General features: G+C 43.6%; 55 protein-coding genes (2 of these 55 only partly in view). 28 read left to right on the top strand and 27 right to left on the bottom strand.

The window, feature by feature from the left end; genetic code table 11:
- Both DN068_RS04745 and DN068_RS04740 read right to left on the bottom strand, forming a co-directional pair.
- Window positions 1-1180, bottom strand: the 5' portion of a protein-coding gene (locus tag DN068_RS04745; protein WP_110997736.1) for a ribonucleoside-diphosphate reductase subunit alpha. 1196 nt of this gene lie to the left of the window's left edge; the window shows 1180 of its 2376 coding nt (coding positions 1-1180); the start codon lies at window positions 1178-1180; its stop codon lies beyond the left edge, outside the window.
- Between the two features lie 244 nt (window positions 1181-1424).
- On the bottom strand, window positions 1425-2396 hold the full coding sequence (locus tag DN068_RS04740; RefSeq protein WP_110997735.1) for a ribonucleoside-diphosphate reductase small subunit: 972 nt from the start codon (window positions 2394-2396) through the stop codon (window positions 1425-1427).
- A gap of 408 nt (window positions 2397-2804) precedes the next feature.
- On the opposite strand from DN068_RS04740, the gene DN068_RS04730 reads away from it, so the two are divergent.
- Window positions 2805-3122 carry an HPF/RaiA family ribosome-associated protein gene (locus tag DN068_RS04730; protein WP_110997733.1) on the top strand — a complete coding sequence of 106 codons (318 nt, stop codon included), beginning with the start codon at window positions 2805-2807 and terminating at the stop codon, window positions 3120-3122.
- A gap of 186 nt (window positions 3123-3308) precedes the next feature.
- On the opposite strand, the gene DN068_RS04725 is transcribed toward DN068_RS04730, so the two are convergent.
- Window positions 3309-3920 (bottom strand): N-acetylmuramoyl-L-alanine amidase family protein, encoded by a 612-nt coding sequence (locus tag DN068_RS04725; RefSeq protein ID WP_110997732.1) that lies wholly within the window; start codon window positions 3918-3920, stop codon window positions 3309-3311.
- Window positions 3921-4048: 128 nt separating this feature from the next.
- Between DN068_RS04725 and DN068_RS04720 the strand changes: the two genes are divergently transcribed.
- Window positions 4049-4303, top strand: coding sequence for a type II toxin-antitoxin system ParD family antitoxin (locus DN068_RS04720; RefSeq protein WP_110997731.1), 255 nt, complete (start codon window positions 4049-4051; stop codon window positions 4301-4303).
- Window positions 4293-4592, top strand: coding sequence for a type II toxin-antitoxin system RelE/ParE family toxin (locus DN068_RS04715; RefSeq protein WP_110997730.1), 300 nt, complete (start codon window positions 4293-4295; stop codon window positions 4590-4592). The genes DN068_RS04720 and DN068_RS04715 overlap by 11 nt, the downstream gene beginning before the upstream one ends.
- 90 nt (window positions 4593-4682) lie before the next feature.
- On the opposite strand, the gene DN068_RS04710 is transcribed toward DN068_RS04715, so the two are convergent.
- The gene (locus tag DN068_RS04710; RefSeq protein ID WP_110997729.1) at window positions 4683-6365 is read right to left on the bottom strand and encodes an NAD+ synthase; all 1683 of its coding nucleotides are present in this window, start codon (window positions 6363-6365) and stop codon (window positions 4683-4685) included.
- 95 nt (window positions 6366-6460) lie between these two features.
- Between DN068_RS04710 and gldB the strand changes: the two genes are divergently transcribed.
- Entirely contained in the window at window positions 6461-7507 is a 1047-nt protein-coding gene (gldB, locus tag DN068_RS04705) for a gliding motility lipoprotein GldB (RefSeq protein ID WP_110997728.1), read from the top strand.
- 127 nt (window positions 7508-7634) lie between these two features.
- Complete coding sequence (locus tag DN068_RS04700) at window positions 7635-8468, top strand: segregation and condensation protein A (protein WP_110997727.1); 834 nt, start codon at window positions 7635-7637, stop codon at window positions 8466-8468.
- 439 nt (window positions 8469-8907) lie between these two features.
- On the opposite strand, the gene pth is transcribed toward DN068_RS04700, so the two are convergent.
- From pth to miaB, 9 genes are all read right to left on the bottom strand, one after another.
- Window positions 8908-9468, bottom strand: a complete 561-nt coding sequence (pth, locus tag DN068_RS04695; protein ID WP_110997726.1) for an aminoacyl-tRNA hydrolase — start codon at window positions 9466-9468, stop codon at window positions 8908-8910.
- Between the two features lie 35 nt (window positions 9469-9503).
- Complete coding sequence (mltG, locus tag DN068_RS04690) at window positions 9504-10541, bottom strand: endolytic transglycosylase MltG (RefSeq protein ID WP_110997725.1); 1038 nt, start codon at window positions 10539-10541, stop codon at window positions 9504-9506.
- Between the two features lie 107 nt (window positions 10542-10648).
- Window positions 10649-10957: a preprotein translocase subunit SecG gene (secG, locus tag DN068_RS04685; RefSeq protein WP_110997724.1), complete on the bottom strand. Its 309-nt coding sequence runs from the start codon at window positions 10955-10957 to the stop codon at window positions 10649-10651.
- Window positions 10954-11769 (bottom strand): hypothetical protein, encoded by an 816-nt coding sequence (locus DN068_RS04680; protein WP_110997723.1) that lies wholly within the window; start codon window positions 11767-11769, stop codon window positions 10954-10956. Before DN068_RS04680 ends, secG begins: the two co-directional genes overlap by 4 nt.
- Window positions 11770-11782: 13 nt before the next feature.
- Complete coding sequence (locus DN068_RS04675; protein WP_110997722.1) at window positions 11783-12283, bottom strand: LptE family protein; 501 nt, start codon at window positions 12281-12283, stop codon at window positions 11783-11785.
- A 136-nt stretch (window positions 12284-12419) separates the two neighbouring features.
- On the bottom strand, window positions 12420-13682 hold the full coding sequence (locus tag DN068_RS04670) for a sigma-54 interaction domain-containing protein (RefSeq protein ID WP_110997721.1): 1263 nt from the start codon (window positions 13680-13682) through the stop codon (window positions 12420-12422).
- Window positions 13683-13878: 196 nt separating this feature from the next.
- Entirely contained in the window at window positions 13879-14208 is a 330-nt protein-coding gene (locus tag DN068_RS04665) for a HepT-like ribonuclease domain-containing protein (RefSeq protein ID WP_110997720.1), read from the bottom strand.
- The gene (locus DN068_RS04660) at window positions 14198-14512 is read right to left on the bottom strand and encodes a nucleotidyltransferase family protein (protein WP_110997719.1); all 315 of its coding nucleotides are present in this window, start codon (window positions 14510-14512) and stop codon (window positions 14198-14200) included. Before DN068_RS04660 ends, DN068_RS04665 begins: the two co-directional genes overlap by 11 nt.
- Before the next feature lie 17 nt (window positions 14513-14529).
- Entirely contained in the window at window positions 14530-15963 is a 1434-nt protein-coding gene (miaB, locus tag DN068_RS04655) for a tRNA (N6-isopentenyl adenosine(37)-C2)-methylthiotransferase MiaB (RefSeq protein WP_110997718.1), read from the bottom strand.
- Window positions 15964-16290: 327 nt separating this feature from the next.
- Between miaB and DN068_RS04650 the strand changes: the two genes are divergently transcribed.
- From DN068_RS04650 to DN068_RS04640, 3 genes are all read left to right on the top strand, one after another.
- Entirely contained in the window at window positions 16291-17226 is a 936-nt protein-coding gene (locus tag DN068_RS04650) for a DUF3078 domain-containing protein (protein WP_165836277.1), read from the top strand.
- 184 nt (window positions 17227-17410) lie between these two features.
- Entirely contained in the window at window positions 17411-18427 is a 1017-nt protein-coding gene (locus tag DN068_RS04645) for a DUF3078 domain-containing protein (protein ID WP_165836276.1), read from the top strand.
- Between the two features lie 21 nt (window positions 18428-18448).
- Window positions 18449-18859 (top strand): nuclear transport factor 2 family protein, encoded by a 411-nt coding sequence (locus DN068_RS04640; protein WP_110997715.1) that lies wholly within the window; start codon window positions 18449-18451, stop codon window positions 18857-18859.
- A gap of 198 nt (window positions 18860-19057) precedes the next feature.
- On the opposite strand, the gene DN068_RS04635 is transcribed toward DN068_RS04640, so the two are convergent.
- Window positions 19058-21526 (bottom strand): PIG-L family deacetylase, encoded by a 2469-nt coding sequence (locus DN068_RS04635; RefSeq protein WP_110997754.1) that lies wholly within the window; start codon window positions 21524-21526, stop codon window positions 19058-19060.
- Between the two features lie 236 nt (window positions 21527-21762).
- On the opposite strand from DN068_RS04635, the gene DN068_RS04630 reads away from it, so the two are divergent.
- Together DN068_RS04630 and DN068_RS04625 are read left to right on the top strand one after the other, a co-directional pair.
- Window positions 21763-24048, top strand: a complete 2286-nt coding sequence (locus DN068_RS04630) for an NADP-dependent malic enzyme (protein ID WP_110997714.1) — start codon at window positions 21763-21765, stop codon at window positions 24046-24048.
- 187 nt (window positions 24049-24235) lie between these two features.
- Entirely contained in the window at window positions 24236-25456 is a 1221-nt protein-coding gene (locus DN068_RS04625; protein ID WP_243630096.1) for a BaiN/RdsA family NAD(P)/FAD-dependent oxidoreductase, read from the top strand.
- Between the two features lie 488 nt (window positions 25457-25944).
- On the opposite strand, the gene DN068_RS04620 is transcribed toward DN068_RS04625, so the two are convergent.
- Window positions 25945-26448 carry an Hcp family type VI secretion system effector gene (locus DN068_RS04620; protein WP_110997713.1) on the bottom strand — a complete coding sequence of 168 codons (504 nt, stop codon included), beginning with the start codon at window positions 26446-26448 and terminating at the stop codon, window positions 25945-25947.
- Window positions 26449-26468: 20 nt separating this feature from the next.
- Here DN068_RS04620 and DN068_RS22040 point away from each other — a divergent pair, with 20 nt between their 5' ends.
- Both DN068_RS22040 and DN068_RS04615 read left to right on the top strand, forming a co-directional pair.
- The gene (locus DN068_RS22040) at window positions 26469-26621 is read left to right on the top strand and encodes a hypothetical protein (RefSeq protein WP_165836275.1); all 153 of its coding nucleotides are present in this window, start codon (window positions 26469-26471) and stop codon (window positions 26619-26621) included.
- Window positions 26614-28443 carry an ABC transporter ATP-binding protein gene (locus tag DN068_RS04615; RefSeq protein WP_110997712.1) on the top strand — a complete coding sequence of 610 codons (1830 nt, stop codon included), beginning with the start codon at window positions 26614-26616 and terminating at the stop codon, window positions 28441-28443. The genes DN068_RS22040 and DN068_RS04615 overlap by 8 nt, the downstream gene beginning before the upstream one ends.
- A 215-nt stretch (window positions 28444-28658) precedes the next feature.
- Here the strand turns inward: DN068_RS04615 and DN068_RS04610 are convergent, their stop codons facing one another.
- Window positions 28659-29795, bottom strand: a complete 1137-nt coding sequence (locus DN068_RS04610) for a PepSY-associated TM helix domain-containing protein (protein WP_110997711.1) — start codon at window positions 29793-29795, stop codon at window positions 28659-28661.
- Window positions 29796-29949: 154 nt separating this feature from the next.
- Window positions 29950-32385, bottom strand: coding sequence for a TonB-dependent receptor (locus DN068_RS04605; protein WP_110997710.1), 2436 nt, complete (start codon window positions 32383-32385; stop codon window positions 29950-29952).
- A gap of 1104 nt (window positions 32386-33489) precedes the next feature.
- Here DN068_RS04605 and DN068_RS04600 point away from each other — a divergent pair.
- On the top strand, window positions 33490-34455 hold the full coding sequence (locus DN068_RS04600) for a hypothetical protein (protein ID WP_110997709.1): 966 nt from the start codon (window positions 33490-33492) through the stop codon (window positions 34453-34455).
- Between the two features lie 61 nt (window positions 34456-34516).
- The gene (locus DN068_RS04595) at window positions 34517-35647 is read left to right on the top strand and encodes a transglutaminase-like domain-containing protein (protein WP_110997708.1); all 1131 of its coding nucleotides are present in this window, start codon (window positions 34517-34519) and stop codon (window positions 35645-35647) included.
- Window positions 35648-35754: 107 nt separating this feature from the next.
- Here DN068_RS04595 and DN068_RS04590 read toward each other — a convergent pair whose 3' ends face one another.
- The 3 genes from DN068_RS04590 to DN068_RS04580 form a co-directional block, all read right to left on the bottom strand.
- Window positions 35755-36189, bottom strand: coding sequence for a lipocalin family protein (locus DN068_RS04590; protein ID WP_110997707.1), 435 nt, complete (start codon window positions 36187-36189; stop codon window positions 35755-35757).
- Between the two features lie 187 nt (window positions 36190-36376).
- Complete coding sequence (locus DN068_RS04585; RefSeq protein ID WP_110997706.1) at window positions 36377-36847, bottom strand: lipocalin family protein; 471 nt, start codon at window positions 36845-36847, stop codon at window positions 36377-36379.
- A gap of 94 nt (window positions 36848-36941) precedes the next feature.
- Entirely contained in the window at window positions 36942-37697 is a 756-nt protein-coding gene (locus tag DN068_RS04580) for a hypothetical protein (RefSeq protein WP_110997705.1), read from the bottom strand.
- A 148-nt stretch (window positions 37698-37845) separates the two neighbouring features.
- Here DN068_RS04580 and DN068_RS04575 point away from each other — a divergent pair, with 148 nt between their 5' ends.
- The 3 genes from DN068_RS04575 (at window position 37846) to DN068_RS04565 (ending at window position 41134) form a co-directional block, all read left to right on the top strand.
- Entirely contained in the window at window positions 37846-38778 is a 933-nt protein-coding gene (locus DN068_RS04575; protein WP_110997704.1) for a class I SAM-dependent methyltransferase, read from the top strand.
- Between the two features lie 210 nt (window positions 38779-38988).
- A complete protein-coding gene (locus DN068_RS04570; RefSeq protein ID WP_123985230.1) occupies window positions 38989-40038 on the top strand; it encodes a hypothetical protein in 1050 nt (349 codons plus the stop codon).
- A 94-nt stretch (window positions 40039-40132) separates the two neighbouring features.
- Window positions 40133-41134: a hypothetical protein gene (locus DN068_RS04565; protein ID WP_110997702.1), complete on the top strand. Its 1002-nt coding sequence runs from the start codon at window positions 40133-40135 to the stop codon at window positions 41132-41134.
- Window positions 41135-41228: 94 nt separating this feature from the next.
- On the opposite strand, the gene DN068_RS04560 is transcribed toward DN068_RS04565, so the two are convergent.
- Window positions 41229-41573, bottom strand: coding sequence for a hypothetical protein (locus tag DN068_RS04560; protein ID WP_110997701.1), 345 nt, complete (start codon window positions 41571-41573; stop codon window positions 41229-41231).
- Window positions 41574-41641: 68 nt separating this feature from the next.
- Here DN068_RS04560 and DN068_RS04555 point away from each other — a divergent pair, with 68 nt between their 5' ends.
- Together DN068_RS04555 and DN068_RS04550 are read left to right on the top strand one after the other, a co-directional pair.
- Window positions 41642-42406 carry an ABC transporter ATP-binding protein gene (locus DN068_RS04555; protein ID WP_110997700.1) on the top strand — a complete coding sequence of 255 codons (765 nt, stop codon included), beginning with the start codon at window positions 41642-41644 and terminating at the stop codon, window positions 42404-42406.
- A 193-nt stretch (window positions 42407-42599) separates the two neighbouring features.
- Entirely contained in the window at window positions 42600-43049 is a 450-nt protein-coding gene (locus tag DN068_RS04550) for a YybH family protein (RefSeq protein ID WP_110997699.1), read from the top strand.
- Window positions 43050-43091: 42 nt separating this feature from the next.
- On the opposite strand, the gene DN068_RS04545 is transcribed toward DN068_RS04550, so the two are convergent.
- Window positions 43092-43544, bottom strand: a complete 453-nt coding sequence (locus tag DN068_RS04545; RefSeq protein WP_110997698.1) for a hypothetical protein — start codon at window positions 43542-43544, stop codon at window positions 43092-43094.
- 43 nt (window positions 43545-43587) lie between these two features.
- Entirely contained in the window at window positions 43588-45372 is a 1785-nt protein-coding gene (locus tag DN068_RS04540; RefSeq protein WP_110997697.1) for an acyl-CoA dehydrogenase family protein, read from the bottom strand.
- A gap of 256 nt (window positions 45373-45628) precedes the next feature.
- Here DN068_RS04540 and DN068_RS04535 point away from each other — a divergent pair, with 256 nt between their 5' ends.
- The 4 genes from DN068_RS04535 to DN068_RS04520 all read left to right on the top strand — a co-directional run bounded on the left by DN068_RS04535 (window position 45629) and on the right by DN068_RS04520 (window position 48790).
- Complete coding sequence (locus DN068_RS04535; RefSeq protein ID WP_110997696.1) at window positions 45629-46429, top strand: alpha/beta fold hydrolase; 801 nt, start codon at window positions 45629-45631, stop codon at window positions 46427-46429.
- 109 nt (window positions 46430-46538) lie between these two features.
- Window positions 46539-47681, top strand: coding sequence for a glycosyltransferase (locus DN068_RS04530; RefSeq protein ID WP_110997695.1), 1143 nt, complete (start codon window positions 46539-46541; stop codon window positions 47679-47681).
- Between the two features lie 65 nt (window positions 47682-47746).
- On the top strand, window positions 47747-48151 hold the full coding sequence (locus tag DN068_RS04525; protein WP_110997694.1) for a hypothetical protein: 405 nt from the start codon (window positions 47747-47749) through the stop codon (window positions 48149-48151).
- Window positions 48152-48238: 87 nt separating this feature from the next.
- Window positions 48239-48790, top strand: coding sequence for a 2OG-Fe(II) oxygenase (locus tag DN068_RS04520; protein WP_110997693.1), 552 nt, complete (start codon window positions 48239-48241; stop codon window positions 48788-48790).
- Between the two features lie 217 nt (window positions 48791-49007).
- Here the strand turns inward: DN068_RS04520 and DN068_RS04515 are convergent, their stop codons facing one another.
- Window positions 49008-49712, bottom strand: a complete 705-nt coding sequence (locus tag DN068_RS04515) for an SAM-dependent methyltransferase (protein ID WP_110997692.1) — start codon at window positions 49710-49712, stop codon at window positions 49008-49010.
- 65 nt (window positions 49713-49777) lie between these two features.
- Between DN068_RS04515 and DN068_RS04510 the strand changes: the two genes are divergently transcribed.
- A complete protein-coding gene (locus DN068_RS04510) occupies window positions 49778-50401 on the top strand; it encodes a DNA-3-methyladenine glycosylase (protein ID WP_110997691.1) in 624 nt (207 codons plus the stop codon).
- Here the strand turns inward: DN068_RS04510 and DN068_RS04505 are convergent.
- The 3 genes from DN068_RS04505 to upp all read right to left on the bottom strand — a co-directional run bounded on the left by DN068_RS04505 (window position 50390) and on the right by upp (window position 53069).
- Window positions 50390-51193, bottom strand: a complete 804-nt coding sequence (locus DN068_RS04505; protein ID WP_110997690.1) for a hypothetical protein — start codon at window positions 51191-51193, stop codon at window positions 50390-50392. The genes DN068_RS04510 and DN068_RS04505 overlap by 12 nt on opposite strands.
- Before the next feature lie 87 nt (window positions 51194-51280).
- A complete protein-coding gene (locus tag DN068_RS04500) occupies window positions 51281-52318 on the bottom strand; it encodes a PorP/SprF family type IX secretion system membrane protein (protein ID WP_110997689.1) in 1038 nt (345 codons plus the stop codon).
- A 100-nt stretch (window positions 52319-52418) separates the two neighbouring features.
- Window positions 52419-53069: a uracil phosphoribosyltransferase gene (gene upp, locus DN068_RS04495; protein ID WP_110997752.1), complete on the bottom strand. Its 651-nt coding sequence runs from the start codon at window positions 53067-53069 to the stop codon at window positions 52419-52421.
- A 185-nt stretch (window positions 53070-53254) separates the two neighbouring features.
- On the opposite strand from upp, the gene DN068_RS04490 reads away from it, so the two are divergent.
- From DN068_RS04490 to DN068_RS04475, 4 genes are all read left to right on the top strand, one after another.
- On the top strand, window positions 53255-54079 hold the full coding sequence (locus DN068_RS04490; RefSeq protein WP_243630094.1) for an isoprenyl transferase: 825 nt from the start codon (window positions 53255-53257) through the stop codon (window positions 54077-54079).
- A complete protein-coding gene (locus tag DN068_RS04485; protein ID WP_207798850.1) occupies window positions 54072-56753 on the top strand; it encodes a BamA/OMP85 family outer membrane protein in 2682 nt (893 codons plus the stop codon). The genes DN068_RS04490 and DN068_RS04485 overlap by 8 nt, the downstream gene beginning before the upstream one ends.
- 45 nt (window positions 56754-56798) lie before the next feature.
- Window positions 56799-57314: an OmpH family outer membrane protein gene (locus tag DN068_RS04480; RefSeq protein WP_110997687.1), complete on the top strand. Its 516-nt coding sequence runs from the start codon at window positions 56799-56801 to the stop codon at window positions 57312-57314.
- A 70-nt stretch (window positions 57315-57384) separates the two neighbouring features.
- A protein-coding gene (locus DN068_RS04475) for an OmpH family outer membrane protein (protein WP_110997686.1) crosses the window boundary here: on the top strand, window positions 57385-57671 show its 5' portion. The gene runs 220 nt beyond the window's last position; the window shows 287 of its 507 coding nt (coding positions 1-287); its start codon is at window positions 57385-57387; its stop codon lies beyond the right edge, outside the window.

The following is a 57671-nucleotide window of genomic DNA, read 5'->3' as shown; positions in this document are numbered from 1 at the left end:
CGATGATCGCAAACCACAGATCCTGTGCTTTAACTACACGACGAGCTTTACCTTCTTTTTCGTAATGTGTGTACAGTTTTTCAAATTCTTCACCCCAACATTCGTGCAAACCTGGTGCTTCGTGCGGACAGAACAGGCTCCAGTCGCCGTTTTCTTCTACACGCTGCATAAACAGATCGCAGATCCATAAAGCGTAGAACAGATCGCGTGCGCGAAGTTCTTCTTTACCGTGGTTTTTGCGGAGATCGAGGAATTCGAACACATCTGCGTGCCAAGGCTCGAGATAGATTGCGAATGCGCCTTTACGTTTACCACCGCCCTGATCTACATAACGTGCAGTATCGTTGAATACGCGCAGCATTGGGATGATACCGTTGCTGGTACCGTTAGTGCCGCTGATATATGAACCTGTAGCACGTACATTGTGGATAGCCAGACCAATACCACCGGCGCTCTGCGAAATTTTCGCAGTTTGCTTCAACGTATCGTAGATACCATCAATGCTGTCGTCTTGCATAGCCAGCAGGAAGCATGAGGACATCTGTGCTTTTGGTGTACCAGCGTTAAACAATGTTGGTGTAGCGTGTGTAAACCAGCGTTCGCTCATCAGATTGTAAGTCTTGATGGCAGCGTCGATATCATCTCTGTGAATACCGATGGCCACACGCATATACATGTGCTGCGGGCGCTCTGCGATTTTGCCGTCGAGCTTCAGCAGGTATGATTTTTCCAGTGTTTTGAAACCGAAGTAGTCGAAACCGAAATCGCGATCGTACACGATGCTTGAATCGAGGAGTTCGGCGTTCGCCATGATGATTTCGTAAATATCGTCAGCCAGCAATGGTGCTTTTTTACCGCTTGCCTGATCTACGTAATCATACATTTTCTGCATGGTTTCAGAAAATGATTTGGTTGTGTTTTTATGCAGGTTGGATATAGCGATGCGTGATGCCAGCAAAGCGTAATCCGGATGTTTTGTAGTGAGCGAAGCGGCAGTTTCCGCAGCAAGGCTATCCAGTTCGGCTGTAGTAACGCCGTCGTAGATACCTTCGATTACTTTTTTCGCTACATCGATCGCGTCAACGAGCGGACTCAGGCTGTATGACAATTTTTCGATCCGCGCCGTGATCTTGTCAAACTTCACTGATTCTTTCTTTCCATTTCTTTTTATAACAAACACGATATATTCAGTTATGAGTTATTAGTTATGATTTATTAGTTGGGTAGTCGTTGTTTTTGTTTGGTTGTCAGTGATAGTCGAGTTGTGAATGTCTATTTCGTGAAATCAGTTTGCCACGTCGTGCCTTCTCGCAATGACCCGTATTGGGTGCTTATCCAACGCGTTTGGTCAATCGTCAATTACCAATCATCAATTTCAAATGATTTCGGCCAATCTCAAATCACCAATTACCAATCTCAAATAATTAAAAGTCTTCTTCCAGAGAGAATGTCTGTGATTCTTTTGAAGAGAGTACACCGGCTTTTTGGTAATCACCTACACGCTTTTCGAAGAAATTCGTTTTGCCTTGCAGGGAGATCATTTCCATAAAGTCGAATGGGTTGGCTACGTTGAACATTTTTTCGTAACCGAGTTCTGCCAACCAGCGATCCGCAACGAATTCGATGTATTGGCTCATCAGTTTTGCGTTCATACCGATCAGGTCAACGGGCAGCGCTTCTGTGATAAATTCTTTCTCGATAGTAACGGCGTCACCGATGATGTGGTAAACCTGTTCCTGAGTGAGTTTTTGGGAGAGCATGCTATACAGCAGACAAGCAAACTCGCAATGCAATCCTTCGTCACGGCTGATAAGTTCGTTACTGAAAGTAAGGCCTGGCATCAGTCCACGTTTCTTGAGCCAGAAGATAGAGCAGAAGCTACCGCTAAAGAAGATACCTTCCACTGCTGCAAAAGCAACAAGACGTTCTGCAAAATTTCCGCCTTCGATCCAGCGAAGTGCCCATTCCGCTTTTTTCGCTACAGCAGGTACGGTGTCGATAGCGTGGAACAGACGGTTTTTCTCAACCGGATCTTTGATATAAGTGTCAATGAGCAATGCATAAGTTTCAGAATGGATATTTTCCATCATGATCTGGAAACCGTAGAAACAACGAGCTTCCGGAAGCTGCACTTCGCTCATGAAGTTAACAGCAAGGTTTTCGTTTACGATACCATCACTGGCAGCGAAAAATGCCAGCACGTGCGAAATGAAGTGACGTTCGCCGTCGTTCATAGATGCCCAATCTTTAGCATCTGCGCCCAGATCAATTTCTTCGGCAGTCCAGAAGCTGGCTTCATGTTTTTTATACATTTCCCATACTTTGGGATAATTGATCGGCAATAAAACAAAGCGTTCTTTGTTTTCTCTGAGCAACAGTTCGTTTTCGACGTTCATTTCGGTGCTTTTATTTTGTTCTGAAAACTCTTTCTTGTGAGGTACTGAACGGAGCTGATTTTCCTGCTCAGTGGTTCAAAAGTATCACCGAAACATGGAACCAAATAGTTTAATTACTCACAGGAATGTGGATAATTTATTTTGTCTATCTGGAACAATAATCTGTAAATATTTTCTTATTTTATTAAGTGTTTTGGAACGGCTTACAGGTATAGATAAGCGGTTTTTTTTATGCAGGAAATAGTCGTCTGCGACGAATTTTAGAGCTGAATGAATAATGAAATACACAATGTGCAATAAATCCAGTGCCATAAGTTTATCTAACATCTATAGATAATTATGGATGAAAATTCATATATTCAGTTGTTTGAATAAGCATATATCCAATCATCTAATAAAACAAAACCTATGGTTTACACAGAAAACTACAACGGTGTAAAGTTGGATGTCCAGGCAGTAGACATCGATATCTCAGAAAATACCAAGGAGGTTATTCACGAAGCGATCGATAAAATGTCACGACACACACGTGATATTAATTTCGTGGATGTGTATATGAAAGACGAACCGCATCCGGTCAACTCCAAAACGGTTCGCATCAGAGTAGGCGTACCTGGCGAAGATGCTTTTGCTGATGATGCAGGTGAACATTTCGATCCGTTGATCCGTTCCGTAACGGAAAAACTCATTAAACAACTCGAACAGAAAAAGGCAAAACAGAATTAAGTTTAAGCATGCTATTAATGGAAAAAGTCTCACAACGTCGCTACAACGCAGTGAGACTTTTTCCTTCCCTCTAATAAATGGGCATTTTCAGATTGTAGGACATCATATTGGACATTAATCACATTCTCCACATTACTCGCATTCATCATCACATTTTTACATTCCTACATTACACATTTCTAAAAATTATTCTTCGATTGATGTGACTATAGCATTTGCCAGTTTGGTTTGAAACGTCGGATCTTTCATTCGTTTCATTTCTTCGGTATTGCTCATGTAGCCGGGAATTACAGCTACAGCCGGAACGGTGTTATTATGTAGTACCATCAGATTTTCTTTGTTGTCCACTTTGGGATCTGCAAAAGGTGCCATATTTTTCTTGATATTCTTGGCTAAAATCGCAGATTCTTCGGCAAAATGATTGGTTGCGTCGTATTTCAGCTCGGCTCCGCGTAGATTTTTATCTTTCTCCGAATTGTTTACATGAAACGAAATGAAATAAGTTTTTCTATCTTCTGAAGGAATCGGCATCGGTGCACGATCACCCATAGTTTTGTACGCACCATCAGAAACGCGTTCCATTACCACTTCCATGCCGTGATTTTTTGCCACTTTTTCCAGGGCTTGGGCAAATTGCAGCGCGAGCATGCTTTCCCATTGGTCGTCTTTCGATACAGTACCTGTTTTATCATTACCATGTGAAGCATCAATCACAAGACGGATTTTTTGCTTTGCAGGCGTAAATGAAGTCAGGGTAGTGAAGCCGATCAGCGACGCGGCAAGGATTTTCTTGAACATAGGTGATTTTATTTAAGTGTAAGGTAAGGGATTTGGTGGGTTGTGTGATCGTCGTGTTAGATAGATTATAATTTTGATTTTGTTGAGTGTACCAAGAATTGGTATATTTGAGATAAGGTTTTCAAATAATGGCAAAAAATACTTCAATTCTTTTGGGCGATCACTTTGATAATTTTATTAATCATCAAATCCAAAGTGGCCGTTTTTCATCAGCCAGCGAGGTTGTCAGGGCAGCATTACGACTTTTTGAGGAGGAGGAAATTCAAAAAAGTGAACTCGTGAAAGAACTTAAAAAAGGCGAAAAATCTGAGTTTGTTTCAAAAATTGATCGTAAAAAAATCATTAAAGATTTCCACAGGAAATATTCGGCAGATGAATTATAAAATTAGTGTCAAGGCTTTGGATGATATTGAAAATATTTGGCTTTACACTTTTGAGAATTGGTCAGTGGAACAGGCTGATCGGTATGCTAATTTAATTTTTGATGAGATTGAGTATTTAGCAGATTATCCGAATTCTGGAAAGGACTTAGGCCATATCCGCAAGAACTATCGTTGCTCAAAAGTTAAATCGCACTTAATATTCTACCGATATATGGAGAAGCAGAGTAGTATCGAAATAGTAAGAATTCTACATGAAAGAATGCAGATTGAAAATCGTTTAGATGATTGAGCATTCTTGGACAGAACAATCAGGGATAGCGGTATTCATCGAATAAATTAGAACGGGCGACCCTAAGTCGCCCGTTTGTTATATTGTTTTTTACGCTAAATATTTCCCCACAATTGGCACTCTTCTTCCTACACCAAATGCTTTCGGCGATACACGAATGATCGGGCAGAACTGGTTGCGTTTGTATTCATTCATATTCGTCAGCTTTAATGCGCGATGCACTACTGCTGGATCGAAACCTTGTGCGATGATTTCGTTTGGTCCCTGACGACGTTCAATGTATTGATATAAAACAGCATCTAACACTGCGTAATCAGGTAAGCTGTCGCTGTCTTTCTGACCCGGGCGTAATTCTGCGCTTGGTGCTTTATCTATGATATTCTGCGGAATGATTTCGCCATTACGATTAATGTAGCGCGCTAATGCATAAACCTGCATTTTGTACAGATCGCCCAGTACGCCTAATCCGCCGGCCATGTCGCCGTAAAGTGTTCCATAGCCGGTTGAAAGTTCACTTTTGTTGGAAGTATTCAGCAAAATAGAACCGAATTTATTGCTCAAAGCCATTACCAGCGCACCTCTGATGCGCGATTGGAGATTTTCTTCTGCTACGTTAAATGGCAAGCCGGCAAACACAGGTTCCAGTGTTTTTTCGTAAGTATCGAAGATATCTTTGATCGGCAGGATGTCGTAATGATTGTCGAGGTTTTTAGAAAGTTGTACGGCATCATCCACAGAGTGGTCTGTTGAAAACTGCGATGGCATAAGCAACGCGCGTACATTTTCCGCACCCAGTGCTTCGCAGGCCAAAGCCAATACTACTGCGCTATCTATACCACCGGAAGATGCAACAATCGCTTTGGTAAAGCCCATTTTCCCGAAATAATCACGAATGCCTGTAAGTAGTGCCTGGTGTATTTTTTCAATTCCTTTTTCGCTGTCGAACTGATTTGGCGTGAGTGGGACTAATGGCACATCTGCAGCTTTACGCACTACGTTTTCTTCAAAACCTCCATCTTCGTTCCAGTGAATGCATTGCATCGATTCTTCGAAATAAGGCATTTCCAAAACCAGATCCTGGTCTTTGGTCATTACCAGTGAGCCACCATCAAAAACGATTTCTGTTTGCGAACCAATGGCATTGCAGTACACCATTGGAATACTGTATTTCGCGACATTCTGCTTCACAATTCCTTTGCGGCCGTCGGCATGTACATAATCAAACGGAGAAGCGCTCAGATTGATCATGATGTCCGGCTTTTGATCCATAAGCATATCCATCGGGCAAATGCGATATAGCGGATCATCGCCAAGATTCCAGATATCTTCACAGATCGTTACCGCGAGTTTCTTTCCTTTGAATTCCACTACTTGCCAGTCGTACGCTGGTTCGAAATAGCGGTATTCATCAAAAATATCGTAGGTTGGCAGCAGTGTTTTATGAACAATCTGTTTGATTTCTTTTTCGTAGAGGAAAAAAGCAGCGTTGAACAGATCTTTACCTTCTATTCTTGGGTTTCTGGACGGGCCTCCAACCAACACGGCAATCGTATCCGCTTCTTCACGGATCTTATCGATGGCCGCTTTCGATGTTTCTATAAAATCATTGAACTCGAGAAAATCGCGCGGAGGATAGCCGCAAACGGAGAGCTCGGAGAAAACGATGAGATCTCCATTCTGTTGTTTGGCTTCTTTTATTGCCCGGATGATCTTTTCGGTATTCGCTTCGAAATTGCCTATATGATAGTTCTGTTGCGCGAGAAATATTTTCATACGATCTGTATAACCTCTTTTAACGCTGTAAAATTACCAGTCTTCATTAATCTTGGCTTATTATTTTTGTCTGGCAAATTTTTAAAATCAGAATAATGGCAGTTAAAAGGCTGAAGCAATATATCACAACCGGTTTACTCGGCATCGCCACCATTTTTGCGGCGTGTAATGGCGGGAAAAAAGCTCCGGATGTTTCCAATATTAAGGTGGATCTCAACACAAGACGACTGGACCGTGATCTGCAGCAGCTCGATACCAATAATTTGGCTGCCGGCCTGAAAGGTCTGGATGCCAAATACCCGGACTTCCTGAATTTTTATCTGGATACGCTCATGGGCTTTAGTATTCGTGGAAATTATACGGATACCAATGGCGGTATTTCTGATGGATTAAAAACTTTTCTGACCTACAAAGATTACCGCGGCCTGTTCGATACAGTCAATAAACATTTTCCTGATACGAAAGTTATAGACGGCGATCTGACGAATTCGTTCAAATACATGAAACATTATTATCCGGCATTTAAGATTCCAAAGGTGGTGTATTTCACTTCCGGGCTTAATAACTGGAGTGCGATCACCTATAATGATGTAGTAGGCATCGGTCTGGATATGTACCTGGGGCCGAAATATCCGTATTATGCTTCGGTGGGCATTCCAGCTTATGTAACCCAGCATTTGCTGCCGCAATATGTTGCTGTGAATGTGATGTCAGCTATTTATTACAATGATCATCCGTTTGTAATGGAAGGCAAGAACTTGCTTGATTTGATGATTCAGCGCGGTAAGCAACAATATTTTCTGGAAAGAGTAATGCCTTTTGCAGATGATACTTTGCGTTTTGGCTACACCGGAAAACAAATGGAGTGGTGCAACAAAAGCGAAGCGGATGTTTATAATTTCTTCCTGACGCAAAATCTGATGTACGAAACCAATTGGCAGAAAATTGTGCGTTATGTAAACGATGGTCCGAATTCGACAGGTATGCCTTCTGAAAGTCCTGGAAATATAGGTACATGGCTCGGGTATAAAATCGTTAGCGCTTATATGGAGCAGCATCCCGACCTGACGATGGATAAAATGCTCGCGCAAAAAGACGACGCACAGAAGATTTTGCAAGAGTCGAAGTACAAACCCAAATAGAATCTTCGGCGCTTAACGCCTAACACCTAAAGCTGAAGGCTGTGTTGTAAAACAGTTTTCAGCTTTTTGTTTGTTTGCAACTGGCTTTGAGCCTTATGCTTTGAGCTCTTTTCTGTATTTTTAATTAATGGCGGAAACTTATCAGATAAAATTGCCTCAGTTTGAAGGCCCGTTTGATCTGTTGCTCTTTTTTATAGAGCGCGATGAACTGGATATCTATAATATTCCGATCAATAAAATCACGAAAGATTTCCTCGAATACATTCATCAGATCAATTCGCTGAATATTGAGCTGGCAAGTGAATTCATTTTTTTCATCTCCACATTGATGCGAATTAAAGCAAAAATGCTCCTACCGAGGCGAGACATGGATTCGCTGGGAAATGAAATAGATCCGAGACAGGAACTGGTGGACAAAGTGCTTGAATACAAACGCTTCAAAGAAGCTTCGGAGCAGATGGGAATTATGGAAGCGGAGCGTTTGCTACAACAGAAACGCGGCAATATTAAGGCCGAGCTGGACGCGCTGACGGAAGAATATTCCGAAGGAACAGAGATACAAACAGTAACGATGTTTAAGTTGATGCAGGCGTTTGAAAAAGTGATGAAGAAACTGCATGACCGCTTAAACAAGCCACAGCACGTTGTTGTGAAGTATAATTATTCGCAGGAAGGGCAACGCACTTTTCTGGTCGATTATTTACAAACCCAACCGCGTGTTGCTTTTGAAACAATTTTTGCACAATGTGAAACGCGCATTCACGCCATATTTACGTTTCTGGCAATGCTTGAATTGGTACAACAGAAATTTTTCGGTATTTTAGTAGGAGAAGGACGGAACAACTTCATCATCGAGTGGAATGATAACCGTGATGCAGATGTCGATGCGATGAACGAAACAGATCAAAACAACGGGGAAGTGCCTGATGTTACTAGTGAGCAGGAATCTCCCGAATCATAATCGAGCACGCAATATGTCTTTATAGAAGAGCCCAGGGCCTGTCGGACAGGTGACCTGGGATTTCTTTACCCTCTAGCTCCCTAAAGGGAGAACGCTCTGCGCGATTACTATCCTATATTTTTGATTACCCGTGTTTGTCACGCTGAGGAACGAAGCGTCCCGCGTAATGTGAGCCTGTTTTACGTAGATTAATCGATGTATAGTTGAGCGAAGTCTCCCGACTTCGTTCAAGTGGCTGCGGTCTCCTGACCGCCGGGAGACTTTGCTCAACTGTGGGGAGGACTTTCAGTTTAAATGCTCGCGTTTGTCACATCGACGGCAGGAGATGTCCCGCGTAATGAGTGTCTGTGTTTCGCGGGATCCCTGGTAACCTCGGGATGATGACTAGCGTGGGTGATAAACAAAAAAGCCAAAACACAATGTTTTGACTTTTGAATTTTTACTTGTTGAACGTGTTCATCGTTTTCTCCAAACCCAACGCTGCGAAGCTTTCAATGATATCCACGCTTTTCAAAACTTTTTCTTTGATGATTGGCATCTCGCTTGGTGTCCATTTGCCTAAAACAAAATCCACCTGGCGGCCCTTTGGAAAATTATTACCGATGCCGAAACGCAGTCTCGGATACTTATCTGTCATCAGAATCAGCTGAATATTTTTCAAACCATTGTGGCCGGCGTCGCTGCCGGAGCCGCGCACACGCAGCGTTTCAATCGGCAGGGCGAGATCGTCTACGATCACCAAAGTATTTTCGATCGAGATTTTTTCCTTGTCCATCCAGTATTTCATGGCCTTTCCACTCAGGTTCATGTAAGTCGTTGGCTTAATGACCACAAACGTCTTTCCTTTCCATTTTACTTCTGACATAAACGCATGACGGTCCAGATTGAAAGTGCCGCCATGTTTGATCACAAAAGCATCCGCTACGTCAAACCCGATATTGTGGCGGGTCATGTCGTATTCCATTCCAATATTGCCTAGTCCTACAATTAAAAATTTCATGATTGCGAAGATAAAAAATGATCGTGGTTGCGCGTTTAATGAATGTTTTGCTCGTTGAGCAGCTGGTGATAAGCCTGTGCGTTTTTCAAATGTTCTTCATAAGTAGAAGCAAACAAGTGCGTGCCGCTACCATCGCCTTTTGCGCAGAAATACAAATACGTATTATGCGGTGCATTCAATACAGCATCGATGCTTGCCGCCGTAGGCGTGCAAATTGGGCCCGGAGGCAGGCCTTTTACGTAATAGGTATTGTATGGAGATTCCAGGCTTGTTTGTACAGACGTGATGCGATGAATCGTAAAATCGCCCCATGCAAAACGAGCCGTAGGATCAGCCTGCAGTTTCATGCCCTTACGGAGGCGATTCAGATAAACGCTTGCTACATTAGGTTTCTCAGGATTATTATTTGTTTCTTCATCCACAATAGAAGCCACTACAATTGCTTCTTGCGGCGTCAATCCCTGTGCCGACGCTTTTTGCTTGCGATTATCGTTCCAGAAAGTTGAAAAACTTTTTTCGATTTTTCGAAAAGCTTTATCTGCGTTGATGTTCCAGAAAAATTCATACGTATTCGGCATAATAGCGCACATCGAAGTGTTTGAATCCAATCCAAATTGAGAGAGATATACGTTATCGTTGAGCATCTGGCGCAATACATTAGAATCTGCTTCCAGATTGCTGCCTACCATTTTGATGAAATCTTCTTTGGTACGCAGTTTATTGATGACAAGTTTCACCGGTGTCTGGCGACCGGAGCGAAGCAACCGAACAATGGAGAAATTGCTCATGCCTTTTGAGATCTTGTATTTACCGGCCCGCACATGATCCGGATAGCCTGCGCGTGCCGCAAGGAAATCGAAGCTGTGCATGTCGCGTACGAAACCTTCTTTTTGCAATGTTTCTTTTACCTGCTCAAAAGTAGAGCCGGTGCGGATGTATAAATATTCACCTTGTGAAAAACTGCCGGTATTGGGACCGAAGATTTCAAATAATGCAAAAAGAACAATAACGCCGATAGCTATGAGTATCCAGCGTCCTGCTGAGAATTTTTTCTTTTTGGTTTTTGCAGTCATTTTCCCGCGTAATTAATGAGTTTGAAACAAAAATCGGAACTCTATTCCACAAAAAAATACCTGCCCGTTTCTGGGCAAGTATTTTTTATAAAATATTATATCCAGGCTTATTTAGCCGGAGCTGCAGGTTGTTGTTGCTGTTGAGCAGGTTGCTGTGTAGTCTGTTTTGCAGGAGCTTCCTGTTTTGCAGGTTTTACAAAGAACATTACAGAAATGATACAAAGTGCAGCGACAGCGCCCATAGCACCCCAGGTACCTTTTTCCATTACGTCAGAAGACTGTTTAACGCCCATTACCTGTGAGCCGATGCTGCCGAATGAACCGGAAAGACCACCACCTTTAGGGTTTTGAACCAATATAAAGAATCCAAGGACAACGCAAGCCAGAAGTATAATGATGGTAATTACTGTGATCATGATTTTTTCGCTTTTAAAACAGCCTCTATTTTTTGGGCAAAATAAGCATTTTTTTGAGGATTACGCAAACTTAATTTACGATACATTTCTACCGCTTTATCATACTTTCCTTGTTTGATCAGGATTTCCGCCAGCGATTCAGAGATGAGTCCTTCCTCTTTAGTTATTGAGTTGACAGCCATCTCAAATACAGTTTCAGGAATTTCATCATTTTCTTCTCCCAGTGCTGCCGCCAGCTTTTCTTTTTGCCAGCTGCTTTTACGGGCTTTTACTTCTTCCTCCTCCTCTTCTTTCTGCTTGTTTTTATTTTTGTAATACATAAGCCATTCACTGAAGCTCATAATGCGCATCAGCGACTTCTCATCATCTTCCTCTTCAGTTTCGTGTACTTCCTGTTTCGGATTGTTTAATGCCGAAGGAATATTGTCGTCAACGGAAATTCCCTGGTGTAAAAAATAATCTTCTGTGTAAATCGGTTGTATCAATGTTTTTTCTTTTTTATTATCATTTACGGTTTCATCACTTACAGGGTCAATAGAAGGGGCCGGAGTTGCTTCCATAATGATGCGTCGGTTTCCGGCTGCATGTTCCAGCATTTCCTGAAATAAAAAGCGATTTCCGCTATACATAAACCCCGTTTGCATTACCGGATTGGTAAAAGGCGCCGTTTTATGTTCTTGTGCGGCAGCCAGCATTCTTGCCGGAGCAAAGAACGGATATTGGTGAATAAGTTCCTTGATCGCGTGCATATCTAAGCTGGCCAGCGTTTCCGGATTTTTGAGCCAATTGGTTATGGAAGCAGGTTGCGTCATTTGTCTAAATCTATTACCAATTTACAAATGCTTTATTGAAAATATCATCTGCCAGCTGTGCACCTATATCATTTATTAAAGACGTTTCTACACTTTGTAGCGAAGAGGTAGCCGGGAAGTCTGCAAATCGCGAAAAAGACTGATTAAAGTTTGCTTTTTCGTTCAGTTTGTTTTTAAAAGTTACGTCAATCGTAATGGTAAGCCTGTTTTGCGTAGCCTGTTGTGTATTCTGTACGCCGGAAACCGTTACGTTATAACCGGTTACAGCACCAGAAATATCGTAGTCGGCATTGTCTGTAGTAACAGGAGCGAGACCAGTCTGAGAAAGAATACGGCTGCGGATTTTATCCGTAAGCGTAGAGGTGAGTGAAGGCACTACGTTCATAGCGCGATTTTCCATCACATGGATGTTGATGGTTTTACCTTCAATAGTAGCGCCGGTAAAACTATATACGCCGCAACCAGACAGTACAACAAACAATGGGAGGAAAAGAAAAACAAACCAACGCTTCATATGAATCTGTAAAAATAAAAAAATATGTCTGATGTCCGATGTGAGTGGTGAGCTGTCAATCGCGAGTATGTGGTATGTAACCTCTTTAACCCATTAACCCTTTACCTAATTAATCATTCTCGAAAGTCAGCGACTGTTACTCTTGAATATCGTATTCTTTGATTTTCCGGTAAAGTGTGCGTTCAGAAATACCCAGTTCATTGGCAGCATCACGTCTGCGACCTTTATGTTTTTTGAGGGATTTAATGATCAGCTCTTTTTCGCGATCGGCCAGGAAAAGCGATTCTTCCACTTCAACGTGGGCATCTACATGTTCGGCTGGTTGATGAATATAGATAGGCGTCGGTGTGCTGTAACCTGAGTTGGTATCCTGTACCGGTTGAGTAGGGAATGCCTGAATCAGATTATCACCTACGATTGGTGCAGGCGTTGCAATGCCTGAATGATGTGCCATTTCCAGCATCATCTGTTTCAGGTCATTCATATCTTTTTTCAGGTCAAAGAACAGCTTGTATAAAATATCGCGTTCAGTATTGGTCGTATTGAAGTCTGCTGCAGAAGGCGTGCCGCTAGGTGCAGTAACTGCCGGAAGCAACGTCATCGCGCGCGTGCCATTTTCTTTTAGTGGCAGGAAACGGGAAAGTGCTTCAGCATTTACCATTTTATCTACCGATAAAACTGAAACCTGTTCTGCAATATTTTTCAATTCACGCACATTGCCCGGCCAGGTATAGCTTACCAGCATCTGGAGTGCACCACTGTCGAGCTGTACGGATTGTGTTTTATAACGTTCGGAGAAATCAGAAGCGAATTTGCGAAACAGCAGCGGAATATCTTCTTTACGGTCGCGTAGTGACGGGACACGAATAGGCACAGTGCTTAATCGGTAATAAAGATCCTCGCGAAATTTGCGGTGCTGCGTGTATTCCAGCAAATCCTTGTTGGTTGCGGCGATTACACGGACATCTGTTTTTTGTACTTTGGAAGAACCCACGCGGATAAATTCACCGCTTTCGAGCACACGCAACAAACGTGCCTGCGTGCCGAGGGGCATCTCACCGATTTCATCCAGAAATATGGTACCACCGCTTACGGTTTCGAAATAACCTTTGCGGCTTTCGACCGCGCCGGTGAAGGCACCTTTTTCGTGGCCAAAGAGTTCACTGTCGATGGTTCCTTCTGGAATTGCACCACAGTTTACGGCAATGAAAGGATTATGTTTTCTGGCAGATAATGCATGAATGATTTGAGAAAAGACCTCTTTACCAACGCCGCTTTCACCTACAATCAATACTGTAAGGTCTGTATTGGCAACTTGCACAGCTGTATTCAACGCATGGTTGAGCGCCGTGGCATTGCCTATAATTCCAAATCTGTTTTTTATGCTCTGAATGTCCATAGTGTCTAAATCAAAAGTCAAAAGTCAAAAAGCTGAAAGCTCAAGGCCTAAAGCCTAAAGCATCCCAACGCTTGTCACCCTGAGCGGAGTCGAAGGGCAAATGTCAAAATTCAAAAGTCAAAACCTGTAAGGCGTCAACCTGCTAATAATTTATTCGTTCGATCAAATCCGTGCTAAAATCAATATCTAGTTACAATTACAGTAAGTTGTTTACTTCCTGCTTTAGCAACGGTAGGTTTTTATGGATGATGTTCCAGATAGTTGAATCTTCAATCAAATCATATTCGTGCACCAAAATGTGACGAAGGGCAATGATTTTAGTTTTATCGCTTATCTGAAGGCGTTTGTCTAATTTATCTGCTTTAAAAAGTGCTTCACCAATGATGGCCAGTCTTCTTTCTACTGCGTCAATTTTTGTAATCTCAAGCTGATAATCTTCCAACGAACTAACATCGCTAACATGGTGCGCAATAATTTCAATCGAGAGCCGGATGTCCTCTAAATACTTTGCAATGTCAGGATGCATACAATTTAATTCGCTCGTTTAAAATCCGTTCTTTAAAATAACGATTGCTGATCTTTTCTTCCGCTACTAAATCTACTTTTTTACCTGTAATGTTTTCTAAGCGAAATAGCAGGTCGAAATAATCATATCCTGATAATGGGAATCCCGAATTGTCTTTTTTAAAACGATACAAAAAATCAAGATCACTTTCGGCTTTATAGTCAGCTTCCCTTGCCGCCGAGCCAAACAGGTACAGTGTTTCCAGCTGCATTTCCTGGCAGAGCGCAATAATCGCATCAAGATTCTGACTGACTTCTGTGACCATGATTTTCTGTTTTTATTTTATTCTGCTACCACACCGATCAGCGTTGCTTGTGTCGCAGTGTTGATCTTCACCTGAACATAATCTCCTTTCTGGAAATTGTAATCGCCTTTCGGGAAAACGACCATTTTGTTCTGGCTGTTACGACCACACCAATCTGCATCGCTGCGTTTGCTGTCGCCTTCGATCAATACTTCAAACACCTTGCCAATGTCAGCAGTGTAACTTTCTCTGGAATGTTGATTCTGCAGGTTGATGATTTCTTCCAGACGGCGTTTTTTCACGTCTTCCGGTACATCATCCTGATAACGGCGGGCAGCCAAAGTACCCGGACGTTCGCTGTAGGAGAACATATAAGCCATATCGTAACGGCTCAGTTCCATCATGCTCAGCGTGTCCTGGTGTTCTTCTTCTGTTTCGCTGCAGAAGCCGCTGATGACGTCGGTGCTCAGACCGCAGTCTGGCATGATTTCGCGGATGCGGTGTACTTTATTGAGATACCATTCACGGGTATAAGTGCGGTTCATTAATTGCAGAATGCGTGTGTTTCCGCTTTGTACCGGCAGGTGAATGTATTTGCAGATGTTTTCGTATTTCGCCATGGTGTGCAGCACATCGTCGGTAATGTCTTTCGGATGTGAAGTGCTGAAGCGTACGCGTAATTTTGGAGAAATCAGCGCTACGAGTTCCAGCAGTTTACCAAAGGTTACTTCTGTTTCTTTGTTTGCTTCTGTTTCGTTGGAAGGCAGATAATAGTAGCTATCCACATTCTGACCGAGCAACGTTACTTCGCGGAAACCACGATCAAACAAATCCTGGCACTCAGCGATGATACTGTGTGCATCACGGCTGCGCTCGCGGCCACGGGTAAATGGTACGACGCAGAAAGAACACATGTTATTGCAACCGCGCATGATGCTTACGAACGCAGTAACACCGTTGCTGTCAAGGCGAACGGGAGCGATATCAGCATAAGTTTCTTCGCGGCTCAGCAGCACGTTTACACTTTTCTGGCCTGTTTCGGCTTCTTCGATCAACCCTGGCAGCGTACGATACGCATCCGGACCCACAACCATGTCCACCAGTTTTTCCTCTTCCAGGAATTTAGCTTTTAAACGCTCCGCCATACAGCCAAGCACGCCTACCAGCATTCCCGGATTTTGTTCTTTCACCTTGCGGAAAGCCTGAAGGCGGTTACGCACGGTTTGTTCCGCTTTTTCCCGAATCGAACAGGTATTGATCAGCACAAGACTCGCTTCCTCAAAATTACGTGTGGCGCCATAACCTTCTTCCTGCAAAATCGAAGCGACGATTTCACTATCGCTGAAATTCATCTGGCAACCATAACTCTCTATGTAGAATTTTTTGCTGTATTTATTCGGGTCATTGGCAAACGGAGCGAACGCCGTTCCCTGTAATGATTCATTAATCTCTTTTTGCAGCAACTCTGCCATAATTACCGTTTACAATTTGGGCAAAGGTACGGATAATGCATGGCTTATTATATAATAATCTTGCGAATGAACAAGACGTAGAAGGCAAAATAGCTACTGGCAAATTGTCCGAAAAATTGAAACTCAAGGAGTGCGTGAACTTCCGATTTTGGATGCGAATTGTAATGTTTTATTGGGTGAAGCAGAGTTTGGCAATAAAATTGATATAGGGTTCTATTAGTAATGAGGATTTATAATTAGTTTATGATGAAGAAGTTTTATTTTCTTTTTTCTGCATGCATAATGCTCTCTTTTTATTCAAAAGCACAATTGGGAGATATTGATAAAATGCAAAAATCTTTTGAATACACGGACAAGGATACAGTAGCATGGATACATGGCGGGACTTGCCAGATCGGAATGAACCAGGGTTTATTACATAACTGGAACGCAGGCGGCGAAATAGCATCTTTAACAGTTAACGGAGTATTCAGTGGTTTTTTGACTCGTGTTTATCACAACCAGATATGGAGCAATAACTTGGATTTGGCTTACAGCTTGTTTTACGCTTATTCCAATGATTTTGTACCGCGTAAAAATGATGATCGCATCGATTTTACTTCTAAATATGGTTTCAAGATTGATCCGAAAAAGCCGTTTTATCTGACAACTTTGTTCAATTTTCGGTCTCAGTTTTCTAAGGGCTATAACTATACATTGCCGGATTGGAAGCAAAACCCCATTTCCGATTTCTTTTCGCCGGGTTATTTTACATTGGCGGAAGGGGTGGAATTAAGGAGAGGCACAAATCTTAGTTTTTTTCTTTCGCCAATTAGTGCGCGGTATACTGTTGCCAATTCGAGATATACCAGTATGACGGGTGGCGCGTTTGGTATCGAACAAGGGGCAACGTCTCGTTTTGAGCTGGGCGCTTATTTCTCTGGTCGTTACAAAGTGGATATTTCAAAAACGATGTCGTTCAAAACACGTCTTGATCTGTATAGCAATTATTTAGCCAAAAATAAAACCGATGGCGTGACTGGACGCGTAACGCATGATAATCCGGGAAATATCGATATTCTCTGGGACAACCTGTTTTCCTGGAAATTTAGTAAGTATTTTGGAATGGTTGCTGGTCTGACGTTCATCTATGACAATGATTTTCCGTACAGTTCAACTTATGTAAATGAAAGTGGTGTTGCGCAAAGCAAAAATGATCCGGCAGACTTAGGTTGGCTGCAGCTTCGTCAGGTGTTTACGTTTGGGTTTGAGTATAAGTTTTAAGTCAAAAGTCAAAAGTCAAAAAATACAAAGGGTAACAAGTTAGCGCTTGTTACCCTTTGTGTTTTATTTTTTGTGCGTTCAATAGCATGGACAGGCTTTGCACTTTAAGCCTTATGCTTTCCGCAGTTTTGGATTTTGACTTTCTCAGCAGTCCATTATATTTACAATCACAAAAATGTTCATTATGAAAAAGTTCTATGCATTGTTGCTGGCGGTCTTAATGTTTGCCGGATATGCGAAAGCGCAACTTGGTGACGTCGATAAAGTGAAGAAATCGTTTGAATTTACGGATAAAGACACGGTGGCCTGGGTGTACGGCGGCACCAGTCAGGTTGGAATCAATCAGGGGTTACTGCATAACTGGAATGCTGGCGGTGAAGTTGCCTCGTTGACTGTCAATGCTGTATTCAGCGGCTTTCTGGCAAGAATATATCACAACCAGATCTGGAGTAATAATCTGGATATGGCCTATAGTTTGTTTTACGCCTATTCCAACCATTTTGTGCCGCGCAAAAATGATGATCGTATTGATTTTACTTCTAAATATGGCTTTAAGATCAACCCGAAAAAGCCATTTTACTTGACTACTTTGTTCAACTTCCGTTCCCAATTCACTAAAGGGTACGACTATACTTTACCAGAATGGGAACAAAAACCATTGTCTGATTTCTTCTCACCAGCTTATTTCACGCTGGCAGAAGGGGTAGAATTCCGGAAAGGAACAAATCTCAGTCTGTTTTTGTCGCCCATAAGTGCTCGTTTTACGGTTGCTAAGTCTCAATACACTGATATTCCTGGTGGTGCTTTCGGTATTGAACGCGGAAAAACTTCCCGTTTTGAACTGGGTGCTTATTTCTCAGGTCGTTATATGACTGATGTGACTAAAGCCATTACATTTAAAACCCGCCTTGACCTTTATTGCAACTATCTGGCAAAAGACAAAACCGATCCGCTTACCGGTCGTGTGACGCATGATAATCCGGGCAATATTGATGTTCTTTGGGATAACCTTTTCTCCTGGAAACTCAATAAATACTTTGCAGTGGTAGCTGGTCTGACATTAATTTATGATAATGATTTCCCTTATAATCCGACCTATGTAGATGATAACGGCGTTACACAAGACAAAAATCAGCCGGTAGATGTAGGTTGGCTGCAATTACGCCAGGTATTTACATTTGGGTTTGAATACAAATTCTAATTCCTGATTAAATCTGATAATATGGATCAAAAACATCCGCTTCCTCCTTTTACGTTGGAAACTGCGCAGCAGAAAATTCAAATGGCCGAAGATGCATGGAATTCGCAAAATCCGGAAAAAGTATCGCTGGCTTATACGCTTGATAGCGAATGGCGCAATCGGAACCTGTTTATAAACGGCCGGGAAGAAATAGTAAAATTCCTGACTGAGAAATGGCAGAAAGAGCTGGATTATAAACTGAAAAAGGAATACTGGGCGCACACAGAAAATCGCATCGCCGTAAGATTTGAATATGAATATCGGAATAAAGAAGGCAAGTGGTTTAGAGCATACGGAAACGAAAACTGGGAATTTGACGAAAACGGATTTATGAAAAAGAGATACGCGAGTATCAATGATCTGGAGATAAACGAGTCTGACCGGTATTTATAAGTTTTACGTTCTAAGTTGTTTTTATGAGAAAGGGTAACAAGTTCGTGCTTGTTACCCTTTGTGTTTTACTCGATATTAGGTTGTGGCTTTGTGCCGTCGTGAGAAAACCTTCACTTAACGGGGTGTCTACTTCGTCGACATGACAAACGCGGGAGACACTTTAAACAGCTTTAAGGTTTTGACTTTTGACTTTGTTAATCATTTCCCGATTGAGATCATATTCATAAACAACCGGATTGCACCTTTGTTGCCTGCTGGCAGCTGACGGAACAATGACAGCGTGGTGTATATGTAATTTCCTTTGCCGTATTTAGTATAGAGCACCGAACTTTTCTGCGGGTCTTCACCTTTATCATTCATCGCAAAAATAGTAGAATAGTGTTCATCCCATTTAGAAGGGAAATAGAGACCACGTTCTTGCACCCAGTATTTGAAATCCTCATCAGTAATTTTGTTTGGATAGTTCAACAGACGGCTTTTTGTGTCCGTAATTGTTACTGGCGCATCTTCTTCTGTCGTACGAAGCGTAGACAGCGTAAACGGATAAGGGCCGATGTTTGTAGTGCTCAGATCTTGCAGTGTATTGTATTGCATTACCAGCGTGCCGCCGTTTTTCACGTATTCCATCAATGCCGGCATCCAGTACGCCATTTTCTTTTCCACGTTTACTGCACGAACACCAGTTACAATCGTTTCGTATTGTTTCAGTTTCGCAGCATCCCTGAGGTCGGCATCTTTCAGTACGTCGACTTGAAGGCCCGCAAGGCGCATCAACGTTGCAGTGTAGTCGCCCGCACCTTCAATGTAGCCAATCTTCTTCACAGTAACTTTCCAGTTGTTGCGCACCACTTTTGCCATAGGCGATGTGAAATACTGCAGCGTTGGTAAATGTGTGTATTGAATCAGCTTTAGTGTCTTATTATATGTTTTTCCATCAGCAACAACCTCGGCATCCATGTAAAAATCATCTTTCGAAACATTGTTTACCTGGGCCGTCGTAAAATTCAACGCAATAGAAGTATCCTCGCCGGCAGTCAGTATTGGGATAGAAATGCTGGTTATTTTTTTATTGTCGCCAAAAATATTCAGTACAGCATTGTTCATGTCTTTGTACGCGTGAATGCGAATGGCGGTTTGCAGAGAGCCGTCGGCCTGTGTAATCAGCATCGATGTCGCCGGTTCTACCGTTATTTCCGGCATAATGCGGAGTCCTTCGATTACATCACCTTTTACAGGATCCAGTTTTTTGTAGGAAAGCGGTACCGGAACGGTAAATATTTCGCCGCCGAGCGTTAGTGAAACATTGGCTACCAGATTATCTGGTGTTTCAGGCAAGCCGAGCAGCGTATCGTTGATCATTGGATACAAGTCGTCGGCAGCAGGGGCCGAAAGCCAGTATGGTTGTGTAATAGGTGTATTTGCAGGAATGGTAATTGAATGACTGATTGCAGTCAGTGAATCATTTTTCAATGTCAGCGAAAGATTGTCGCGGGTACCTGGCCATTCTATAGAAGTAATGGTCATCGGCGTTTTTCCGGAACGGGCAATCAGATTTAATGAAAACGGCAATGTAGCACCGGCAACGGTTTGTGGTTGTTTTGTAACCAGCTCGGCCATGAAGCCACTTGCATGTAAAATTAACTGGTCAATGTCGGCCAGTTTTTCTTTACGCCAGAAAGAATCCGTTACTGTGTTGATTTTGCTGCGCAATTGCAGCAATGCCGGAATACTGTTTTCCGGATGTCTGAAATCGTATTGGGCGATAATTTTGTCGAGGTCCGTGCCGATATCATTTCTGCCAACACGGTTCCATGTCGTGTCGATACCATCAAATAAAGAATTGATCAGCGTATCACCTTGTACCAGCTTGAAGTATTCGATTTGTGTGCCGGCAACACTTGGTGTACCTGCACCCTGGCTTTTGTGCACGCTGCGGCTGATACCAGCCAGTTCGCCATAGCCCATGCCCAGCAAAGGATTGTATTGGCCTACCGGAATTTTAAACTGTGTTTCGGAAGTGGTATTGTTTTCACCAAAACGGAATGAATTAAACAGCAGACGTTTCGGTTGCCATGGCGCTACATATTTAAACTGCTCCGTGTATTGCATTTTATCGCCGGCAAGCGGGAATGCTTTGGCCGCAATAATTGCAGAGGCGGCATGCTGTCCGTGGCCTGCTTCTTTTGTTGGCGGAAAGCGGCAGATTACTACATCCGGACGGAATTTTCGGATCACATACGCGACATCTCCCGTCAGAATATAAGGATTCCAGTGTTTGAACGTTTCATCTGATGTTTTGGAAAATCCAAAGTCAATCGCCTGGGAGAAAAACTGCTCTGCGCCATCGATTTTTCGTGCTTCCATCAGTTCGTGTGTACGGATAAGACCCAAAGCCGGGCCTTGCTCGTTGCCCAGGATATTCTGGCCGCCGTCGCCACGCGTCAAAGAAAGATACGCTGTGCGGATATGTTTTTCGTTGACCATCCAGGCGAGAAAACGGGTGTTCTCATCGTCAGGGTGAGCCGCCACGTAAAGTACATGGGTCAGATTTTTCATCCGGCAAAGCTCATGATACACGGTTGCCGAATTTGCAGGACGCACTTGCTGGGCCATTGCGGAGAAACCAGCAGCAGTCGCGACCAGCGCAGAAAATATTTTTCGCATCATAACGGAATGGGTGATTGAACAGCTCTGCTCATCGCCACTTGCCTTGTCGTTTCCGATCATTCCCAGATGAGCCAAACCGGCTGCAAGATAACATACTATCAATATTGGACGGTTTTCAGTCGATAAAGAATTATTATCCAGCCATTCATAGCATTGTTTTTGATATATAGTGCCAGATCTCATCTTTTGACTTCTGTGGCCGATATCGTACCTTTCAACCCGCAAAAGAGCTAAAAATGGCAAATCTGATCCGTAAAGAGGATGCATTAGAATATCATGAGAAGGGTCGTCCCGGTAAAATAGAAGTCATTCCCACCAAAGAAACGAAAACCCAGCGCGATCTGGCGCTTGCTTATTCTCCCGGCGTAGCTGAGCCATGCATGGAGATCTATCGTAATCCCGAAGATGTATTTCGCTATACTGCCAAAGGTAACCTGGTAGCTGTAATCAGTAATGGTACGGCTGTGCTTGGTTTGGGCAACATTGGTCCCGAAGCTTCCAAACCTGTTATGGAAGGTAAGGGCCTTCTTTTTAAAATATTTGCTGATATCGATGTGTTCGATATAGAGTTGAATGCATTAGGCATTGATGAGTTTGTGAACGTGGTAAAAGCCATGGAGCCAACTTTCGGAGGCATTAATCTGGAAGATATTAAGGCGCCTGAATGTTTTGAAATTGAGACCAGGCTGAAAAAGGAATTGAAAATCCCGATCATGCACGATGATCAGCATGGTACGGCTATCATCTCTGGCGCGGCGCTGCTGAATGCACTGGATATTGTTGGTAAGAAAATTGAGGAAGTAAAATTTGTCATCAGTGGAGCAGGTGCTTCGGCGATTTCCTGCTGTAAAATATATCTGGCGCTCGGAGCGAAAGTAGAAAATATGACGATGTTTGACGTCAACGGTGTGATCAGCACCAGACGCGACGATCTGGATGATCACAGAAAAATATTTGCACGTGATCTCGACCTGTCGCTAAAAGTTGCTGATGCGATGCAGGATGCGGATGTGTTTTTAGGTCTTTCAGTAGGTAATGTGGTGACCGGCGATATGGTGAAAAAGATGGCGAAAGATCCAATCGTTTTTGCATTGGCTAATCCAAATCCTGAAATCCCATACGACGAAGCGATTGCGGCGCGTAAGGATATCATTCTGGCTACCGGCCGGAGCGATTATCCGAATCAGGTAAATAATGTGCTGGGTTTTCCTTACATCTTCCGTGGTGCACTCGATGTACGCGCTACAACAATTAATGAGGCAATGAAACTTGCTGCGGTTAAGGCTTTGGCTGAATTGACCAAAGAACCTGTGCCGGATATTGTGAATGTGGCATACAATGAAAAAAGTCTCCATTACGGGCCGACTTATATTATTCCAAAACCAATCGACCCACGTTTGCTGGTGCGTGTAGCGCCTGCAGTTGCAAAAGCGGCGATGGACAGCGGTGTGGCACAGAAGCCTATCACGGATTGGGATGCGTACGAATCTGAATTGTATCGTCGTCTGGGATCTGATGATAAAAACATCTTACGTTTCCTGATGAACAAAGCGAAGCAAAACCCGAAACGTGTGGTATTTGCGGAAGCGGAAAACCTCAAGATTCTGAAAGCTGCGCAAGTCGTGAGCGACGATGGTATTGCGATTCCGATTTTGTTGGGCGAAGAAAAGAAGATTCGTGCACTGATCGAAGAAAACGGTTTGCAATTGCAACATGTGGAAATCGTTGATCCGCGCAGTGAAGCACAAGAACAAAGACGCTGCAAATACGGCGAAATGTTCTTCGAAAAGCGCAAACGCCGCGGCTATAATATGTATGAGGCCAAGAAGGTGATGCGTGAACGTGCTTACTTCGGTTGTATGATGGTGGAAACTGGCGAAGCTGATGCAATGATTTCTGGCTTAACGCGTCAGTATCCTAATACATTACGTCCCGCACTGGAAATTATTGGTATGGAAGATAGCGCCAAACGTGTGGCAGGCATGTATATGATGCTCACGAAAAAAGGTCCGCTGTTCTTTGCTGATACAACGGTAAATTTTAATCCCACAGAAGAGGAACTGATTGATATAACACTGCAGACTGCGAAGATTGTAGCGCATTTCAACATCAAACCAAAGATTGCGATGTTGTCTTATTCTAACTTCGGCAGTAGTGCGTCGCCTGAAGCGATCATGATGCGTAATGCAGTAGAAAAGATCAAGAAAATGCATCCGGAAATGGTGATTGATGGCGAAATACAAGCCGGCGTTGCATTTAATAAAGATTTGCTGCGTGAAAATTATCCGTTTTCTGATCTTGTAAATGAAGATCCGAATATCCTGATTTTCCCGAATCTTGCGGCTGGTAATATTGCTTATCACTTACTGCAGGAAGTAGGCGGCGCCGAAGCTGTAGGTCCAATTTTGCTTGGCTTGCGCAAACCTGTACATGTTTTGCAACTCGGCAGTAGTGTCCGCCAGATTGTAAACATGGTGGCCATTGCAGTGGTAGATGCACAGGTAAAAGAGAGCCTCATCTAACGCTTCCGAAGGAGGAGAATTCCAAACGCGAGTTATTGGAATAACAATCACTCGCGTTTGTCACACTGAGGCACGAAGTGTCCCGCGCATTGCGGGTATTCCTCGCGCGAATTGACCATTGACCATTCACCATTGACGTTTCACTTTTCACGTTTGACTCACAATTGACTACTCACAACTCACACAATTGACTTTAAAAATCGCCATCATAGGAGCCGGTGCGGCTGGTTGTTTTGCGGCAGCAAATATTGCTGCGCAGAAAGATGTGTCTGTTACCATATTTGAAAAAACGGGGAAAGCCTTACAGAAAGTAAAAGCTTCCGGTGGCGGGCGTTGCAATGTAACGCATGCTTGTTTTGATGTGCCGGAATTGGTGAATCGATATCCACGGGGAAAGCAATTGCTGCGGAAATCACTGCATGTTTTTAATCCGGAGCAAACGATCAACTGGTTTCAGCAACGCGGTGTGAAATTGAAAGCAGAAGAAGATGGCCGTATGTTTCCGATCACGGATAGCTCACAAACGATCATCGATTGCATCTGGCAGGAAATGATGAAACAGAGGGTGGAAGTGCAATATCATAAATCGGTAGAACGCATCGAAAAGCTGGAAAGCGGTTTCCGTTTACACTTCGTCGATCAATCAAGTTTCGACGCCGACAAAATACTGGTGGCTACCGGCGGTTTTCCGAAGCCGGAGCAATATGAATGGCTGCGTGCATTGGGTCATACGATTCAAAGTCCGGTGCCATCGTTGTTTACGTTCAATATGCCCAAACATCCGATTACGGAACTGATGGGATTAAGTGTGCCCGATGCAATTGTGAAAATCATGGGTACGAAACTCACTGAGCGCGGTCCTTTGTTGATTACCCATTGGGGCATGAGTGGTCCGGCGATATTGCGTACATCTGCCTGGGCTGCAAGAGAATTGCATGATCGCAATTATGATTTTCAGATCCTCATTAATTGGCTGGGAGATATTTCGGACAATGATTTGAAAGAACAGATCGTGAACTTGCGTAAAGAAAGCGGTAAGCAATTTGTAGCGCATAAAAATCCGTTCTCCCTGCCGAAAAGGTTATGGGAATATCAATTGCAGCAATGTGGTATTACCGATGAAATGCGTTGGGGCGATTTGCCTGCCGCTGCGCAGAATAAACTCATAGAGCGCTTGCTCCGTGATCCTTATGCGGTGAAAGGTAAGACGACTTTCAAAGAAGAATTCGTGACCTGCGGCGGTGTTAATCTCTCCGAAGTAAATGCACAAACGATGGAAAGTCGTGTGGTGCCTGGGTTATATTTTGCTGGTGAAATTCTCGATGTGGATGGTATCACCGGCGGTTTTAATTTTCAGCATGCGTGGAGTAGTGCTACGATCGCTGCTTCTAATATCGCTGATGTCTGATGTCATCCTGAGCGGAGTCGAAGGATTGTGAGTTTGTAAGTGTTTTCCTACCTGTGTTATCTGTCACTTTTTCCTTGAAGAAAAAGTAACCAAAAATTCAAGGCTTAAGAAAACTCCGGCTAAAATGAAAAGGCATCCAGCTACAATTATTAAAGTTTACTATTAAGCGGGATTTCAATGCCGGGCAAATCTACTGCCCAACGTTGTTTCTCTTACAACCATCATAATTGCTTTACGCTGTCTGCATTTCATTTTTTAACGCCTCCGTTACCTTAGGCCGGATGTGTTGTGCAAGTCACCGGTCGTAAAACGATTCGGCAGTCAGATAAGTTTTAGTATTCCTTAGTCAGGCAGCACAGTAGCAATTAAGCTTAATCGAGCGACCGTCGGAGGCCCGGCGTGATCGGGCTCCGACTGCCTTTTTTGCCTTTTTTTTTGCAGAAAAAAAGTAGGAGAAATGTTTGTGGCAAAAGAAAAGAGAATGAGTATTATTCAACACTGTTCCATTGATCCGATGAAGTTATCCCTCCATCAACCCATGTCCATTCAATCTTCTGATAAGTAAACGCAACCTGCTCCATCGGCGGCATTTTCTGACCAGTATCGGTGAGATTATTCACCATGTCCAGTGCGATTTCTGAAACCGTAGCGTTTGTGAGTTTTACCGTATAATACTGATGTTCCATGCCAACTGCACCTAAGCCTGCGCGCGTATCCATCGACCAGAAACGGAGCGTAAATTCCGTAAGGTTTTCATTGTTGGTGAGCGCATTGTAAAGGAGCGGCGAAGATTTGTCTACTTCCTTTGTGATGATAAACGGCTTATGCATTCTTTTGCCGGTAGGTAGTCCGCTCGCGGCATCTCTTGGTGAAACGATATCATGATGAACGGCATGAACAAGAATCTGATCTTCACGGCCTTTTTGCGTAACGCCGCCTTTAATTTGTCCTTGTTTTTGTCCTTTGAGCGTGAGATATGCGTTGAGTGCCATGGTGTAATTGTTTTGGTGACATGAAGGTAACGGAAAATGCAGATTTCTTCTTTACCTGCTTTAGCGCCTTATTTACCGACGGGGCTGCTGTATTCTCCGATTGTTTATTCAGAACGCCTGCAGAACAATCTACTTTTGTGCCGATACTTTATAATCAATTAATTCATGAGTAGAGGCAGACATCGCGAATATTCGGAACCGGAGGGCGAGCAGAAGAAATTTTCATTTGGCGAAAGCATGAAAAAAGCCGGGCGTATTTTCAAATTCCTGCGTCCCTGGCGCACCCAGTTTATTATCGGAAACATTTTGTTGTTGATCTCTTCGCTGGCAACAATGACCTTCCCGTTTTTGATGGGTAAACTAATAGATACCGCTACATCAAAAGGCATTGGGACATTGTTTACTGATACCAATACCACGGCGCTGATATTAATGGGTATCCTCATTGCGCAGGCGGTTATCTCTTATTTTCGTGTTTCCACATTTGCAACTGTTACAGAAAAGGCGATGGGGAACGTGCGTACAGCCTTATACGATAAGCTGGTGACGCTTTCCATTCCATTCTTTGAAGATAGAAGAGTAGGGGAATTAACCAGCCGCAGCACCAACGATGTAGACCAGCTGGAAGATATGCTTTCCGATACATTGCCCGATTTTGTGAGACAAGTAGTGACGATGATTCTTGGTATTGTGTTCATCTTTATCATTTCTCCGAAATTGACTTTGCTGATGCTTGCAACGGTGCCTGTACTGGTAATTGTGGCGATGATTTATGGTAAATTCATCCGCAAACTTTCTAAAGAAAGACAAGATGCGTTAGCAGCTTCGAATGTTGTGGTGGAGGAAACGATTCATAATATTCATACGGTAAAATCCTTTACCAATGAGGCTTACGAGTCTAAGCGCTATCGCTCTAATCTGGATAAAGTAATTCAAACCGGTATTCGTGGTGCGGTGAATCGTGGTGCGTTTTCTACGTTCCTGATCTCTGGTTTATTTGGCTCTTTTGTGCTGGTGCTTTGGTATGGTGCTACGCTGATGAAGGCGGGTGAATTGACTGCCGGCACCTTGACCTCATTTATGTTTTACACAGGTTTTATTGGTGGTGCTGTTGCAATGTTTGGTATGTTGTTCGGACGTTTGCAAAAAACAATCGGCGCCTCGGAACGCATCTTTGAAATCCTCGACGAGCGGGGCGAAATACTGATGCCGGAACAGGAAGCTCCCATTCAGAAAATAAACGGTAATATCGAATTTCAGGATGTGCGGTTCCATTATCCAACGCGTACTGATGTGGAAGTGCTGAAGGGCATCTCGCTAAAAGCGAATAAAGGTGATAAGATTGCATTGGCCGGTCATAGCGGCGCTGGTAAGTCCACGATTGCGCAACTGATTCTCCGTTTTTACGAACCTGGGTCCGGAAACTTGCTGGTAGATGGTATTCCCGCACAACAGTATGATCTGCGTGCGTTGCGTCATAACATGGCGATTGTGCCGCAAGAAGTGATTTTATTTGGTGGGACTATCCGCGAAAATATCGCTTACGGTAAGCCAACGGCTACTGATGAAGAGATTATTGCTGCGGCTACAAGAGCAAATGCATGGCAGTTCATCGCTGCATTTCCTGAAGGGCTGAATACGGTAGTAGGAGAGCGCGGTATCAAACTTTCCGGCGGACAAAGACAACGGATCGCTATTGCGCGCGCCATCTTAAAAGATCCTGCCATTCTGATCCTGGACGAAGCAACGAGCTCGCTGGATTCTGAAAGTGAAAAACTGGTACAGGCGGCATTGGAAGAACTGATGAAAGACAGAACAACGTTTATCATCGCGCACCGTCTTTCTACTATTCGCAATGCGGATGTGATCTATGTTTTGGATAAAGGTCGTATTGCAGAGGCTGGGCGTTATGAAGCGCTTGTCCTGACGGAAGGAGGAATATTCCAGAATCTGCTGCAGCTTTCAAATAGTGGACAGTTGACAGTTGACCGTTGACAGTTACTCGTGTTATTGTAATGCGCGAAGCAGTTTGGGCATATTTTATAAGAAAGGTTCAGCGAATGTCTACGACGTTCGCTGAATCTTTTTCCGTCTGGCGCTACGCTAACGCTTGCGCCAGTGCAATAAATAAATCGGCGAATATCTTAGATATTCGCCGATTTATTTATTGTGGTTAAAACATCTGATGTTTTCCTGTTCATTGTCAACTGTCAACTGTGAACCATCTTCTTCTTCGTAGACTTCCGTTTCCCCCACCAAACCATAAAGCCTGTAATCGGTAAGCTCGCTGCAATCAGGCTTGCGAGAAACGCAATGATCTTCCCTACAAAACCCAGTATCTGACCTGTGTGCAGATCATAACTCATTTCATTCAGTTTGAGCCCGGCACTTTTTTTAGTATGCGGTAGATCTTTCAAAACCTTTCCAGTTGCGCGATCTACAAAATAAGTGTCACTATGGTAGAAATGCAATGCTTTCGCGTAAGCCGAAACGATAATCGCTTCTTTCTTTTCATTGCCGCCATAGATCATAAACATTTGTGCATTGGGTGTGTGTGCTGCTGCATAGGCGTAAGCCGCATCCAGCATTGGTTTGCCGTCGTAAATAACGGTGCTGTCTGATTGTGGTGTTTGCTTTTCTTCCGGAAAAGCATGGCCAAGGTTTGCTGTTTTGTTCAATCCGTTGCGCACCCATTCATAGCTCATTGATAAGCCACTGATGGCAATGATCAGTGCAATGATGAGTGCATAAAAGCCGAGGACATTGTGCAGGTCGTAATTCACACGACGCCAGCGGGCACTCCATTTGATCTTAAAGCTTTGTTTGCGCTGCGCTTTATTTCTTGGCCACCAGAGTATAATGCCGGTGATCATCATCACTACGAAAATCACTACGGCAACATCTACAATTGGTTTGCCAATATTTGCGGGCAGCAATAAGTACAGGTGAATGTATTCTACTACTGTAAAGAAATCCCTACGCAGGTTTTGATCTGCCAGAAAAGCGCCGGAATACGGATTGAGGAAAATATTGTGATAATCTCCGCCAGCCAATACCATCACTGTTGCAGATCTGTTGTTGCCCGAATAAATAATGCGTGTGAAGCTCGCATCCGGGTAGCGTTTCATGGCGCTGTCACGAAGGATGGAAGGGGCCAGCACTGGTTTTTGTTCTACGGTTACAAAACGATGTTTTTCCGTAAGATCACGGATATCGTCCTGGAACGCGTAGATGCACCCGGTAATCGCAACTATAAAAACCACAAGCCCGGACGCAAGTCCGAGCCAGAGGTGTATTTTCCCGATCGCCTGTTTGAACAGGGATTTGTTATGTTTCTTTTTGGTCAATGGTCAATTGTGAATGGTCAATATTGGTCAATGGCGAATTGTCAATGGTGAATGGTCAATGTTTGGCGTATAGTGGGCTTCGACTCCGCTCAGCCTGACAAAGAATGGTTATTTATCGCAGTCGATCATTCACCATTGACGATTCACTATTCACCTAGAATTTTACCGCCACACTTGCCATTACTCTGCGCAGCATCTGCGGGTTAACGGTAGTCCAGCCGATGAAGTATTCTTTGTTGGTCAGGTTATCAACTTTCAGTGTCAGACGGTATTTAGGTTGATCGTAAAACACTGACGCGTTCAATACTGTGTACGAAGGCAATGTAAATACGCCGAGGTCTGCATAGTTGTAAGTCGCATTTTCGCTGGCATAGTTACCGCCAAAGCTTGCACCCAGGCCATGTACCGCACCACGTGTGAAATGGTAGCTGATGTAGAAGTTTACGAGATCTTTAGGACCGGCAGTTACCGGGCGGCGACCATTTACACTAGCATCAGCATTGGTCATTTTACTGTCGTTGTACGCATAACCGGCAATGATATTCAGGCCTGGCAATGGATTAGCAATTACTTCTGCTTCCACACCTTTGCTCAGCTGGTTGCCATCCTGCACGGAAGCATTCGCTACTGCAGGATTAGAACGCACAATGTTTTTCACCTCAATATCATAATAGCTCAAAGTACCGGTCAGTCTGCCACCAAAGGTATTTACTTTTACACCACCTTCATATTGACGCGCTTCCTCTGGTTTAAAAGTAGTGGTCATGAGGTTGCCGTTTTCATCTGCTGTCTGACCAGGCGCTACGTTCTGGAAGCCGCTCTGGTAGTTGGCAAACAATGCTACTTTATCTTTTACTGGTTGGTAAACGAGACCAAATTTCGGAGCCAGTGCTGTTTGCTGGTAGCCACCAGTTGTGGTGTTAGAATTAGGATCATAAGTGCCTTTGTTGTCGAAGCGGTCCACACGCAAAGCGGCCATCGCCATGAAGTTGTCAGTGATGTTCAGTACATCAGATGCATAAGCACTGTACGTATTTTGACTGGTCACACTTTTATATTCAGGACCATTTGCAAACAAACCATTCAGTGAAGACAGGTTGAAATTGCTGTAGTTCGGATTGTTTGGCTGCGAATAATTCACGGTATCAAACACCCAGCTTCCGCCTGGCAGATAGCCGTACATGTTTTTCAGCTTAGAGCTATATACATCGATACCACCAACGAAACGGTTACGCAGATTGCCGATTTTAAAATCACCAACGATGTTTTGCTGTGCTTCAATAACACTTTCAGTAGCGTCGGTATTGTACACATCGCGCGTCATCAGGTTGTTTGGCATCAGATAAAACCAGTTGAGCGGGCCGGAGGCTGTGTTGTTGCTGCTCGATACCAAAGTCTGTGTAGTCCAGTTGTCAGAGATCTTATACTTCATAGTTGCAAAGAAGTTAGCCGTGTTAGAAGTGACAGCCAGATCATTGCTGATGAAAGATTGCTTAAAGTCGAAATTCAGTTTATCAGCGCGGTTTACACCCAGTTGGTCAATCGTATAGCTTGGATCGAAGTACAGCGTTTGTTCCATTGTCTTTTTCACGTTCATGAATTCAGCCTCTACTTTAAAAGACAACCGGTCATTTACTTTCAGTGACAGACTTGGTGCGAGGAAAATCGTTTTATTAAAACCATAATCCTGCCAGCTGTTTTGTGTGGTATAAGCAGCATTGACACGGAAGAGCGCCGTTTTATCTTCATTGAGTGGTGTGTTTACATCAGCCGTTACGCGAGCGAGACCATAGCTGCCGATTGTAGCGGTAGCTTCACCGCCAAATGTTTCGTACGGACTTTTAGTAACACGGTTTACGAGACCACCATAAGAAGTAAGTGCACTACCAAAAAGTGTTGCGGAAGGACCTTTGATTGATTCGATGCTTTCAATGTTGGCAGCGTCTGCATTACCGGAAACCTTACCGGCAATACCGTCGCGAAACATGCTTTGTGTATAGAAACCACGTGATGCAAAATAAGAACCGCCATCACCACCGCGACCAGTTGAAGCCCAGATACGGTACAAACCAGTTACGTTTTTCAATGCGTCATCCTGGCTGGTTGCCAGTTGTTCCTGCATTACTGCTTTGGTAACGGTGCTGTATACCTGTGGGTTCTCCAGATTTTTCAGCGGCAGCTTAGAAACATAGTCGCTGCTGTGGTTGGCAAATTTGTTTTTGCCGGTCGATACCACAACTTCCTGCAATTGTTTTTCAGAAGCAGAAAGTTGCAGTTGGATTTCTTCGAAATGACCGGCTTCCACGGTGACAGTTTGGGAAATTGGTTGAAAACCCGGTACTGATACAAACAATGTATAAGTGCCTGGCTGAAGATTATTGATGGAGAAGTCGCCGCCTTCTTCGCTGAGTACCGATTTGTTCAGTTCTTTAACGATGATGGAAACGCCTTCAGCAGATTTTTTATCGGAAGTAGTGATCACACCCTTAATACCGCCTTTGCCCGGTTCGGGAGCATCGGTAATATTTTTGGCCGAAAGGGAAGTGGCACAGATTATAAGTAAGATAAACGTAATGAGTCTTTTAAACATGCTTGCGGTTTTTCGGCCGCAAAGTTCAGACGAATCTGTTTTTTAGGCTATCAAAATCAGGAAAACGTCTTTTCAAAATGCGGAAACTATCAGATAATAAATGTGTTATGTATGGATTGAACGTTCATTTGGAGAGAAAGACACGACCGGTAATTGATCATAGTGGGTAGAAATTACATGTAAAGGACGGCCTCAGGAGGTATATCGGACCGGGCGGCACCTATATTTTGACACCGCTGAATGTGGTTGCGGAAAGTGTATTGAGGTCTTCGGAACAGAGTAGGACCCGGTCTTTTAGAGGTGTAAATAGCCTTTGGAACCGGGTCAGATAGTCAGATGAACCGGGTTCGATCCTTAATTGGACCTAATTGCATCTGGTTCCGGACACAATTGGGGGCCGTTGGAGACCGGCTTGTACTTACTATTTAACATATCCATACCCGGTTCCGGGCCGGGTGTAACAGGGTTATTGACCGCATGGAATACCGATTTGGACCTATCCATACCCGGTCTGATTGAGTATTGGACCCGGTCAGATAGAGGTTGGGGGGAGTACTCGCAACTGTATGTACGCGAAATCAGGTTGCGACGTCATCGTATAGTTGATGATATGTAGCTCGCCCGCGTTTGTCCTCCCGATGACGACGAAGGAGGAAGTGGGGATCTGATTTCGCGCTTAATGCTCCCGGCGAGCAAGCACACGTACAGTTGAGCGAAGTCTCCCGACTTCGTTCCAGCGGACGCGGTCTCCTGACCGCAGCAATCCGGTCGGGAGACCGGTTTCCACTACAACAAAGTCAGAGACTTTGCTGAACGGAGAGTACTCGCAACTGTATGTACGCGAAATCAGGTTGCGACGTCATCCCCCACAGCGTTGCTGTCAGGTGATTCCTCGCAATGACCGTGTTTTTTGATCCCGTTGGTCATCCAGAGGAGGAGGTACGACGACGTAGGGATCTGATTTCGCGTCGGGGAGTACTCGCAATTATATGTCCGCGAAATCAGGTTGCGACATCCTCGTGCCTCGTCTTCGCAATGCCCGTGTTTTTGTATCGTCCGTCGTCAATTGTCCCTTGTCAATTGTTCATTGAATTATATTTGCGGATGCGTAAACTTAGTTTTATCGTGGGCCTCGGCCTTTTATTTGCGGGTTGTAGTAGCAATGAGCATGATCTAAAAATTCCCGATACCGTTGCGGTAACGAAAAATGCCAATGAACAGCAATTTCCCGGAACGAGAGTTTTGATGGAAGTGCCGAAAGGATATGAGCTCTCGCGTCAGTTTGTGCGTTTTCAGAAAGATAGCAACACTTATATTCAGGTGCTGGAAAGTCCGGGTACAGACTTTTATGACCGTAAACCTGCCGTGATGAGTGGTTTTGATGCGGCGGTCAAATCAGGTAAGATTTCTAAGGAATACTATAAGAAAGAGTTTAAACTGGGTGCATACGACGCGCTACTTTATTATGCGGCCGATGATCAACCCAACCAGGAACAGATCGTTTTATTTTTCGGAGACAAACAATTCGCTGTAATGGCATCGGGTGAAATTCCAGCTGGTAATAAAGAGGCCAGAGAAGAAGTTTTGCACGCGTTGCTGTCTATGAATGTTGACACGGCTACTAAAGCTGATGTTACATCGCTGGCCGGTTATACAGTTGATGTTGCCAATACTGAATTTGCTTATAATGGCAATGCTGGACAAGCATTTTTCTACACCATTGGCGGTAAAGGCGATCCTGTCAACAATCCGTTTGAAGATCAGATCACCGTTTCTACACTGCCGGCTATGACCAACGAAGCGAAAATGCTTTATGCGCAAAAACTGCTGGAACGCTATAAAAGCCGCATGAATGTAACTGATGTGGCCGAAAAAGAGGTAAACCTGAACGGCAACTATGCTTATGAAATCAGTTTTAAAAGCGAATACCAGGGCAAGAAGAGCACGGCTTATCAATTGGTGACCGGCGATGATAAAATTACATTGCTGCTTGTTGGCAGTATCTACAACAGACCAGAAGTGTTGATGCCGCAGGTGAAGCAAATAGCACAGACATTGCGGGTAAAATAAAAAGACAGTAAAAAGGGTTATTTTAGAATAACCCTTTTTTAATGCCATAAACGTTCACCTTATGACCACCACACAAAAAATACTTCTTATTGCTGCGCTACTCTTTGGCAACACTGCATTTGCGCAGACGAAAGTGATCAGAGCACATTCCAGATCGGTCAACATCAGAGATGGAGATGAGTTTCGCAAAAACGGCTGGAGTATTTCGCCAGAGATAAAACCGGATGTTTATACGACTTCGTCAAAAGGAAAGAAGGTTACGTTTTATACAGACATCGATTCCATTACAGTCAGCATTACGCCTGCCACTAAGTTTGATTTTATCATTCTGCTCAACGATTCCATCAAAGCGGAAACAGAGATCAAATACGTGCCGGGCTATCTCGATAAGTTGAAAGCAGCTGCAGTATACAATTCCAAAGACAACAGACCTATACCGAAGTTTGAATATCAGAATGCCGGTAATCCGAATTTAGTAGCGTTGCGAAAAGCATTTAACCTGGATTCTATTGCAGGGCAGGGAAGTGAAACACTCAAAATAATAAATCTGCTGCACTGGATTCATAATCTCATTCCACACGATGGGCAGCATGATAATCCGACGGTGAAAAATGCAATGAGCATGATTGCACAATGTAAGAAAGAAGACCGCGGGTTAAATTGCAGAGGACTGGCTACTGTTTTGAACGAGTGTTATCTTTCTATGGGCATCAAATCAAGGTTTGTGACCTGTATGCCGAAAGATTCTGTTTTTGATGATTGCCATGTGATCAATATGGTTTATCTCGAAGAAAAGAAAAAATGGATCTGGATTGACCCGACCAATAACGCTTATATAATGGACGAAAAAGGGGAGTTGTTGAGTATTGAAGAAGTGCGCGAACGGCTGGTAAACGGAAAGCCTTTAATCTTAAACCCGGATGCAAACTGGAATAATAAATCGTCAGTCACCAAAGCGAATTATTTATACAACTACATGGCAAAGAATCTTTATCGGTTCGAATGCCCGCTGGTGAGTGAATACAACTCCGAAACATGGGCGGATGTCAGGAAAATAACCTTTGTACAATTGCTGCCGTTGGATGCGTATCATCAAAAGCCAGATCAGTCAACGCATACGAGCACCCAGACAGGCACCACATTTACTTATTATAAAACCAATAACCCGGCAGTGTTCTGGCAATTGCCTTGATGGTTAATGTGGGTAATGTGATTAACGTGGGGAATGTACCATATTCAATTTATAATCTACAAAGCCCATCTGTGCGGATGGGCTTTTATAATAAAGGTCAGCAAGACTTACTTAGTGTAGTATGCCCATTGTTTAGAGGTTGCGGTTACACCGCCTTGAATTTCTTCGTCGACGGTATATAATTCCATCGCGTTGCTGGTAAGGCTCACGATTTGTGCCGTAGAGGTATCGGTAGTACTAGTAATGGTAATATTGTTTCCGTTTACTTTGTAGGATGATGTGTCGTATTCATTACCGAAGAGGGTATCTACGATCATTGAATAGACTTTTCCGTCACTTCTAAAATCCATATAGGATCCTGTCACGTCGGTAGTGTCGGTGCCCATGGAAACCCCACCTATTGAAGTGGTGCTTACCACGGTATTAAAATTCCATTTTGCGACAATTGCTGTGCTGTTATTACCACCGCCGTTGTCGTCATTTTTTTTACAAGAGGCAAAAGCGATGCCCATAATGCTCGCTGCTAAGACAAGTTTCTTCATAGGTTTTTTTTAATATGAAGCAAACAAGATAATGTAAAATGCGATATGTAGGTAGCCTCGTTAAGGCGGGTCATGTGATTAATGTGGGGAATGTGTAATATTCTATTTACAATCTATAGTCTGCAATCTGCAATAAACAAAGCCCATCCGTGTTGGATGGGCTTTGTTTTATAAACGTTTGCAAGACCTATTTACTTAAGTACATCCAGTCATTTATTTGGGCACTCATGCCCATCGCGCCCTGTTGGTATGTGCTGTACAACGTGAGTGCATGGCCGGAGAGCGTTGTAATCTGCGCCACGGTTGTATCAGTACTAGTAGATTTAGTCATATAGAGATTGGATCCCTGTATTGTGTAATGTCCCGTATCATCGCTTGGGGAATTGCCCACAATATGAGAATACACTTTACCGTCGCTGGTAAATTGTATATATGATCCGTCATTAATTTGCATGGTGTCAGTGTAAGTAGTATCCATCGATACGCCATTTATTGTACCGTGGATTGCTGTTTGCTGAACGTCGGTGTCCCAGTTCCATTTGCCCAAAATGGCTGTGTTGTTGTTGCCGCCGCTGCCACCACTGCTGTTGTCATCGCTTTTTTTACAAGAGGTAAATGCAATGCCGATAAGGCTCGCTGCAAGGAAGATTTTCTTCATAGGTTATTTTGATATATTGGGCGCAAAGATAGCGTTTGGCGTTAATTGGTTAAATAGTTAATTGGTTAAATGGTTATTTGGGTAACGTTCAGTATTAACTGAGAAAATCCTTCCAGAAAGGGATGTCCGGAATCACATAATCATCGTCGTACGATTCAAAATAGTCGTTGTATGCTTCATCCCTGACCCAATAATACTGCTTTGCTTTCTCGTCAAATTCCTTGTGGTAAATATTCAGGTGCTCGGATAATTCGTTGAGGAGATAGTAGCGGAAATTGGAACCATAGTACACGATCTCGCTGCCCCAGACAGAAAGGACAGGTGTTTTTCCCTCGAAAGTGCTTGCCAGTTGAAACCTGTGGCTCGTTACCGGTATCAGTTTGGGCGCTGATTGATATAGCTGGTCAAACAAGCGTAGTCTTTCTCGTACTTCTTCTGGCCTTTCACCCCAGGTATCCAGCCAGAAGTTATTTTTCACATCCTGTGCGATCGTATTGTAATCCCAGTCCAGCATTTTGATCACTTCATCTTCGTCATGCCAGTTGCGAAAAAGCGGGCGTTCCTGAAACTGGCTGCGCGTTTTAGGATTATAGTCGCCGATTCGCTCTTTCTTGTCCGGCGTATGGAGGATTTTTAAAAATGCTCTGTGCTCCGGCGTAAACGTTAGATTGTATTTCCTTTCCACCTTGTCAATCTGCTCTTCCGTCATTCCAGTCCACTTGGCGCCGTACGCCCATTCCGGGCATTTATACTCATTTGCGGGATTATTTGGATCGAGGCTCCAGAATGCTTCGGTTTGATTCTTTAACCAATGAAGGAATTGTATATAGTCGTCAGGTATTAGTTTCATTGTAGCACGTTGGAATCGGCAATATTACGAAACGAACACTACCTGCCGAAAATCAGAAAATCGGCTATCAACCGTCAGAGATTGCAGAGATCAGCGATCAAAGAGCTATTTTTGCCCCAAATTCTCTCTTTTGTCCAATAACGATAAAATGCAGGCTTTCGAAAACCGTCTGCAGAAAGTACACAAACACATCAGTAAAATTGCCCGTAAGCAAAACATCAGCTGCTTCCGGTTTTACGATCATGATATGCCGGAATTTCCATTTGCTATTGAATGGTATGACGGCGTAGTGCATGCTGCTGAGTACAAACGTCGTCATGGTATGGAAGATGAGGAGCACGAAGCCTGGTTGCAGGCTTGCCGGGAGATCATTGCCCGTGTGGTGGAAATTGGCACGGAGAATATTTTTATGAAAGTGCGTCAGCGCAAAGCTGGTCGTCAGGGACAATATGAGAAATTCGGCGAAGAGAAAGTAGAACGTATTGTCAGCGAAGGTGGTTTGAGTTTTATCATTAACCTCACTGATTATCTGGATACAGGCCTTTTTCTGGATCACCGCATTACACGCGGCATGGTACGTGAAGAAGCCAAAGGCAAGCGTGTACTGAACCTGTTTTGTTATACGGGTTCATTTAGCGTTTATGCAGCTGCGGGCGGCGCCAAAAGCGTTACTTCTGTTGATCTTTCCAAAACTTATATCAACTGGGCCAAGCGTAACATGCAGTTCAATAAACTGTATGACGATAATAAACACGAATTCGTGCATGCTGACGTGATGGAAATCATCAATGAACTGCCGGCTGATATGTATGATCTGATTGTTTGTGATCCGCCTACATTTTCCAACAGTAAGCGCATGGAAGATACTTTCGATGTGCAGCGCGACCACGTGGTACTGATCAAAAAGCTGTTGAAAGCCTGTACGGAAGAAGGTAAGATTTATTTCTCCAATAACTATAAAGGTTTTCAACTCGATAAGGAATCCATTCCTGCTTTCTCGATTAAGGATATTACCGGTGCCACTACGCCGTTTGATTTTCAGGGAAAACTAAACAGGGCCTGCTTTCTGATTCAGAAATAGGATAGTATCAGGTAGTAAGTATAAGTCGCAAGCTGTGGTTACTTAAAAATAAGGGACGCTTTTTTGTCGGGTTGACGAAGGAAGCGTCCCGCGTTATTTGGCTATTCACTACTCACCAATGACAACTCACATAATCCTGTCATATTTTTGTTTTTAGGTATATTTGTAGCGCTGTTTCGCATAAGTTCATTTCTTCGAAAATCTTATGTTATGCGCTTGCTTGTATGCTTTACGGTTGTGCTTTTTCTGTCGATGAAAGTCTCGGCACAAGAAAAGCCTGCTATGCGCAAAATGCAGGATACGCTGAAAGAAATAACCATTCATAGTCAGTCGGTGAAACCTGTGTTGCATTCCGCACGCGAATATGTGGTGGACTATGATTTTGTAGACGGATACATACTGGTAGCCAGTTACAGTAGTCCTAACCGGAAAGATCCTAAATTATTTCTTCTGAGTAAAGCCGGTGATACCGCGTCGCTACTGTATTTGCCGGAAGCGCCTGATGAATTATTTAAAAGTTGCGCTGGACAAATGTATTGCGTGAGTAGTCGTGCTATGTATCCGCTGGAGGTTGATACAGGTAATCTATCAGTAAGGCAGGCTTATGATTTATCTGTTTTTGATCAGCTGAAAACATGCAGCTTTGCCACCCAAAATCAATACTACTATAAGATTGCTGACCGGCAGCATTTCAATATTCTGTATGCTTATCGCAAAAAAGATGATTCTGTGTGGCATCCGGGCATTGGTTTTGATGACGCAAAAACGCGTGATGCCAGTAATGAAGAATGGGGTGCAGTACTTGCGCTACTTGCGGGTGGCAATCCTTCGGGAGCTGCAAAGCAGGCCGGAATGCGACATCTGCTCAATAAAAATGCATACGCCTATTTAGATCAGCCATTATTTCCGGAGAACGACAAAATCAGATCGTTTGATTTTCGCAGCAGGCAAATCTGCACTTATGATCTTGACGGGCGTTTGATGGAATCGGTAGCGATGCGGTTTGATTTCAGAAATGTGCAGCGTATGGAAGTGATTAAAGATCCTGTGACGAACGAGTATTATTTGCACCGGTCGGATAATAATGCAGGGCAAACGCTTGCCCGTATTGATTTGCAGACAGGCGCGCTATTTGTTGCCATTCCGATTGAAAAGCCGTTTATCTCCAAGTTGAAAGTTTTCGACAGTGAAATTTATTATCTCTTTCAGAATCCGGCCGAGCCGGACGTGCAGCAATTATATGTGCAACGGGGATTTTAGCTGCTCCTAACGATTGTCAGGCCATTGTCGAAATTTACCGTGGTTTATAACTTGTCATTTACAACTTATAACTTACTATTTACAACTCAAACCCATGCGTGCTGTTTTCCTATCTATCCTGTTATTTCTATCAACGCCGCTGCTGGCGCAGGAAGTCAACCGTCCAATGCAGGATACGCTAAAGGAAGTAACTATTAAAAGTCAATCCGTAAAACGCGTATTGCATTCAGCAAAGGAATTTGTTGTAGACTATAGTTTTGTAGACGGATATATACTGGTAGCCAGTTACAGCAGTCCGAACCAGAAAGATCCCAAACTCTTTTTACTGACCAGAATGGGAGATACGGCATCCATAGCACATCTGCCGGAGGCACCTTCCGAATTGTACAAAAGCTGCGGTGGTAAATGGTATTGCGTTACCGATGATGTACTTTATCCGCTTGATATAGATACCGGAAATCTGCAAATCAGCGGAGCGTATTCATTGTCTGTGTACGATGAGTTGCGCATCTGCCAGTACGCCACGCAAGATGTGATATACTACGGTTTTTTTGACCGTCGCAAATGGGACATTACTTATGCCTATGCTAAAAACGGTAAAGATGAACTCCATACTGTATTGCATTTTGACGACCGGCAGACAAGAATCGGTAAAGAGACTGAGCGGAAATTTCCATTATCGGCAGGTGCATCTTATTTGCTGGACAGAAATGCATTCCGTTATTTAAATCAGCCGCTGTTTTGGGAAAGCAACAGAATCGTTGCGTTTGATTTCCGCACAAAACGCATCGTAAAATATGACCTCGAGGGAAATCTCCTTGAATCTGCGCCTTTTCATCTGAGTTTTACAAATGTGCAGCGCCTTGAGATTATTCAAGATCCGGTGACCCGCGAATATTATCTGCATCGTTCTGATAATCCCGCGCAGCAAACGCTTGAGCGCATCAATATGCAGACCGGCGAACTATATACCGCTATTCCTATTGAGAAGCCTTTCATTTCCAAGCTAAAAGTTTTCGACGGCGAGATTTACTATCTCTTTCAGGATTCCGCCGAGCCAACTACACAGCAGCTGTTTGTGCAGAGAGGGTTTTAAGCCTTCTCTAGCTCCTCCAAAGGAGGAACGACGTCGCAATCTGATTTCTCGGTGTGTTTATTCAAAATGGGCTTAAGGAAACGGTATTGATTTATTATTGGCCATTGCTTAATTTGTAACTCTGTTCCCAAAGGGATCCTATAACATTGACCGCGTTTATCATTTCAAGCGTTTTCGGATTGTTTGATTTGACAGTAATAAAAATGATATCTGTACTGTGCCAGTCGCCATCCCGTGCGAATTCTATATACAAGTCTTCGTCAGTGCCGATAAACAGATGTTCGTAAAAGATGTTTTCATCTGAGTCCGTACTAATGAGACCATATAAAATGGCTTCGTAGTCTGTTTCCGAGAAATCAAAATAAATGGTTCCACTCATTACCCACAAAAAACGATGGAGATTTTCTTGTAATACCCAGAATTCATAGATGTTTTTCATAATGGTGTCAATTTTCAATCAAAAATTTCCAATCAAAAATAAATTAACTTGCAGCATATTTCTCTGAAATGGCTGATAATTCAATAATCGTAGTAAAGAATCTCGTTAAAAAATATGGTGATTTCACCGCTGTAAAAGGCATTAGTTTTGAGGTGAAAGAAGGTGAAATCTTTGGTTTGCTAGGCCCGAACGGGGCAGGGAAGACCACCACATTGGAGATTATCGAGACACTTCGTGAGAAAACATCAGGTGAAGTATGGGTAAATGGTTTCAATCTCGATAAACAGCCACAGGAAATCAAAAATGTGATCGGCGTGCAATTGCAGGCTGCAGGCTATTATCCGAACCTTAATCTCGTGCAGATCATCGAATTGTTTGCAGGTTTGTACAACCGTCCGGTAGATCCGATGGCGCTGTTGGACACTGTAAATCTTCGCGAAAAAGCCAAAAACAAATATAAAGAGCTCTCCGGCGGACAGAAGCAACGTTTCTCGATCGCTACGACGCTGATCAATGAGCCTAAAATCATTTTCCTCGACGAACCGACAACAGGGCTTGATCCGCAGGCGCGCCGCAATCTCTGGGATTTGATCCGTCATGTGCGCGACCGTGGCACTACCGTAATTCTTACCACACACTACATGGATGAAGCAGAAGAACTCTGCGAACGTATTGCCATTGTAGATGCGGGTGAAATTATTTCTTTAGATACCCCGACAGGTCTGGTAGACAAATTAATAGCAAGCGGTTTCAAGCGTACAAAAGAAGTGAAAGCTGCGAATCTTGAAGATGTGTTTATTGAGCTGACTGGACGGGATATGCGGGAGGATTAAGTTAAAAGGTTAAGACGTTAATAGGTTAAAACGTCGCGAGATGGTGGAACTTCATTTTCGAATTACATTTTGATGGGGCGTATCAATCTCAATTGACTTTTGACATTTCACGTTTGACAAGCACTAACCAATCACCATTGACCATTCACGAACATCGCCGGATTGTCAAATTATCAAATTGCCGAATTTCAGTATGAAATACTCAATACTCATTTTTACGCTTCTCCTGACTGCCTGCGGCCGTGACAACATACGTTTCGAAGCACGGGAAGATATCGATTCTATTATCGCTGCTGATAAAGAGATGTCGAAGACGTCGGAACAGCAAGGTTTTAATAAAAGCATGCTGACAAGCCTTTCCGATAGCGCAGTTTTGTTGCGCCCGGATCATGCGCCGTTGAAGAGTGCATCACTGCAAACGTTTCTTAATGATGGTGCCGACAGTAATTATGTGGTTACCTGGGAACCAAGCAATGGGAGTGTAGCTGTTTCAGGTGAGATGGGTTATACATACGGCATCTACACCGCGCGGAATAAAAAGGACGGCAGTGTTATGAAAGGCACTTATACGACCATCTGGGTAAGAGCTCCGAAAGGTAAATGGAAACTGGTACTTAACTCCGGAAATCCGGGTATTCAATAAGTTCAATTGACAGTTGATATAAATGCTTTGCGTCTTAGCTCCTTATGCATCTTTGCGGGAAATATCTTGCGCAGGAAACTCTTTCTCCAAAGTAGTTCGATAGTAAATGACTTCTACCACACTGAGCACATAATAACATAAAGGCAATAGCAGCAGCCAGTAGATGCCACTGATAAGCGTTGTGATTAACGGCACAAAGAAAATCGGTCCCGCTTTGGGAACGATAAATCCTGCAATAAAACATAGCAGCGATAACACCAGAATGATCTGCAAAGATCGAAGCAGCCAGGTATAAATTTTCCTTCCGATAAAAGGTGTATACTGATCTCTGTTGGCCCAATGTACGCCGAAGCTTATGAGTTGCAGCGCAAACAATAAAATCAAAACAAAGCCAGCTTTCCGGTCTGTAAAAAAAGCAGTGAGAATAATCAGCACAAGAAAGCTTTGCACCGCCAGTCCAATCAGTTTTAGCTTATAAAATTGCTTCGTTATCATAAAAGAAAAATCCGGCTACCTGTAGCCGGATTTCTATCAAAAATTAAAAGAAATATCCATTCGCTTCCACCGCACGGGCTGCTATTCTCCGGCGCGCTTCTTTGGTGTTAAACGCATTTGTTTTCGTGAAACGTTTCAGGCCCATCAGCATCATACGTTGTTCGTCGCCATCGGCAAATGCATAAATTGCGTCTTTGCCTGCATGATTGATACGGTCTGCTGCGTCGTTGATGAAAGTCCGCGCGGCATCATAAGCCAGATCAGCGAATTCGTTGCCGGCATTTTTCATTTTAATAGCGCGCATCAACATGCTTTCTGCCTGGAATGTATCGATGGCCATATCCGCAATATTCATCAGCACTTCCTGTTCGCCTTCCAGTTTTGCCTGCAGTTTTTGAACAGCACCGCCAGCACACATCAAGATCGCTTTCTTGAAATTAGCGATGTATTTCAGGTCTTCGGCAAATGGTGCATCATCGGTACTGAAATCAGGAATGCTGGTCAGTTCTTTCTGGATGGCCATTGCAGGGCCGAGTAAGTTCAGACGACCTTTCATAGTGCGTTTCAAATACATATCCAAAGTCAGCAGACGGTTAATCTCGTTGGTGCCTTCAAAGATGCGGTTGATACGGCTGTCGCGATATGAGCGGGAGATGTTGTAATCATCCATAAAACCGTTGCCACCGTGAATCTGCACGCCTTCATCTACAACAAAATCCAGGCATTCAGAACCCAGTACTTTCAGCATCGCACATTCAATGGCGAATTCTTCTGCGGCGCCGAGTAATGTTTCATTATCAGGTTTACCTTCAGCTTCCAGTGCTTTTTCTTTATCGTCGATCCATTGTGCGGAGCGATACAAAGCACTTTCGGACGCAAAACAACGGATCACCATTTCACCGATCTTATGTTTGATAGCGCCGAAATTAGTGATGGAAGTTTTGAATTGTTCCCGTGCTTTTGCATAAGCCACGCTCGTGTGTAAAGCACGCTTTGCGCCGCCTAAAGCCGCAGCGCAGAGTTTTAAACGTCCGATGTTTAAGATGTTGAAGGCAATGATGTGTCCACGACCAATTTCGCCCAACACATTTTCTACCGGTACTTCGCAATTTTCAAAAAACAGCGGACAAGTGCTGGACCCTTTGATGCCCATTTTATGTTCTTCTTCACCTATCGTCAATCCGGGCGTACCGCGATCTACGATAAAGCCGGTGAATTTATCACCATCTATTTTTGCGAATACGGTGAAAACATCAGCAAAGCCAGCGTTGGTAATCCAAATCTTCTGGCCGTTCAGTAAATAATGTTTGCCATCTGCGCTGAGTGTAGCGGTAGTTTTTGCGCCCAGTGCATCCGACCCTGATCCTGGTTCTGTGAGTGCGTAAGCGCCTTTCATTTCGCCTGTCGCCAGTTTCGGAATATATTTTTGTTTTTGGGCTTCGGTACCAAAATAAAGAATCGGTAAAGATCCGATACCGTTATGTGCAGCCGTTGCTACTGCGAAAGAATGTCCGCCACCGAGTTTTTCAGTAATCAGCGTTGCAGTTACAAAATCTTCGCCGAGTCCGCCGTATTGTTGCGGAAAGGCAGCGCCGAGCAAGCCGAGTGCGCCTGCTTTATCAAGCAATGATGGCATTAAGCCCGGTTCTTTGTTGTCGAGTTCGTTTACTTTTGGTAATACATCTTTTTCCAGGAAATCATCGCACATTTTAGCAATCATGTGCTGCTCCTCTTTGAAGTCTTCCGGCGTAAAACTAGTTGCCGGATCAGGAGCCTGTATCAGAAAACTGCCACCTTGCAGTGTATTAGTTTGTGTTGGTGCTTCCATAGAATTATGTGCTTTCTATAAAGCTACCGATTATGAGGGAATTCGGCAATTGGTTAATTTGTTAAATCCTTTGCCTCGTTAATCGGGCAAAAGGTTAATCTGGTAAGGCGTTAATAATTGGGAATTGGCCGCGCAGGTAAGTCTTCAATCGCTGTAATTTTCAGTTCTATAGGATCGTTGCAGCTTTGCGCCGCCGTGAGAAAAACTTTTGCATCTTTGCTCTTTCGCGCCGTTGCGGGACCATTAAAAATCGTCAATGCCTGAAATTAGCTTCAATAACCGGAAACTGCATTACCTGCAAATGGGATCGGGGCCGGAATGGCTGATTGCGTTTCACGGGTATGGCAATAATGCTTCTATTTTTAAAGATCTGGCAGCGGAGCTCGGCGAACGTTATACCGTTCTTTCTTTCGATCTTCCTTTTCACGGCGGCAGTAGTGGCTGGCCTGATGATAGTGCTTTTTTGAAGGATGATCTGGTCGCATTGATGAAAAGTATACAGGCACTTACCGGTGCAGAATCGTTCAGTCTTATGGGTTACAGCATGGGCGGCAGAGTATGTCTTTGTGTGGCAGAGCTGATGCCTGAAATCATAAAGCAGATTTTGCTGATTGCTCCGGATGGACTCGTGTTTAATTCCTTTTATTATTTCGTCACGCATGTAGCAGCCGGCAGATATCTTTTCCGGAAATTTCTGACTTCGCAATCTATCTACGCACCGGTGATAAATGGCCTGCGCAAATTGCATTTGCTTGATATCTCCCGCTACCGTTTTGTCATGCATTATCTGGAATCAGAGCAGTCGAGACATATGCTGTTGAAGGTATGGCCCGCCATGCGTATGCTGATTCCGGACCATAAAAAGTTAAAGGAAAACATTAGTCGCGACAGTATCCCAATACACATTTTTATGGGGCAGTTTGATCGGGTAATACCTGTAAAACTCGCCAGGCAGTTTTCAAAAGACTTACCCACCGTACATTTGCATGTGCTGGCTAAAGGACATAAACTTTTAGATGGGCGCTCTAATACGGAGATTGCGTCAGTATTGCTGTAAAATTGTGAAGTGGCCGGTGCAAAGTGGTAATGTTTACATTTGCGGGATAGCTTTTCGGTTTAAGCGTTTTTGTTTTACGCGCTGATTTTTGACTTTTGAATTTTGACTTTTGAATTTCTGTGTAATAGTAATCTGTAGTATTCTTCTTGCCGCATACGTGCTGCTGATGCTGCTTTACCGGAAAGGCTGGATGCAACAACCGTCATTTACAGTCGTCTCCGATTTTGTGCCTGAAACGGTTATTAGTATTATCATTCCTGCGCGTAACGAAGCACAAAATATCGGCGCCTGTATTGACGCTATCCTGGCGCAGCATTATCCTGAAGATTTGTTTGAAGTAATTGTTGTCGATGACCATTCCACAGACAATACTGCGGCCATTGTAAACGGATATGTGCGATCAAATATAAAGTGTATAGCGTTGGCTGATTATTTGGCGAACGGTGAAGTGGTCAATGCTTTTAAGAAGAAGGCACTGGCTGCGGGTATTAGTGTTAGCACCGGCGAATTGATTGTTACAACGGATGCAGATTGTACGGCTTCGAAAGAATGGTTGCGATACATTGCCGCGTTGTATCAAACCGAAAAACCGGTAATGATTGTGGCGCCCGTTGATTTTACAAACGATCGTTCTGTGCTGCAATTATTCCAGTCGCTCGATTTTATGAGCATGCAGGGTATCACCGTTGCGTCCAATAGACTGAAGCTTGGGAACATGTGCAATGGCGCCAATCTGGCCTTTACCCGCGCTGCTTTTAATGCGGTAAACGGTTATGAAGGAACGGAACACCTGGCTTCCGGAGACGATTATCTGCTAATGATGAAAATGCAGGACCGTTTTCCGGAACGGATAGATACGCTCAAAGCGCAGCAGGCTATTGTTCGCACAGCGCCGCAAACAACCTGGAATGGTTTTCTGCAACAGCGGATTCGTTGGGCGTCGAAGTCTGGAAAGTATAACGACAAACGTCTGACGATTGCTTTAGTGATGGTTTATCTGCTGAATGTTGCAATGCTTGTGCTGCTGTTTTTTTGCTGTAATAAGTTATGGTTAACTGTGCTGCTGCCTATGTATTTTGTAAAGACCATTGTCGAAATTTACTACCTCATTCCCGTTTCCCGATTCTTTATGAAAACCAGACAACTGGTTATTTTTCCTTTTCTGCAGCCGCTGCATGTGCTCTATATAAGTTTGGCAGGATTTTTGGGGATAGTGGGAGTGTATAAATGGAAAGACCGGAAGTTGAAATAACTTTTTCCTTATCTGTTTATGAATTAATTAAATAACTTATATTTTTGTAACAGGAATAATCGTCTATGCGTAAAATAATTTTCTTCGCGGTTATATTATTGTTGCTTGGAGTAACCGGATATGTCTATTGGTTTTATTACAGAGTATACGGCGATGGTATACGCGATGGGAAATTGCTACGCTTCTCCAGGCGCGGTCAAATCTTTAAGACCTACGAAGGACAGATTCAATACGGCGTTGGCAATATTGGTGCCGGCAGCTACAATCCTAACTATTTTTATTTTAGCGTTACAGATGAAGCGGTTGCCGACTCACTGGAAAAGTGTTTGGGTAAAATTGTGAACGTTCATTACGTACAATACATGCGCAGCTTGCCTTGGCGTGGTGAAAACTATGGCGACAAAACAGAAAGTAGCACGCAGTGTATTGTTGATAAAGTGGTGGATGTAAAAGATGCACAGGGGTATTAACCCGCCTGAAGGGATGTCGCCGCGTGAGGTGTATCTCATGAGCGAAATTTGCGTCTTCGACAGAAATCCTGACGGAATATTTTTAGAATGAAAACAACCTACCATACCGATAAAATCTGGACCATCTCTGGGTTTCTTACCCCAGAGGAATGTAGTGAACTTATTGCCCAAAGCGAGCAAATAGGCTTCGAAGAGGCAGAAGTAAGTATTGCATCTGGTCCGCAGATGATGAAAGCTATACGGAATAACTATCGATTGATGGTCGATGATGAAGCACTTGCACAACGCTTCTGGGAAGAGCTGAAACAATTTTGTCCGCAAGAAATAGATGGCGCAGTAGCCGTTGGGCTCAATGAAAAATTCCGGTTTTATAAGTATGAATCGGCACAACGTTTTAAAAGACATATAGACGGTCGTTTTCGCCGTAGTGAAAACGAGGAAAGCCGCATCACTTTTATGATCTATCTCAATGATGATTTTGAAGGTGGCGTTACAGCATTTGACGATGTTACGATTATCCCCGAAACGGGCACTGCACTGTGTTTTATCCATGAATTAAAACATGAAGGCACCCCGGTGATCAGCGGAGTAAAATATGCACTGCGGTCGGATGTGATGTATTTGAAAAGTCAAAAGTAAAAAGTCAAAAGCGCAGAGTTTGTCCTGGTTGTTTCACGAAGGAGCAGTTTTTTCGCATTTGTCGTGTCGACGATAGAAGACATTCCGCGGAAAATAGATTTATATCCCGCTGTAGAGACGTTATACGCAACGTCTCCAAATAATGTTAGGACAAATGGCTTCTATGAAATGGATCGCGTTGGGAGTGCTCTTCCTTCGGAGAAGTTAGAGGAGGCCTCTACGACAGCAACAAAAACACCGCCGGCTGCTTTTCCAACGTTGGTTTTCCTTTCTTCCAGTCTGCAATTGTTTTAGTGCGAATAAATGCATCCGGTGCAGAAATATTCTGTGCAATCGTCAGTCTTGTGCTGCCTTGGCAATGTTTCAGCAGTTCATCCAACATTGCATTGTTGCGGTAAGGCGTTTCAATAAAAAGCTGTGTTTGATTTTCTTTCTTCGAAAGCTGCTCCAGTTGTTTGATGCGTTGGCTGCGTGCGGGTTCTTTTACCGGAAGATAGCCGTTGAATGCAAAACTTTGTCCGTTGAGGCCAGAAGCCATCAAAGACAATACCAGTGAACTTGGTCCTGTCAGTGGCACAACAGTTGCACCTATTTCATGCGCTACACGCGCCACTTCAGCGCCGGGATCTGCGATACCGGGGCAGCCAGATTCACTCATAACACCAATATCATGGCCATCTTTCAACCATTTGCGCAACAGTGCCAGGTCCGGACCGTTATGTTTATCAATTTCCGAAAACTGAATTGGTTCAATGACCAGATCAGGATGCAGCGATTTCAGAAAACGACGCGCTGTGCGAACATTCTCCGCAAAGTAATATTTCAGATCACGTGTGTATGCGGCTACATCGGGAGATAATGTGTGCAGTGCGCCTTCAGCAATCGGAATAGGAATCATGTATAAACGGCCAGTCTGTTGCATAGACTGCAAAAATCTAAAATCATTCGAATTTTCCGACCTTTAAATTTATAATCGCTGCCGATTTTATGATTTTAAAGCCTGAATTCTACCACCGGAAAAATGTAGTACAAATTGCAAAAGACCTGCTGGGTAAGTTTCTCGTGACCAATCATGATGGTGAATATACTTCCGGTATGATTGTGGAAACGGAGGCATATGCAGGTGCCATCGATAAAGCTTCTCATGCATTCGGCAACCGGCGTACGGCAAGGACGGAAATAATGTATGGTGTCGGCGGCAAGGCTTATGTGTATTTATGCTATGGTATTCACCATCTGTTTAATGTCGTAACCAACGAGGCTGAAATCCCACATGCAGTACTGATCCGCGCTGTGGAGCCGGTAGATGGCATTGATATTATGTTGCATCGCCGAAAAAAGGAGAAACTTGCACCCGCGCTCTCGGCCGGCCCTGGGGCATTGAGCGAAGCCCTGGCTATTTATACAAAAGACACGGGACTAGATCTGAGCGAAAAATCTTCCTTGCTATATATAGAAGACCGGGGTATTAAAATCCCCAAAAGCCAGATTGTGGCAGATACGAGGGTTGGGGTAGCTTACGCAAAAGAAGACGCGTATCTGCCATATCGATTTTACATCAAAGACAATAAGTATGTCAGCAAAGGAAAAGGCTTGAAATTACCAGCCTAGTTCCAGAATTTTGCCCATCGTTTTCCGCGCACCCTGAATGTCGGGATTCGATGGGGCCAACTGATAAATAGACAACCGTTTGTTTTTATAATCCTTCTTCCAGATATAGATATCCGTGTCTGGCGCGCCTTTTAGCAATTTTTCTGGTCCGGATTTCAGGTATAAAAGCGTTGTCTGGGTTATATCTGCAGATTCTTCGAGGCAGTCACCGGAGTAACAAAGTGCATAACCTACGAAATCCTGTGAACCATTGATGGTGCCGTCTGCGCTGAAACTGATTTTTTCTGTGGTGGCTTTATCGTTTTTATAAACAATATAGTTGCCCGCAATAATAGCTGCATTGGCTGCCTGTGGAAATGCAGGCTTGAGCGATGTATCGGTATTTACCTGCGTAAAATGCAGCGGGACTTTGTTCTTGCCAGAAGAGTCGGTGATTGTAATTTTGGCGGAGTCTACAGCGAAATAGATATCCAAATCCTTTCTTTCCGCCGCATAACGAATCCGGTAGCGGTTTTGCTGGAGATGCGCATAATGCAGTTTATAGGGCGTTTCAAAGCCATTATCCACAGAAACGGAATCTTTGCCATCAAATATCATTTCTGCGTACAACCAGTCTAAATCTGTTTTTGGAGTCGCGCCTGAGTCTTTAATTTGCTGAATAAGCGTGCTGTTTACCCAATGACCTTTGATGGTTGCCGCTGTGTTTGCCGGTGGTCTGTGCACATACTTGCAGGCGCTTGTAAGAAGCGTTCCGCCCAAGAAAATTAATGCAAATTGAAGCTTTCGAACCATTTAACCTGTTGTTAGATAATTACTGCTACACAAAAAAAGTGCCAGATGTTATTCTGGCACTTTTCAAAAATATTTCCTGTAGTGTTATTAGAACTTAGGACAAGCGAAGTTGTAGTTTGGCTGAGGGCCGCGTTTGTTGATATTTCCGTTGAAGATCAGGGAAATTTCATAAGCACCTACACCACTTGTAGCGGCAGTGAATTTAGAGATATTAGCATCGTAGCTGAAACCCAGTTGCATTTTTGACCATTCGAAACCGATGTAAGGACAAAGTGCATCACCGTAGCGATACCATGCGCCGAGATAGAAAACGGTATTTTTCTGATACTCCATGTCATGGCCAGGATTCAGTACAAAGCCTGCAGCGCCGCCTACGAGTGCTTCCCATGCTTTAGCCTGAGATTGGTACAAACCACTTGCATACAACACCATGTTTTCATTCAGATCAAATGAACCACCGAGGTAAGTAGAAACGCGGGTAGCGATTTTCTGGCTGCCACCCATGAATGTTTCGACTGGTTGCGTGAGGTGATAAACCGAAAGACCAGCATACATTGTAGCGTGCTCGTTCAAACGGCCAGTGTACATCAGACCCACGTTGAAGTCTGGGTATGTAAGATCTTTATTTGCAAAGTTTTCATTGGTTGGGAGATCGTCATAACCCGTTGCAGCGTTAAACTGATCTTCGAATTTTACTTTGCTGAAATCAATTGATTTCTGAACCAGGTAACCCTGAATACCTAAAGAGATCGTATGTTTCTTTTCAGCACCCAATGATTTGTGATAAGCTACTGACAAACCAACGGTTGTATTGCTCAATGCTCCTTTACCAGAGCGGTCATAAAGGCCTAAGATACCAATTCCCAATGCATCGCCTTCCGGTAATTTCCCTTTTAGCGTAGCCATGTCATAAGAAATGGTCCCTGTCATATAAGGAGTTGAATTAACAGACATCCACTGAGCGCGGTAGTTTGCTGCAAGACGTACATCTCCCTGAGTAAGACCAGTTAATGCAGGGTTGAGCGTAAGGGGTGATGCAAAATATTGAGTGAAGTGCACATCCTGAGCTTTAAGAGCGCCTACGGTCATCATAGCAACGCCAACTCCGAGTAGTATTTTCTTCATCTGGGAAATTTTATGAAATGGTTAAACTAAGTTTCTGCAAGCCAAAATAAGGTAAAAATTCTTACTATGCAAGACAGCGCCTTATAATATTTTGGTTGGGTTATGATTGACGTTTATTGCCGTATGAAAGATCACCGGCATCTCCAAGCCCCGGAACGATATATCCTTTAGCTGTGAGCTCGTCGTCAATGTCGCCTGCCCAAACATGGACTTGTGGAAAACGGCGTTTTACATATTCAATACCGACGGTACATGCGATAGCCGTTACGACGTGAATTTGGGATGGTTTGCCATTTTCCAGCAGCGTTTCGATGGCTAAAACTAATGAAGAGCCAGTCGCCAGCATCGGATCGGCAATAATAAGTGGCCGGCCGGAAATATCCGGACAGGTCATATAATTCTGTTCAATTTCAAAAGAACCATCTCTGTGATGTTTCCGGTAGGCAGCTATAAAAGCGCAATCTGCCCGGTCAAAGAAATTCAGTAACCCTTCATGTAGCGGCAGGCCTGCGCGGAGGATCGTAGCCAAAATGGGCTGCGCTTCCAGTTCCAGGCATGGTGCTTCCCCCATTGGCGTCTGTATCGTTACCTCTCTATAAGGTAGCAGCTTACTGATTTCATAGGCGCTGATCTCGCCGATACGTTCCATATTTCTTCTGAAACGCATCCGGTCGTTTTGTACCGATATGTCGCGGATTTCACGAACCCATTCATTAAGAACAGAGTGCTGACTGCTGAGATTGGTAATCATACTGGTGCGAAATAATAAATAAATTACGAAATCTCCGAAACAATAAAATATGAACATTTTTCCAGCGTATGATCTGTTCTTTTTTCAAAATGTGTTAATTGGCTGGGAAAGCCACGTCCGACGCAGATTTTCAGTGTTTTGGCACCGTTAAAATGGCGTTAAACTATAAACCGCTATTTTGATACATGAACCAAGCATCTATTTTTGTACCTTCGCACACCCTTTATAAAAAGAGTGTTATCACAGATATGGAGGTTTTACAAGCCATCGACCGAAATAAATTGCCAAAGCACATCGCCGTTATTATGGACGGTAATGGCCGTTGGGCAAAAGAACGTGGAGAAGACCGCGTTTACGGCCACCATGAAGGTGTTCTCAGTGTGCGTGAAATGGTAAATACCTGTGCGGAACTGGGCATCCCTTACCTGACGCTATACGCCTTTTCTACTGAAAACTGGAACCGTCCCAAAGAAGAAGTAAACGCTTTGATGGAACTGCTGGTGAATACAATTCGTAAAGAGGTTGACGAACTCAAACAAAATAATGTTCGGATGCATGTAATCGGAGACTTTGAAAGTCTGCCGGAAATTTGTCAGAAAGAACTTAATGAAGCCAAAGAGATCACGGCCATGAATACCGGTCTCAATCTTATTCTGGCACTTAGTTACAGCTCTCAGTGGGAAATCACAGAGGCTGCCCGCAAAATTGCAATGGACGCTGTAGCAGGAAAAATTAAACCAGAAGATATTAATGATGGTCTATTCCATCAATATCTGAATACGGCTGCTTTTCCTGATCCGGAACTGATGATACGCACCAGTGGCGAACATCGCATCAGTAATTTTCTGCTGTATCAACTGGCTTATGCCGAGCTTTATTTTAGCCCGGTGCATTGGCCTGCATTTCGTAAACAACATTTATATGAAGCGCTTCTTAATTATCAGCAGAGAGAACGCCGCTTCGGAAAAACCAGCGAACAAATCCAAACGAACACACCCCAGCATGTATAAATTCACACAGCATTTTTGCTATGTTATTTTTGGTTGCCTGATATTGATGGCTGCTACCGCAAAGGCTCAGATTGGCCGCGACAGCAGTAGCCGTCCTTCGTTGGGTCGTTACCAGTCAGGTAGTAGTGCCGCGGCTACGCCATCAAAACCACAGGAATATGAGATCGGTGGTATTACGGTAACCGGCGCAAAATACCTCGACGAAGATCTGTTGCTGGCAGTAACTGGCCTTACGGTAGGTCAGAAAGTGCATTTGCCGAATGATGACGGCATCGCTAAAGCCATCCGTAATCTTTGGAAACAGGAGTTGTTTGCCAACGTACACATCGATATCGCTAAATATGTTGGTGATAAAGTGTTCCTTAATATTGTAGTAGAAGAACGCCCGAAACTGGGTCGCTATAATTTTAAAGGTATCCGCAAAGGGGAAGCTACAGAGTTAAGAGATAAGATTAATCTGGTGCGCGCACGCGTAATCACGGATGGTGTGAAAAAAGAAGCTGTGGAACGTATCCGCAAATTCTATGCAGAAAAAGGATACGGTAATATTAAAGTGAAAGTGCTGGAACATCCGGATTCATTCAGCGTAAACTCGGTTGTGGTAACGTTTGATATTGACAAAGGCAGCAAAACGCATATCAACAACGTAAGTATTTCAGGTAATGAAAATGCTTCTGAAGCTCGTCTGAAACGTACGCTGAAGTCTTCTAAACAGATGGCTCGCCTCTCTGCATATCCTGCGGATGCAATCAATGCATATGACGATACGACAAAACGCTCATTCGGTAAATATGTAAAGAACTTCGGCTTCCTGTCTGTGTCTAAAACGCTGGATGCCCTGAATCCTTATTTCCGTCCGAACTTTTTCTCCTCTTCGAAATTCAATCAGTCGAAATACGAAGATGACAAACAAGCGCTGGTTACGTATTACAACTCGCTGGGTTATCGTGATGCGATAATCGAAGATGATACCATTTATACTGTAGCTAACGGCAACCTTAATATTAATATCAAGGTAAAAGAAGGCCACCGTTACTATTTTGGTGATATCAAATGGAAGGGTAATACTAAATATAAGGACGAAGAATTGTCTGCTATCTTAGGTATTAAAAAAGGTGATGTTTATAACCAGGAATTGTTGGATACACGTTTGGGTAAACAGTTGAGCCCTGAAGGTGGTGAAGACGTTAGTAGTCTTTATATGGACGATGGTTATTTGTTCTTTAACGTAGATGCGGTGGAAACATCTGTTGTAGGTGATACCATTAACTATGAAATGCGTGTTACTGAAGGTCAGCAGGCAACGATCCGTAATATTACGATTGCTGGTAACGACCGTACGAATGAACACGTCATCCGTCGTGAGCTGCGTACATTGCCCGGTAATAAATTTAAGCGTTCTGATCTGATTCGCTCTCAGCGTGAGATTGCCAACCTGGGCTTCTTTGATCAGGAGAAAATCGGTATTCAACCGAAACCGCATCCGGAAGACGGAACAGTGGATATTGAATACACGGTTGCTGAAAAATCAAGCGATCAGTTGCAGCTTTCTGCCGGCTTCGGTGGTGGTGTGAAATTCTACGGTAACATCGGTGTTGTGTTCAACAACTTCTCGATCCGTAATATCTTCAAACCGAAATATTGGGATCCGCTCCCAGTGGGTGATGGACAGAAGTTCTCAATCAACTTCTCTTCAAACGGTGCTTATTACAACTCATTCAATACTTCATTTACTGAGCCATGGTTGGGCGGTAAAAAACCAAACGCTCTCACCACAAGCTTTGTGTACAGTAAATATTCGGGTTCTTCATACGGTACCGATCCAAATCTGTCGTACATCCGTACGGTCGGTGGTGGTATTTCACTCAGTAAACGTCTGAAATGGCCGGATGATAACTTCGTATTGACTTACGGCCTGAACTATCAGAATTATTATCTGAAAGATTACGCTCTGGTAGGCGATTTCAACAATGGTTACAGTAATAACCTTTACGCGAAAGTCGTATTGGCTCGTTACTCTGTAGATCAGCCTTTGTATCCTCGTAGCGGTTCTAATATCAGCTTTACATTCCAGTTCACACCGCCGTACAGTGCATTCTCCAATAAAGATTACGCGAACGAAACTTCTTCTGAAAAGTATAAGTGGGTAGAGTACCATAAGTATAAATTCACTGCAGACTGGTATCAGAAAATCGCTGGTAACCTCGTATTCAAGCTCTCTACCAAAATGGGCTTCATGGGTTACTACGATCCTGCACTCGGTTTCTCGCCGTTTGAACGCTTCCAGCTCGGTGGTGACGGTCTCTCCGGTTATTCTTACTTCGTAGGTAAAGACATCATCTCTCAGCGTGGTTATGAGGTGTACGCGCAGAATGCAACGATCTTCAATAAATTCGTTGCGGAGGTTCGTTATCCATTCTCACTTAGTCCTACATCTACTATCTATGGTTTGATGTTTGTGGATGCTGCGAATGCCTGGGACAATTTCAAACAGTACAATCCGTTTAGATTGAATCGTGACGCGGGTGTGGGTATCCGTATCTTCCTGCCGATGTTCGGTCTCCTTGGTCTTGACTACGGTATCGGTTTCGATCGTTACGATCCGGCCAACGGTATTACCAGCTTCAAAGACATGTCTAAGTTCACATTCATGTTAGGCTTCGAACCGGAATAATAGATTTGTTAAAATTATTTGCTAACCTTATAAAAATATCGGCATATGAAAAAGGTGATTCTTGGCATTCTGTTTGTGTTTGGTACTGCGCTCGCAGCTCAGGCACAACGTTATTGCATCATCGATTCTAAATACATTCTCGAAAAACTGGTTGATTATAAAGACGCACAAACACGCCTTGATCAGATGTCTAAACAATGGCAGACAGAGGTAGATACGCGCATGGCGGAAGTGGACCGTATGTATAAGTCTTACCAGGCCGAACGTGCGATGCTGAGCGACGATGTGCGGAAAAAACGTGAAGATGAAATCGTTGAAAAGGAAAAAGCAGCGAAAGATTTACAGAAACAGCATTTCGGCTACGAGGGTGATTTGTTCAAAAAACGTCAGGAGCTGGTGAAGCCAATTCAGGATCGTGTATACAACGCAGTTCAGAAAATGGCCAGCAATAAAGGTTATGACATGGTACTGGATAAAGCGGGTGGAGTAACACTATTCTATGCTGACCCCAAGCTGGACCGTAGCGACGATGTGTTAAAATTACTTGGAATAAACAAATAATGGCAGTTAATTTGCAGCTGCAATCATAATTTCGCACTTCAAAAGATTAAAAAAGCGCACCAATCTAAAAATGAAAAAGTTTGTATTGTTTCTCGCCATCGGCTTAATGTTCGGAGCAACAGCACTGAAGGCTCAGACTAAATTCGGTTATGTAAATTCTCAGGAATTGCTTTCCATGATGCCAGACGTAAGCAAGGCGGATACTGCATTGAAAGTTTATGCAAAATCTTTCCAGGACCAGCTCGATGCTATGTCTAAAGAGTATGACAAAAAAGTGCAGGACTTTCAGGCAAATGAAAAAACAATGACCGATGCCGTGAAAGAAGTGAAGTATAAAGAAATTCAACAGCTGCAGGA

The organism is Taibaiella soli (genome assembly GCF_003236175.1).
Classification (GTDB): domain Bacteria; phylum Bacteroidota; class Bacteroidia; order Chitinophagales; family Chitinophagaceae; genus QKTW01.
The sequence above is the reverse complement of the archived record's forward strand: the minus strand, read 5'-3'. Positions and strand labels throughout refer to the sequence as shown.

Bases quoted from the DNA above. Each gene is read 5' to 3' on its own strand.
- DN068_RS04505 (WP_110997690.1), bottom strand. From the start codon at position 51,193: ATGGTTCGAAAGCTTCAATTTGCATTAATTTTCTTGGGCGGAACGCTT.
- DN068_RS04615 (WP_110997712.1), top strand. From the start codon at position 26,614: ATGAGTAGAGGCAGACATCGCGAATATTCGGAACCGGAGGGCGAGCAG.
- DN068_RS04675 (WP_110997722.1), bottom strand. From the start codon at position 12,283: ATGAAGCGTTGGTTTGTTTTTCTTTTCCTCCCATTGTTTGTTGTACTG.
- DN068_RS04585 (WP_110997706.1), bottom strand. From the start codon at position 36,847: ATGAAGAAAATCTTCCTTGCAGCGAGCCTTATCGGCATTGCATTTACC.
- DN068_RS04520 (WP_110997693.1), top strand. From the start codon at position 48,239: ATGAAAACAACCTACCATACCGATAAAATCTGGACCATCTCTGGGTTT.
- DN068_RS04635 (WP_110997754.1), bottom strand. From the start codon at position 21,526: ATGATGCGAAAAATATTTTCTGCGCTGGTCGCGACTGCTGCTGGTTTC.
- DN068_RS04595 (WP_110997708.1), top strand. From the start codon at position 34,517: ATGACCACCACACAAAAAATACTTCTTATTGCTGCGCTACTCTTTGGC.
- DN068_RS04525 (WP_110997694.1), top strand. From the start codon at position 47,747: ATGCGTAAAATAATTTTCTTCGCGGTTATATTATTGTTGCTTGGAGTA.
- gldB (WP_110997728.1), top strand. From the start codon at position 6,461: ATGGCAGTTAAAAGGCTGAAGCAATATATCACAACCGGTTTACTCGGC.
- DN068_RS04575 (WP_110997704.1), top strand. From the start codon at position 37,846: ATGCAGGCTTTCGAAAACCGTCTGCAGAAAGTACACAAACACATCAGT.
- DN068_RS04540 (WP_110997697.1), bottom strand. From the start codon at position 45,372: ATGGAAGCACCAACACAAACTAATACACTGCAAGGTGGCAGTTTTCTG.
- pth (WP_110997726.1), bottom strand. From the start codon at position 9,468: ATGAAATTTTTAATTGTAGGACTAGGCAATATTGGAATGGAATACGAC.
- DN068_RS04605 (WP_110997710.1), bottom strand. From the start codon at position 32,385: ATGTTTAAAAGACTCATTACGTTTATCTTACTTATAATCTGTGCCACT.
- DN068_RS04535 (WP_110997696.1), top strand. From the start codon at position 45,629: ATGCCTGAAATTAGCTTCAATAACCGGAAACTGCATTACCTGCAAATG.
- DN068_RS04730 (WP_110997733.1), top strand. From the start codon at position 2,805: ATGGTTTACACAGAAAACTACAACGGTGTAAAGTTGGATGTCCAGGCA.
- mltG (WP_110997725.1), bottom strand. From the start codon at position 10,541: ATGACTGCAAAAACCAAAAAGAAAAAATTCTCAGCAGGACGCTGGATA.
- DN068_RS04710 (WP_110997729.1), bottom strand. From the start codon at position 6,365: ATGAAAATATTTCTCGCGCAACAGAACTATCATATAGGCAATTTCGAA.
- DN068_RS04740 (WP_110997735.1), bottom strand. From the start codon at position 2,396: ATGAACGTCGAAAACGAACTGTTGCTCAGAGAAAACAAAGAACGCTTT.
- DN068_RS04590 (WP_110997707.1), bottom strand. From the start codon at position 36,189: ATGAAGAAACTTGTCTTAGCAGCGAGCATTATGGGCATCGCTTTTGCC.
- DN068_RS04715 (WP_110997730.1), top strand. From the start codon at position 4,293: ATGAATTATAAAATTAGTGTCAAGGCTTTGGATGATATTGAAAATATT.
- DN068_RS04485 (WP_207798850.1), top strand. From the start codon at position 54,072: ATGTATAAATTCACACAGCATTTTTGCTATGTTATTTTTGGTTGCCTG.
- DN068_RS04560 (WP_110997701.1), bottom strand. From the start codon at position 41,573: ATGAAAAACATCTATGAATTCTGGGTATTACAAGAAAATCTCCATCGT.
- DN068_RS22040 (WP_165836275.1), top strand. From the start codon at position 26,469: ATGAAGGTAACGGAAAATGCAGATTTCTTCTTTACCTGCTTTAGCGCC.
- DN068_RS04700 (WP_110997727.1), top strand. From the start codon at position 7,635: ATGGCGGAAACTTATCAGATAAAATTGCCTCAGTTTGAAGGCCCGTTT.
- DN068_RS04665 (WP_110997720.1), bottom strand. From the start codon at position 14,208: ATGCATCCTGACATTGCAAAGTATTTAGAGGACATCCGGCTCTCGATT.
- secG (WP_110997724.1), bottom strand. From the start codon at position 10,957: ATGATCACAGTAATTACCATCATTATACTTCTGGCTTGCGTTGTCCTT.
- DN068_RS04620 (WP_110997713.1), bottom strand. From the start codon at position 26,448: ATGGCACTCAACGCATATCTCACGCTCAAAGGACAAAAACAAGGACAA.
- DN068_RS04600 (WP_110997709.1), top strand. From the start codon at position 33,490: ATGCGTAAACTTAGTTTTATCGTGGGCCTCGGCCTTTTATTTGCGGGT.
- DN068_RS04480 (WP_110997687.1), top strand. From the start codon at position 56,799: ATGAAAAAGGTGATTCTTGGCATTCTGTTTGTGTTTGGTACTGCGCTC.
- upp (WP_110997752.1), bottom strand. From the start codon at position 53,069: ATGATTACCAATCTCAGCAGTCAGCACTCTGTTCTTAATGAATGGGTT.
- DN068_RS04670 (WP_110997721.1), bottom strand. From the start codon at position 13,682: ATGGACATTCAGAGCATAAAAAACAGATTTGGAATTATAGGCAATGCC.
- DN068_RS04640 (WP_110997715.1), top strand. From the start codon at position 18,449: ATGGATCAAAAACATCCGCTTCCTCCTTTTACGTTGGAAACTGCGCAG.
- DN068_RS04515 (WP_110997692.1), bottom strand. From the start codon at position 49,712: ATGCAACAGACTGGCCGTTTATACATGATTCCTATTCCGATTGCTGAA.
- DN068_RS04545 (WP_110997698.1), bottom strand. From the start codon at position 43,544: ATGATAACGAAGCAATTTTATAAGCTAAAACTGATTGGACTGGCGGTG.
- DN068_RS04660 (WP_110997719.1), bottom strand. From the start codon at position 14,512: ATGGTCACAGAAGTCAGTCAGAATCTTGATGCGATTATTGCGCTCTGC.
- DN068_RS04725 (WP_110997732.1), bottom strand. From the start codon at position 3,920: ATGTTCAAGAAAATCCTTGCCGCGTCGCTGATCGGCTTCACTACCCTG.
- DN068_RS04680 (WP_110997723.1), bottom strand. From the start codon at position 11,769: ATGACGCAACCTGCTTCCATAACCAATTGGCTCAAAAATCCGGAAACG.
- DN068_RS04555 (WP_110997700.1), top strand. From the start codon at position 41,642: ATGGCTGATAATTCAATAATCGTAGTAAAGAATCTCGTTAAAAAATAT.
- DN068_RS04645 (WP_165836276.1), top strand. From the start codon at position 17,411: ATGAAAAAGTTCTATGCATTGTTGCTGGCGGTCTTAATGTTTGCCGGA.
- DN068_RS04650 (WP_165836277.1), top strand. From the start codon at position 16,291: ATGCAAAAATCTTTTGAATACACGGACAAGGATACAGTAGCATGGATA.
- DN068_RS04580 (WP_110997705.1), bottom strand. From the start codon at position 37,697: ATGAAACTAATACCTGACGACTATATACAATTCCTTCATTGGTTAAAG.
- DN068_RS04630 (WP_110997714.1), top strand. From the start codon at position 21,763: ATGGCAAATCTGATCCGTAAAGAGGATGCATTAGAATATCATGAGAAG.
- DN068_RS04565 (WP_110997702.1), top strand. From the start codon at position 40,133: ATGCGTGCTGTTTTCCTATCTATCCTGTTATTTCTATCAACGCCGCTG.
- DN068_RS04570 (WP_123985230.1), top strand. From the start codon at position 38,989: ATGCGCTTGCTTGTATGCTTTACGGTTGTGCTTTTTCTGTCGATGAAA.
- DN068_RS04490 (WP_243630094.1), top strand. From the start codon at position 53,255: ATGAACCAAGCATCTATTTTTGTACCTTCGCACACCCTTTATAAAAAG.
- DN068_RS04550 (WP_110997699.1), top strand. From the start codon at position 42,600: ATGAAATACTCAATACTCATTTTTACGCTTCTCCTGACTGCCTGCGGC.
- DN068_RS04500 (WP_110997689.1), bottom strand. From the start codon at position 52,318: ATGAAGAAAATACTACTCGGAGTTGGCGTTGCTATGATGACCGTAGGC.
- DN068_RS04720 (WP_110997731.1), top strand. From the start codon at position 4,049: ATGGCAAAAAATACTTCAATTCTTTTGGGCGATCACTTTGATAATTTT.
- DN068_RS04510 (WP_110997691.1), top strand. From the start codon at position 49,778: ATGATTTTAAAGCCTGAATTCTACCACCGGAAAAATGTAGTACAAATT.
- miaB (WP_110997718.1), bottom strand. From the start codon at position 15,963: ATGGCAGAGTTGCTGCAAAAAGAGATTAATGAATCATTACAGGGAACG.